General features: G+C 61.4%; 42 protein-coding genes and 1 tRNA gene (1 of these 43 running past the window's edge). 14 read left to right on the forward strand and 29 right to left on the reverse strand.

Annotated features, from left to right (window positions below; genetic code table 11):
* Positions 1–166: 166 nt before the first annotated feature.
* The 3 genes from AC07OP_RS13030 to AC07OP_RS13040 form a co-directional block, all read right to left on the reverse strand.
* Positions 167–1180, reverse strand: coding sequence for an AI-2E family transporter (locus AC07OP_RS13030; RefSeq protein WP_027607720.1), 1014 nt, complete (start codon positions 1178–1180; stop codon positions 167–169).
* A 176-nt stretch (positions 1181–1356) separates the two neighbouring features.
* Entirely contained in the window at positions 1357–1656 is a 300-nt protein-coding gene (locus AC07OP_RS13035; RefSeq protein ID WP_027607719.1) for a PsiF family protein, read from the reverse strand.
* Between the two features lie 71 nt (positions 1657–1727).
* Positions 1728–2516 (reverse strand): AraC family transcriptional regulator, encoded by a 789-nt coding sequence (locus AC07OP_RS13040; RefSeq protein WP_495101312.1) that lies wholly within the window; start codon positions 2514–2516, stop codon positions 1728–1730.
* A gap of 97 nt (positions 2517–2613) precedes the next feature.
* Here AC07OP_RS13040 and AC07OP_RS13045 point away from each other — a divergent pair, with 97 nt between their 5' ends.
* A complete protein-coding gene (locus AC07OP_RS13045) occupies positions 2614–3492 on the forward strand; it encodes a DMT family transporter (RefSeq protein ID WP_495101313.1) in 879 nt (292 codons plus the stop codon).
* Here AC07OP_RS13045 and AC07OP_RS13050 read toward each other — a convergent pair.
* Positions 3489–4379, reverse strand: coding sequence for an esterase/lipase family protein (locus tag AC07OP_RS13050; RefSeq protein ID WP_027607716.1), 891 nt, complete (start codon positions 4377–4379; stop codon positions 3489–3491). The two genes, AC07OP_RS13045 and AC07OP_RS13050, sit on opposite strands and share 4 nt — an antisense overlap.
* 175 nt (positions 4380–4554) lie before the next feature.
* Here AC07OP_RS13050 and AC07OP_RS13055 point away from each other — a divergent pair, with 175 nt between their 5' ends.
* On the forward strand, positions 4555–5085 hold the full coding sequence (locus AC07OP_RS13055; RefSeq protein WP_027607715.1) for a ferritin-like domain-containing protein: 531 nt from the start codon (positions 4555–4557) through the stop codon (positions 5083–5085).
* A 126-nt stretch (positions 5086–5211) separates the two neighbouring features.
* On the opposite strand, the gene AC07OP_RS13060 is transcribed toward AC07OP_RS13055, so the two are convergent.
* A complete protein-coding gene (locus AC07OP_RS13060; RefSeq protein ID WP_495101314.1) occupies positions 5212–7281 on the reverse strand; it encodes an AsmA family protein in 2070 nt (689 codons plus the stop codon).
* A gap of 358 nt (positions 7282–7639) precedes the next feature.
* Here AC07OP_RS13060 and AC07OP_RS13065 point away from each other — a divergent pair, with 358 nt between their 5' ends.
* Both AC07OP_RS13065 and AC07OP_RS13070 read left to right on the forward strand, forming a co-directional pair.
* Entirely contained in the window at positions 7640–8011 is a 372-nt protein-coding gene (locus AC07OP_RS13065; RefSeq protein WP_065940898.1) for a hypothetical protein, read from the forward strand.
* Between the two features lie 162 nt (positions 8012–8173).
* The gene (locus tag AC07OP_RS13070; RefSeq protein ID WP_065900186.1) at positions 8174–8806 is read left to right on the forward strand and encodes a TetR family transcriptional regulator; all 633 of its coding nucleotides are present in this window, start codon (positions 8174–8176) and stop codon (positions 8804–8806) included.
* Positions 8807–8810: 4 nt separating this feature from the next.
* Here the strand turns inward: AC07OP_RS13070 and AC07OP_RS13075 are convergent, their stop codons facing one another.
* Positions 8811–9308: a C40 family peptidase gene (locus tag AC07OP_RS13075; RefSeq protein ID WP_065940897.1), complete on the reverse strand. Its 498-nt coding sequence runs from the start codon at positions 9306–9308 to the stop codon at positions 8811–8813.
* A 276-nt stretch (positions 9309–9584) separates the two neighbouring features.
* Between AC07OP_RS13075 and ureE the strand changes: the two genes are divergently transcribed.
* From ureE to AC07OP_RS13100, 5 genes are all read left to right on the forward strand, one after another.
* Complete coding sequence (gene ureE / locus AC07OP_RS13080) at positions 9585–10085, forward strand: urease accessory protein UreE (RefSeq protein ID WP_065947138.1); 501 nt, start codon at positions 9585–9587, stop codon at positions 10083–10085.
* Positions 10082–10756 (forward strand): urease accessory protein UreF, encoded by a 675-nt coding sequence (locus AC07OP_RS13085; protein WP_495101315.1) that lies wholly within the window; start codon positions 10082–10084, stop codon positions 10754–10756. The genes ureE and AC07OP_RS13085 overlap by 4 nt, the downstream gene beginning before the upstream one ends.
* Positions 10757–10777: 21 nt before the next feature.
* On the forward strand, positions 10778–11392 hold the full coding sequence (ureG, locus tag AC07OP_RS13090; protein WP_083355517.1) for an urease accessory protein UreG: 615 nt from the start codon (positions 10778–10780) through the stop codon (positions 11390–11392).
* A 22-nt stretch (positions 11393–11414) separates the two neighbouring features.
* Entirely contained in the window at positions 11415–11987 is a 573-nt protein-coding gene (locus AC07OP_RS13095) for a HupE/UreJ family protein (RefSeq protein WP_495101316.1), read from the forward strand.
* Between the two features lie 180 nt (positions 11988–12167).
* The gene (locus tag AC07OP_RS13100; RefSeq protein WP_495101317.1) at positions 12168–13289 is read left to right on the forward strand and encodes an AGE family epimerase/isomerase; all 1122 of its coding nucleotides are present in this window, start codon (positions 12168–12170) and stop codon (positions 13287–13289) included.
* A gap of 27 nt (positions 13290–13316) precedes the next feature.
* On the opposite strand, the gene AC07OP_RS13105 is transcribed toward AC07OP_RS13100, so the two are convergent.
* From AC07OP_RS13105 to amaB, 9 genes are all read right to left on the reverse strand, one after another.
* Positions 13317–14222: a cation diffusion facilitator family transporter gene (locus AC07OP_RS13105; RefSeq protein WP_092358954.1), complete on the reverse strand. Its 906-nt coding sequence runs from the start codon at positions 14220–14222 to the stop codon at positions 13317–13319.
* Between the two features lie 150 nt (positions 14223–14372).
* Positions 14373–15137: an SDR family oxidoreductase gene (locus tag AC07OP_RS13110; protein ID WP_115486525.1), complete on the reverse strand. Its 765-nt coding sequence runs from the start codon at positions 15135–15137 to the stop codon at positions 14373–14375.
* Positions 15138–15923: 786 nt separating this feature from the next.
* Complete coding sequence (locus AC07OP_RS13115) at positions 15924–16640, reverse strand: ABC transporter ATP-binding protein (RefSeq protein WP_027607704.1); 717 nt, start codon at positions 16638–16640, stop codon at positions 15924–15926.
* Positions 16637–17512 (reverse strand): ABC transporter ATP-binding protein, encoded by an 876-nt coding sequence (locus AC07OP_RS13120; protein WP_027607703.1) that lies wholly within the window; start codon positions 17510–17512, stop codon positions 16637–16639. Before AC07OP_RS13120 ends, AC07OP_RS13115 begins: the two co-directional genes overlap by 4 nt.
* Entirely contained in the window at positions 17509–18786 is a 1278-nt protein-coding gene (gene livM, locus AC07OP_RS13125) for a high-affinity branched-chain amino acid ABC transporter permease LivM (protein WP_027607702.1), read from the reverse strand. The genes AC07OP_RS13120 and livM overlap by 4 nt, the downstream gene beginning before the upstream one ends.
* A 2-nt stretch (positions 18787–18788) precedes the next feature.
* Positions 18789–19703 (reverse strand): ABC transporter permease subunit, encoded by a 915-nt coding sequence (locus AC07OP_RS13130; protein ID WP_003236186.1) that lies wholly within the window; start codon positions 19701–19703, stop codon positions 18789–18791.
* A gap of 183 nt (positions 19704–19886) precedes the next feature.
* Positions 19887–21023 (reverse strand): branched-chain amino acid ABC transporter substrate-binding protein, encoded by a 1137-nt coding sequence (locus tag AC07OP_RS13135; protein WP_027607701.1) that lies wholly within the window; start codon positions 21021–21023, stop codon positions 19887–19889.
* Between the two features lie 374 nt (positions 21024–21397).
* Entirely contained in the window at positions 21398–22681 is a 1284-nt protein-coding gene (gene amaA, locus AC07OP_RS13140; RefSeq protein WP_495101318.1) for an L-pipecolate oxidase, read from the reverse strand.
* Between the two features lie 155 nt (positions 22682–22836).
* Positions 22837–24327: an L-piperidine-6-carboxylate dehydrogenase gene (gene amaB, locus AC07OP_RS13145; protein ID WP_092358960.1), complete on the reverse strand. Its 1491-nt coding sequence runs from the start codon at positions 24325–24327 to the stop codon at positions 22837–22839.
* A 153-nt stretch (positions 24328–24480) separates the two neighbouring features.
* Between amaB and AC07OP_RS13150 the strand changes: the two genes are divergently transcribed.
* The 3 genes from AC07OP_RS13150 (at position 24481) to nadE (ending at position 27562) form a co-directional block, all read left to right on the forward strand.
* Positions 24481–25371 (forward strand): LysR family transcriptional regulator, encoded by an 891-nt coding sequence (locus AC07OP_RS13150; protein ID WP_495101319.1) that lies wholly within the window; start codon positions 24481–24483, stop codon positions 25369–25371.
* Positions 25372–25516: 145 nt separating this feature from the next.
* Positions 25517–26731, forward strand: coding sequence for a nicotinate phosphoribosyltransferase (pncB, locus tag AC07OP_RS13155; protein WP_065947132.1), 1215 nt, complete (start codon positions 25517–25519; stop codon positions 26729–26731).
* 3 nt (positions 26732–26734) lie between these two features.
* Positions 26735–27562, forward strand: a complete 828-nt coding sequence (nadE, locus tag AC07OP_RS13160; RefSeq protein WP_027607697.1) for an NAD(+) synthase — start codon at positions 26735–26737, stop codon at positions 27560–27562.
* Between the two features lie 125 nt (positions 27563–27687).
* On the opposite strand, the gene azu is transcribed toward nadE, so the two are convergent.
* Positions 27688–28134 (reverse strand): azurin, encoded by a 447-nt coding sequence (gene azu, locus AC07OP_RS13165; protein WP_495101320.1) that lies wholly within the window; start codon positions 28132–28134, stop codon positions 27688–27690.
* 332 nt (positions 28135–28466) lie between these two features.
* Here azu and AC07OP_RS13170 point away from each other — a divergent pair, with 332 nt between their 5' ends.
* Entirely contained in the window at positions 28467–28649 is a 183-nt protein-coding gene (locus AC07OP_RS13170; RefSeq protein ID WP_027607695.1) for a hypothetical protein, read from the forward strand.
* 103 nt (positions 28650–28752) lie between these two features.
* Here AC07OP_RS13170 and AC07OP_RS13175 read toward each other — a convergent pair whose 3' ends face one another.
* The 13 genes from AC07OP_RS13175 to rnr form a co-directional block, all read right to left on the reverse strand.
* Positions 28753–29643 carry a transglutaminase family protein gene (locus AC07OP_RS13175; protein WP_495101321.1) on the reverse strand — a complete coding sequence of 297 codons (891 nt, stop codon included), beginning with the start codon at positions 29641–29643 and terminating at the stop codon, positions 28753–28755.
* A complete protein-coding gene (locus tag AC07OP_RS13180) occupies positions 29643–32129 on the reverse strand; it encodes a circularly permuted type 2 ATP-grasp protein (protein ID WP_495101322.1) in 2487 nt (828 codons plus the stop codon). The genes AC07OP_RS13175 and AC07OP_RS13180 overlap by 1 nt, the downstream gene beginning before the upstream one ends.
* A 96-nt stretch (positions 32130–32225) precedes the next feature.
* On the reverse strand, positions 32226–35516 hold the full coding sequence (locus AC07OP_RS13185) for a transglutaminase family protein (RefSeq protein WP_495101323.1): 3291 nt from the start codon (positions 35514–35516) through the stop codon (positions 32226–32228).
* A 187-nt stretch (positions 35517–35703) separates the two neighbouring features.
* Complete coding sequence (locus tag AC07OP_RS13190; RefSeq protein WP_495101324.1) at positions 35704–36165, reverse strand: hypothetical protein; 462 nt, start codon at positions 36163–36165, stop codon at positions 35704–35706.
* The gene (gene ssp4, locus AC07OP_RS13195; protein ID WP_115486395.1) at positions 36162–37082 is read right to left on the reverse strand and encodes an Ssp4 family T6SS effector; all 921 of its coding nucleotides are present in this window, start codon (positions 37080–37082) and stop codon (positions 36162–36164) included. The genes AC07OP_RS13190 and ssp4 overlap by 4 nt, the downstream gene beginning before the upstream one ends.
* Positions 37083–37239: 157 nt before the next feature.
* Positions 37240–39543 (reverse strand): YgiQ family radical SAM protein, encoded by a 2304-nt coding sequence (locus AC07OP_RS13200; protein WP_027607690.1) that lies wholly within the window; start codon positions 39541–39543, stop codon positions 37240–37242.
* Positions 39544–39639: 96 nt separating this feature from the next.
* The gene (dnaB, locus tag AC07OP_RS13205) at positions 39640–41037 is read right to left on the reverse strand and encodes a replicative DNA helicase (RefSeq protein ID WP_017526410.1); all 1398 of its coding nucleotides are present in this window, start codon (positions 41035–41037) and stop codon (positions 39640–39642) included.
* Between the two features lie 110 nt (positions 41038–41147).
* The gene (gene rplI, locus AC07OP_RS13210) at positions 41148–41594 is read right to left on the reverse strand and encodes a 50S ribosomal protein L9 (protein WP_003171376.1); all 447 of its coding nucleotides are present in this window, start codon (positions 41592–41594) and stop codon (positions 41148–41150) included.
* A gap of 18 nt (positions 41595–41612) precedes the next feature.
* The gene (locus tag AC07OP_RS13215) at positions 41613–42503 is read right to left on the reverse strand and encodes a YybS family protein (protein WP_065925619.1); all 891 of its coding nucleotides are present in this window, start codon (positions 42501–42503) and stop codon (positions 41613–41615) included.
* A gap of 36 nt (positions 42504–42539) precedes the next feature.
* The gene (rpsR, locus tag AC07OP_RS13220; RefSeq protein ID WP_003171373.1) at positions 42540–42770 is read right to left on the reverse strand and encodes a 30S ribosomal protein S18; all 231 of its coding nucleotides are present in this window, start codon (positions 42768–42770) and stop codon (positions 42540–42542) included.
* A 29-nt stretch (positions 42771–42799) separates the two neighbouring features.
* Positions 42800–43222: a 30S ribosomal protein S6 gene (rpsF, locus tag AC07OP_RS13225; protein ID WP_003171371.1), complete on the reverse strand. Its 423-nt coding sequence runs from the start codon at positions 43220–43222 to the stop codon at positions 42800–42802.
* Positions 43223–43470: 248 nt separating this feature from the next.
* A complete protein-coding gene (rlmB, locus tag AC07OP_RS13230; RefSeq protein WP_010213600.1) occupies positions 43471–44226 on the reverse strand; it encodes a 23S rRNA (guanosine(2251)-2'-O)-methyltransferase RlmB in 756 nt (251 codons plus the stop codon).
* Positions 44223–46856 (reverse strand): ribonuclease R, encoded by a 2634-nt coding sequence (gene rnr / locus AC07OP_RS13235; RefSeq protein WP_495101325.1) that lies wholly within the window; start codon positions 46854–46856, stop codon positions 44223–44225. Before rnr ends, rlmB begins: the two co-directional genes overlap by 4 nt.
* A 224-nt stretch (positions 46857–47080) precedes the next feature.
* Here rnr and AC07OP_RS13240 point away from each other — a divergent pair.
* Positions 47081–47129: transfer RNA gene (locus AC07OP_RS13240), tRNA-Leu, on the forward strand (it continues 138 nt past the right edge of the window).

Genomic DNA, 47129 nt, shown 5'->3' on the forward strand with positions numbered 1-47129 from the left:
TTAGCCTGTAAACCATGTCCCCGGTTAGAAATGTAAACGATGTCCCCGGTTTGTACCGGGGCAAGCCCCCTCCCACACTGACCGTGTTCACAAGTCGACCGGTGTAGACACATTAAATGTGGGAGGGGGCTTGCCCCCGATGGGGCCCGCCCAGGCAACACACGCCTTAAACCATACCACCGAGCTTCAGCTCACTCTTCAGATACGCATAGTAAATCGGCCCCGCCACCACCCCCGGCAAACCAAACGCCGCTTCAAACACCAGCATCGCCAGGAGCAACTCCCACGACTTGGCACTGATCTGCCCGCCGACGATGCGCGCGTTGAGGAAGTACTCGACCTTGTGGATCACGATCAGATACCCCAGCGCCGCCACCGCCACCCAGATCGACAACGACAGCGCGACGATGGTGATCAGGGTGTTGGACATCAGGTTGCCAATCACCGGCAACAGGCCGAGCAGGAAGGTCAGCACGATCAGGGTCTTGGTCAGCGGCAGGTGGATGCCGCACAGCGGAAGCACCACGGCGAGGAACACGGCGGTGAAGGCGGTGTTGAGCGCGGCGATCTTGATCTGCGCGAAGACGATATTGCGAAAGGCCTGGACCAGCAGGTGCAGGCGGTCGAACAGCGCCGCGGCCAGGGGTTTGCGCTTGGTCAGGTCGGGCACCCGCTGCAGGGCGATGATCGCGCCGAGCACCATGCCGATCAGCAGGGTGACGAACATATGGGCGGCGTCTTTGCCGACCAGTTGCAGTTCGCTCAGGTGCTTGCTCAGCCAGTCGCCGATAGCCACGCGGAATTCGGCGGCGCTGGCGGGCAGGTAGGCATCGAGGAACGGCGGCAGTTGGCCGCGCGCGCGGTCGACTACGCCCATGAATTTATCCAGGGAAGCCCCGGGGTTTTCCGCTTCATGAAGCAGGAAGCTGATGGCGCCGGCGAAGATCAGGGCCAGCACGCTGACGATCAGGGTGCCGAGCAAGGCCACCGCCAGCCAGCGCGCGCGGCGCCCTTCGATAAGCCGTTGCAGTTGGGGGGTGAGCATGTTGACCAGTTCATAGACCAACAGGCCGGCCAGCAGGCTGGGCAGCAATTTCAGCGGCAATACCAGCAGCAACCCGCCGAAAATGATGATGTAGCTGGCCAGCAATAACACGTGACGCTGAGAAAACGTTGGCATACAGCCTCAAAACGAACGGCGTTAAAGGATGTGTAGGAGCGAGCTTGCTCGCGAAGGTCGCCAACGATAACGCGTTTATTCTGAATAAACGCGGGGTAATTGCGTTCTTCGCGAGCAAGCTCGCTCCTACAGAGGGGCTGTGTGCGAGTGTCGCAGCCTTCTGGGGCCTGGGGCTATCAATTCTTCAGGCAGGTGCTCATGAACGTCTTGCGGGCATCGCCGGTCAGCGCCTTGGTTTTCGCCGACGCATTGCAATCCTTCATCTTCTGCTGTTGCGGGGTGAGCGTCTTCGCATCATTGGCTGCCGGCGCCGACAGGCAGGTTTTCATGAAAGCCTTGCGCTCGTCGCCCTTGAGCGTCTTGGTAGTGGCTTCGGCATTGCAGGTGGTCATCTTGTTTTGCTGGGCAGTGGCGGCAAAGCCCTGGGAACACAGCAGCAGGCCCATCATCAACAGCGGAATACGCAGCATCTTCATGGAGTTTTCTCCCTGTTACCGTGCCGGGAGGCACGGCCTACCCAGCAGTGTAGCCAAACCTTGTTACATCTTCATCGGCTGCGAATATTCGTCCGCCGGTACTGCTCCGGGGTGCAGCCGGCCTGGCGTTGGAACATCGCGATAAACGCCGAGGCGCTGCTGTAGCCGAGGTCAAACGCCACATTTTGCACACTGCGCTCGCTGTCGAGGGCTTCGATGGCGGCGAGGTAGCGCAGGCGCTGGCGCCATTCGCCGAAGCTCATGCCCAGCTCGCGCACAAATTGTCGCGCCAGGGTGCGCTCGCTCACATGCACCTGGTCGGCCCAGTGCGCCAGGGGGCGATTGTCAGCGGGGTCGGCCTGCATGCCTTCCAACACGCCGAGCAGCCCGGGGTGGCGGGCGTAGGGCAAAAAACCCTCGTGGATCGGCGCCTGCCTGAGCTGGTCGACCAGCACCTGGGCCAGGCGAATATCGGCGTCGGAGTGCGGGATGTTGACGTCACGCTGGGCGAAGTCGCTGAGGATGGCCTTGAGGATGTCGCTGATGGCCAGGGTGCAAGGCTGCTTGGGCAAGTGCTCGCAGAGCGGCGGCGAAAGGCCCACCGAACGGTAGACAATCGCCTCGGCGTTGTAGGAGCTGTGTTCGGTACTGGGTGGGACCCACACCGCGTACTGCGGCGGCGATATAAAGCGGTTGCCGGCCACTTCCATGCGCATCACGCCGCTGGCGGAGTAGTCCAGTGAGCCCCAGACATGCTGATGCGGGGTGCACTCCGTGTCGGGGGCAAAGTCGGAGTAGCGGAAGTACACGGGGCTTGGCAGGCGGGCAAAGTCCGCGAGGCGTACGGTGTGTCTGGCCATATTGTCTGGATACAGAGGTCGTTTGTCTGGATCGCAGTATAGGCTTCGATCCAGACAAGGGATAATCCGGCCTTATCAACACACTTGGTTTCTTTCGATGCAATACGCGTATCCCCTGCTGGCCATTTTTATCTGGGCCGGCAATACCGTGGTCAATAAACTGGCCGTGGGTTCGATCTTCCCCGCTGAAATCGGCTTTTACCGCTGGTTACTGGCTGCATTGCTGTTTACACCGTTCATGCTCAAGCCGGTCATCGCCCACTGGCCGCTGATCCGCCCCAACCTGGGCAAAATCTGCATCCTTGGCGTGCTGGGCATGGCGGTGTACCAGAGCCTGGCGTACTACGCCGCTTCGCTGACCAGCGCCACCAATATGGGCATCATCCTGTCGTTGATGCCGTTGATGGCCTTGACGGCGGCCATCATCAGCCTGGGCCAGCGCCTGACCTTTGGCGCGCTGACGGGTGCGGTGCTGTCATTCGCAGGGGTGGTGGTGGTGGTGTCGGCCGGCAGCCTCGGCGCGTTGCTGCAGCACGGCGTGAACCTGGGCGATGCGATGATGCTGGTCGCGACCCTGGCGTACGCGGTCTACAGCACCCTGTTGAAAAAATGGCAGCTGCGCCTGCCGCCGCTGGTGCTCCTGTATTTGCAGGTGCTGGTGGCGGTGGTGGTGCTGTTTCCGCTGTTTCTGTTCTCGGCAAAAGCCGGCCTGGGCTGGACGAATATTCCGCTGGTGCTCTATGCATGCTTGCTGGCTTCGATGCTGGCGCCACTGGCGTGGATGCACTCGGTGAAGACCCTGGGCCCAAGTCGCACCACGCTGTTTTTCAACCTGCTGCCGTTGATCACTGCATTGATTGCCGCCGTGGTGTTGAAGGAAGAGCTGGCGTTGTATCACCTGGTGGGCGGCTTGCTGACCTTGGGCGGGGTGATTTTGTCAGAGCGCTGGACCACGCCGGTGCGCCGCCAGGCTTAAACCCCGGCCGCCTTCAGGCGCTGGGCATGCTCGACGAACAGGCGGATCGGCTCGGCGCCCTTGCCGACCAGGCCCATGGATTGGTTGACGATGTCGAAGTGGTCCAGGGCGTAGTCATCGCCGATCACCCGCCCCAGGTGCGAGCTGCAGCGCCCGACCATGCCGTCGCACTGGCCCTTCTCGCGCACGAAGCTGCGGGCGAACAATCGGCAGCTGCGATTCGTCCCGTCCAGCAGGTTGCGTCCGCGATCGGTCTTGCCCGGTTGCAAGGTGCCGGACCATGAGTAGTAGCGCACTCCATTGTCCACCTCCGCCCCGTGCCCGCCCCAGGTATGCGGCAACCCTTGGGGATACTTGCGGTTGAACAGCGCCACGCCTGCGCTGGTCAGGGAATGGTGGGACGCCTGCAAGTCCGCCTTGAAGCGCGGGCCGCGATAGCCGGTTTCCAGCAGGCTCATCACCGTTGCAACCAGATGAAACAGCGCGCTCATCAGCCGCCCCTTCACGCTGTCGGCCGGATAATGGGCGTGGATATGGTCCGCCAGTTCCGAACCGTGGTTGGGCCCGGCCACCGACGTCACCGACGCCACCCACTCCGGGCGCTTGGCCGCCGCATAACGGGCGGTCAGCGCGCCCTGGCTATGGCCGATCAGGTTGACCTTGTCGGCGCCGGTCTCAAGGCGAATCCGCTCGATCTGCGCCAGCAGCTGCTCGCCACGCACCTCGCTGGAGTCCAGCGGCGCCACCTGGATGGGAAACACCTGCGCCCCACCCGCCCGCAGTGCCGGGACAATGCCGTACCAGTAAGGGAAAAACCCCAGGCGCACGAACCCCAGCATGCCAGGCACCAGCACCAAGGGATAACGCGTGGCTAACGACTGCGACATGAAGCGAACGTCCTTGATCAAGAGAGGATGATGGCAGGCTAGCCCAATTCCGGCGACGCGCTGATGACACGCCAGGCAAATCCAATAAAACTTTTTGCTGCGCCCGTGACTCACAACTGGGAGCGATCACGCCGACAGAGTGTGGCGTAAACCGGATTAGCCCCAGGAGATTGAGATGACTGAAGCAAACTTGACTGACGTTGCGACCCTGCGCAGCCGCGCCCGCCAGAACGTCGAAAACGGTGCCGTGACCGAGGGCTATGACGCCGACCGCGAAGAGATCATCCGCCTGCTCAACGGCTCCCTGGCCACTGAATTGGTGTGTGTGCTGCGCTACAAGCGTCACTACTTCATGGCCAGCGGCGTTAAAGCCGCTGTCGCCGCGCAGGAATTCCTCGAACACGCCACCCAGGAAGCCGAGCACGCCGACAAACTCGCCGAACGCATCGTGCAGCTGGGCGGCGAGCCGGAGTTCAACCCGGACCTGCTGTCGAAGAACTCCCACGCCCAATACGTGGCCGGTAACAGCTTGAAGGAAATGGTCTACGAAGACCTGGTGGCCGAGCGGATCGCGGTGGACAGCTACCGCGAAATCATCCAGTACATCGGTGATAAGGACCCGACCACGCGCCGTCTGTTTGAAGAGATCCTGGCTCAGGAAGAAGAGCATGCGGACGATATGGCCGACATCCTAGAAAGCCTGTAAATAGCGCAAAACCAATGTGGGAGGGGGCTTGCTCCCGATAGCGGAGTGTCAGTTTCAGCGGTACTGACTGACACTCCGCTATCGGGAGCAAGCCCCCTCCCACATTTTTGAGTTGCGTTCTGTCCGTCAGCCTTTCACCGTCTTCGGCGCCTTGCCTTCCTTCATCTGCTGCAACAACGGTGCGCACTGGTTCGGCGCATCGGCGCTCGGTGCCACCAGCGCCAACAGGCCCGCTGCCGGGCCGGCGATCACGCCCAGTGCCACCATGCCCGCGCCACGCAGGGCCAGGGGAATGGCTTTTACACCCGCGTTGGGCTTGATGAACGGGCCGTTGACATACAACGGCGAACGCAGGGAAAACAGGCGGAAACCCTTGGATTCTGGGGTGATGGTCAGGTCGAGCTGTTCGGTGGCCATGTTGGCGGTGCCATCGATATAGATGATCGCGTTCTCGGTATCGAACACAAACAAGCGCGTGGTTGCCAGGCCGGTCTTGATCCCGAAGTCCGCCGCCGCGCAGTTGATCTTCACTTCCTTGTCGCCGAACAGGCGGCCCACCACGTAGTTGCCTACGTTGAGCCCGGCAATTTCCATCAGGCCACGGCTGATGGCGCCGTCGTTGATCAGCATCTTCAGGTCACCGTTGGAGGTGCCCAGCAGCGCCGCGACGGAGTTGCCACGCCCGGAAATATCGGCATCGCCGTTGAGTTCACCAAAGCTGGTTTTCATCGGTTCGAAGGTCGGGAACAACTGCTTGAGCTTGAAGTTGCGCGCAGTCAGTTTGGCGCGGCCTTCCATCGGCGTGGTGCGGCCGTTCAAGCGAATCTGCGCATCCAGCGTGCCGCCAGCGACGCCGAATCGCAGCGGTTCCAGGCTCAGTTCGCCGTCGTTGAGCACCAGGTGGGTGTACAGGTCGGTGAAGGGCAACTCGGCACTGTGCACGATGCGTTTGCCGGTGAATTCCACATCGGCATCCATGTCGCGCCAGCGCTCGGTGCGGAACTCTTCCACCGGCAGCACTTTGGTCGCCGGCTGTTTGCTCTCACCGCCACGCGCTTTTTGCTTGGCGTTGGAGTCGGCACCGATCAGGGGGGCGAGGTCGCTCATCAGCAATTGGTTGGACACCAACGCACCGCTGAGCTTGGGACGTGGCTGGCTGGCGACATAGGCGAGGTTGCCGTGGATATCGCTGTTGCCGATCTTGCCGTTGAAGTTTTCGTAACTGAATGACGCGCCGCTGGCCTCGTGCAACTTGGCGATCAAGTGGCCGTCAGTGGAGTAGGCCGGCGAATCCGGCAAGGTGACGCCGGTCAGCGGGTAGAGGTTACCCAGGCTGCTGCCGGACAGTTTCAGGCGCAGGTCCAGGGCGCCGAGGTTCAACGGGTCGGTCAAGGTGCCTGCCAATGCGATGCTGGTATCGGCAATCCTGACCTGGGCTTGCAGCGGAAACGGCTTGGCCGCGTCCTGCAAGGCCAGCAGGCCGCCGATCTTGCCGCTGCCGTCGAGCTTCTGGCCGTGGTACTGGCCCTTGACCTTGAGGGCGAACGCATAGTCCTGGGGCGCGGAGCCTTTTTCCAAGGCCTTCCTGGCATCGGCGTCACCGACGATTTCATCGAACGGGATCGGCTTGCCCAGGGGGTCGATGATCACGTCCAGCTGAGTCTTGAGGGTCTGGTCGTCGAGGGTCACGTGGCCCTTGTCGAACCCGATGGCGCCGATGTCCACCACCCAGTTGGAAGGTTCGGCGTCGGGGTCCTTGGGGTCGAACGTGAACGTCCAGTTGGCGCGGCCATCGGCCAGGCGCTGCAACTCGGCACTCGGCTCGGTGAGGTCGATACGCGGGATCACCACGCGCTGCACCAGCAACGCCAGCGGCGAAATGCGCAGCTCGACCTTTTTCAGCGTGACCATCTGCGGTTTTTTCGACCAGTCGGGGTTGCCCAGGGTCAGGTCCTCGGCAATCACATGGGGCCACGGCACCCAGGCGCGCCAGCCGCCTTCATCGGGCTCACGCGCCCACACCACCGCCAGGTTGCCGTTGATGGCAAACGGGCGATGCAGCTCTTCAGAAACTTTGGCATTGAGCGGGGGCTTGATGCGGTTCCAGTCGAAGAACACCAGGACCAGTACCACCACAGCGATTAACACAACGAAGCTGGCGCAGCTCCACATGACGATTTTACGAGTGCGCGTCATTGCACAGGACTCCTGAACACGACCGGCTGAACCAACACCTGTAGGACAGCTTATAAAACTACGACTGGCAAACCGCTCGTGGGTTTAACCCAATCTCCGATTTACCCTTGAAAACCTGCTTTCCTGACCGTTTCGACAGATTCGATCATCCACGGCGCACCATTGTTACCCATGTTCGTGTCGAAAATACCCACCTCGGTGCAAAACCGCGTGCTTGAGAGGCCCGATCTAGAGCCTCCCTGACGAACAATCAATTCTGTTGATTATTACCATTGTGTTTATGAACTTTTATATCGACTTATCGAGAGTAGCATTAGCCCTGTACCCACTTTATCGCCCTCCCAAGGAGCAACCCATCATGAAACGCCAAGTACTCGCTACAGTCCTGTTATCCATCCTGGCTTCCAGCGCCTTTGCCCTGCCAGCCGCCGAACAGGTTACCCCACAAGCCAAGGCCGACGCCGTTCACTTCAACCAGACCCTGGCCCGCAGCGGTTCGCAAGAAGACGAGAACCGTGACTACGCCAAAGGTGCTGTCGCTGAAAACGGTTCGGAACACGCGAACAAGCGCGCCTACGCTGAAGGTGTTGCCGAAGGTGGCCGTGATCGCCTGGAACAGAAAGGTCTGGTTGAAGGGGGTGCGGAACAAGCCAACGAGCGTGCCTACGCCGAAGGTGTTGCCGAAGGTGGTGCTGATCGCCTGCAAGAACTGCATCAAGCTCAGAGCTGACCCCGTGGTGGCCCAGAAAAAAGCCCGATCTGCCGACCGGGCTTTTGACTTTTTGTAGAGCCTGTCACGCAACATCCTCACCTATCCCCCGCCAAGTTCGACGTCAATGAAGCTGTTTTGCTAGAGTGCGTCGCTGTACTTGCCGACAAAGCCCGCCCGCCCATGCTGCCCCGCGCCGAACAGAAGCAACAAACCCGCCTCGCCCTGATGGACGCTGCCCGCCATCTGATGGAGTGTGGCCGTGGGTTTGGTAGCCTGAGCCTGCGTGAAGTGGCCAAGACCGCAGGCATTGTCCCCACCGGGTTCTATCGCCACTTTGCCGATATGGACCAGCTTGGACTTGTATTGGTGAGTGAGGTGGGCCAGACCTTTCGCGCCACCATTCGCCTGGTGCGTCACAACGAATTCGTGATGGGCGGCATTATCGATGCCTCAGTGCGGATTTTTCTCGATGTGGTCTCAGCCAACCGCTCGCAATTCCTGTTCCTGGCCCGCGAGCAATACGGCGGTTGCCTGGCGGTGCGCCAAGCTATCGGTGCCCTGCGTGAAGACATCACCCGCGACCTGGCGGCCGACCTGACGCTGATGCCCAAACTGCAGCACCTGGACGCCGAAGGGTTGCACGTGATGGCCGACCTGATCGTCAAAAGCGTGTTTGCCACCCTCCCCGACATCATCGACCCGCCCGCCCAGGCCTTGCCTGCCCACCTCACGCCCCAGGCGAAAATCACCCAGCAACTGCGCTTTATTTTTATCGGCCTCAAGCACTGGCAAGGCCTGGGCAGCACCGAATAGGCCGTCAACCCGCGGTGTGAAAACGCTTGGCGGTGGTGTAGTGCTTGTTCCAGTAGCTGTTGCTCAATGAGTCGATGCGGATGCTTTTGCCGGTGCGCGGTGAATGAATGAATTTACCCCCGCCGATATACAGGCCGACATGGCTGACCTGGCCGCGCCCATTGCCTTTGAAAAACACCGCATCCCCTGGCTTTAAAGCCGTGCGCTGGATCGTCGGGGCCGTTGAGCGGTGCATCGCCACCGTGGTGCGCGGTATCTGGATATTGGCTTGGGTCTTGAACAGGTAAACCAGGAAGCTGCTGCAATCGAACCCCTGCTCTGCTGAAGAACCACCCCATTTGTAGGGGGTGCCCAGCAGCTCGTGAGCGCGGTCGATCACATCATTGATAGAGGCCTCCTTAACCGAAACTGTAAAGGTCGAACGCGGCTGCAGATTGGCCGAGGCCGATGAAATGGCCAAAGACAGACTGACAATAGCCAAGCAAAAAAATGACTTGAACATGATAAACGTCGCAGTGGATTAAACACGGCGCATAGCCTAAAGACACGGCACGTAACGTTTTGAACGCCAATTCCTGATCGAGCGTAGGACAAATCCGAAAACGCTCGAGAGCAGTGCACGCATAAGTTAATCGCACCATTTTTGACCACTCATAAACCCTTCCCACGCCCCGTTCAGTAGCACAGCCCTGTCTGCCGACAGGTAATTCCTACGCCTGACCGGATTGGCAAGCCCCTTGCTCTAGCACTTCCATCGCTCATAGCTGGAAGCTTCCTGATGCTGGTGATCCACCGCCGAATCGCCCCCCAAGCCCTCTGGGCCGCTGAGCTGCTGCTGAATTTCGAAGCACGCAGCAAAAGCCGCCTGCGCTGTTTCAGTGCCGACGGCGAAGACGTCGGCCTGTTTCTGGAGCGCGGCCAGCCGCCGTTGCACGATGGCGAATTCCTACAAGCCGAAGACGGACGTGTCGTACGCGTGTGCGCCCGCCCTGAACACCTGTTGCACGTCACCTGCAGCAACGCCTTTGAACTGACCCGCGCCGCCTACCACCTCGGCAACCGCCATGTGGCCTTGCAAGTGGGGGATGGCTGGTTGCGCCTGCTCGACGACTACGTGCTCAAGGCCATGCTTGAGCAACTGGGCGCCCACACCGAAACCATCGAGGCGCCGTTCCAACCGGAACACGGCGCCTATGGCGGCGGCCACCACCATTCCCGGCATGGCGATGAAGATTTCAACTACCCGCCCAAGCTGCATCAGTTCGGCGTACGTCTATGAACCCAGCCTGGGCGCTGTTGCGTCTGGCCAGTCCGCAATTGCCGATTGGCGGCTACAGCTATTCCCAGGGCCTGGAAATGGCCGTGGAGAACGGCCGCGTCAACGATGCCGCCAGCGCTCGGCGCTGGATCAGCGACCAATTGCTGCTCAACCTCGCGCGCTTCGAAGCCCCGCTGTTGCTCGCCCATTGCCGCGCCGCCGCAGAGCAGGACTGGCGAGCGTTGGCGCAGCTGTGCGAAGCGCATCAAGCCAGCCGCGAAACCCGGGAGCTGTATCAGGAAAGTCGGCAGATGGGTTATTCCCTGCAGCAGTTGCTCAATGGCCTGCCGGAACTGGACAGCGACGCCCGCCGCTTCCTGGAGCAACGCCGCGAACCGCACTTGGCCCTCGGCTGGGCACTGGCCGCGCGCGCCTGGGCGATCAGCGCCGACGACGCTCTCGCCGCCTGGCTCTGGAGCTGGCTGGAAAACCAATTGGCCGTGCTGATGAAAACCCTGCCCCTGGGCCAGCAAGCCGCGCAACGCCTGACCAGCGAGCTGCTGCCCCTGCTGCAACAGGCCCAGCAGGACGCCGCCCGCATCGACCCCCATCATTTCGGCAGCGCCGCCTTCGGCCTGTCCCTGGCGAGCATGGCCCACGAGCGCCAGTACAGCCGCCTGTTCCGTTCCTAAGGCTTTTTTGGAGAGTCAGACATGAATACACAACCCCTGCGTGTCGGTATCGGCGGCCCGGTCGGCTCCGGCAAGACTGCCCTGACCCTGGCCCTGTGCCTTGCGCTGCGCGATCGCTACAACCTGGCGGTGGTCACCAACGACATCTACACCCGCGAAGACGCCGACTTCCTGGTGCGCAACCAGGCCCTGGCGCCGGAGCGCATCATCGGCGTGGAAACCGGCGGCTGCCCGCACACGGCGATTCGCGAGGACGCCTCGATCAATCTGGAAGCGGTGGACCAACTCAACCGCCGCTTTCCCGGCCTGGACCTGATCCTGGTGGAGTCCGGCGGCGATAACCTGTCGGCCACCTTCAGCCCGGAGCTGTCGGACCTGACCCTCTACGTGATCGACGTGTCCGCCGGCGACAAGCTGCCGCGCAAGGGCGGGCCGGGTATCTGCAAATCCGACCTGCTGGTGATCAACAAGATCGACCTGGCGCCGCTGGTGGGCGCCTCACTGGAGCTGATGAACAGCGACACCCAGCGCATGCGCAACGGCAAGCCCTTTGTGTTCAGCAACCAGAAAACCGGGGTCGGCCTGGATGAAATCGTCGCCTTCATCGAACGCCAAGGCCTGCTGACTGCCGCCTGATCAACCCATAAGGAACCTGTTTATGAACCTCAATAAACTCCTCGCAGCCGCCGCCCTGCTGCTCACTCCCGCCCTGGCCTTCGCTCACCCTGGCCACGGCGACAACGGCCTGGTGGCCGGTATCAGCCACCCGCTGGGCGGCCTCGACCACCTGCTGGCCATGCTTGCGGTCGGCCTGTGGGCCGCGCAACAAAAGGGTGCCGCGCGCTGGGCCCTGCCGTGCACCTTTGTCGGCACCATGCTGATGGGCGGCGTGCTGGGCTTTGAAGGGCTGCAATTGCCCGCACTGGAAAGCGGGATCGCCGCCTCGGTCCTGGCCCTGGGCCTGGCCGTGGCACTGGCGGTGCGTCCGCCGTTGTTCATGGCCATGGGTGCAACGGCGTTGTTTGCGTTGTTCCATGGTGTGGCCCATGGCTTGGAGTTGCCGGAGATGTCGAGCCCTTGGGCGTATGCCGCCGGTTTTGTCGGCGCGACCGCTGCACTGCACGCAGCCGGGTATGCGCTGGTGCGCTGGTTGCCGGCCGCAGCGGCGCCGCTGGTGCGGATTGCCGGAGCGGCTTCGGCGGCGACTGGGGTGTGGTTGCTGGCAGGCTAAGATTTGCAGCGCTTATAAGGTCCTTATCGGGACAAGTCCCCTCACATTCGACCGAGTTCCAGCTGTGGAACGCAGTCAAAAGTGGGAGGGGGCTTGCCCCCGATAGCGGTGGCGCAGACACCACAGTTCCCAAGCCTGCTACCATGCGCGCCTACACCCCTGCCGTGACGACGCCAGCCGATGCCCATCGCTCCAAGCTCCGCCCCCCAGCCTTCGTTGAATGCCGTGTTCACGCACTTCCACACCCTGATCGTGCCGCTCTGGCATGGCCCGGGCTGGAATGCCGAATTGGCGTTGCCCTATGAGGCGCTGGACGCCGATCACCACCCACTGCCGCCGCAACGCTACCGCGCCATGGCCTGCGCGCGACAGTTGTACCTGTTCGCCAGCCTGATCGGCGCGCCAGGGGCGGCCTTCGCAGAAGAGCGCGCGGCGGTGCTGTTCCGCTCCCTGCAACGGCATTTCCACGATGCCGAACACGGCGGCTGGTTCTACAGCATCGACCCCGCCGGCCAGCCGCTGGACAAGCGCAAAGACCTCTACACCCACGCCTTCATCATCTTTGCCTGCGCCCATTACTGGGCCAAGGTGCGTGAGCCGTTGGTGGAATCGGTGCTGAACGCCGCCCTCGAAGTCGTCGCCCAGCGCTTCGCCACCGAGGACGGCCTGTACGAGGCGGTGCTGGAACGCAACTGGTCGTCCCTCCAGTCCGGCCCGCTGCAAAACCCGTTGATGCACCTGGCCGAAGGTTTCCTCGCCACCCTCGCGGTGCGCGAGGATGCCCCTGTGCAAGCGGCCCTGCTGGCCTTGGCGACGGCCATGCAGCAGCGTTTCATCGACCGCCGGCACGGCGTGATGATGGAAAAACCGCTGGGCGCTGTGGATAACTGGTTTGAGCCGGGGCACCAGTTCGAGTGGTTCTTTTTGCTCGAATCGTCGCCCGTGCTGCGCGGCACGCCGCTGCATGCGTCACTGACGCGGGCGTTTGCCTACGCAGAGCACAAGGGTGTGGACAGCGCGACCGGAGCGGTCAGCGGCATGTTGGCACTTGATGGCAGCGTACGCGACGGCACCCAGCGTATCTGGGCCCAGGCCGAGTACCTGCGGGCGCTGACCTTGCGCCCTGGCAGTGAGGCGGTGCTGCAGCGCCAACTGCTGGCGCTGCAACAGCATTTCCTGCATGAGAAAGGCTGGCATGAATGCCTGGATGCCAACGGCGCGGTGAGCCGACGGGATATGCCATCGACCACCCCTTATCATTTGGCAACCTGCTACCAGGGGCTGATCCAGCATCTCGGGTGACCTGCAGGGCCTCGGTCTAACGACCCATCACGCAATCCACTTGCGATCCCCGGTAAAGCTGATCGTCAGCCAGCGCGCCGCATCCGGTGCGCCCAGCCCTGTGGATATCTCTTCACGCAGCCCATCCAGGGTCGCGACGTTATCCACCGGGTAATCCGCCGGCAGCACCACATGGATTTCGATAAACCGCGCCCGCCCGTGCTTTTGCACGTAGGACACGTAATCATCGAACCCATGCCTGGCCTGCGCCGCGTCCATCACCTCGCGCACTTTGTCATCCAGGTGATCCGGCGCGATCCCCAGCACCTCGCGCAACGCCGGGCGCAGGATCTTGAACGCCGGTGCCAGCATGCTCAGAGCCAACAGGATCAGGATCAATGGGTCGACATACACCGCCCACTCGCCATAGCCCTGGGACTTGAGCAACAGCGCGGCGAGAAAGCTGACCAGCAGGCCCACCGAGAGCATCGCGTCCACCAGCCAACTGATGTTGTCGAACTGGATCAGCGAGGATTTCAGCCTGCGGTTGCGATAGCGCACATAGAAGAAATAGGCGAACTCGACCACGGTAAACACCGCCGCGTAGATGATCACCAGGCCCAACTCGATCTCGCGCCCGCCATTGATAATGCCGAACACACCGTTCAGGAACGCATAGATGGCGATCAGCAGCAGGAAGCTGCCTTCGATCAGCAGCACCATGGGCTCCAGGTGCCAATAGCCGAACTGGAAACGCTCGTTGCTTTTCTTGGCGATCAGCTTGGCCGTGATCAGCATCAACACCTTGATGGCGGTGGCGATCAGCGAGAAAAAGCCGTCGAACAGAATGGATTGGGCGCCAGATATCACACCCGTGACAATCCCGGCGATCGCTACCGCGAACATCAGGATCGTCGATTGTTTGAGCAGTGACTGCTCACCTCGGTTACTCACATTTCCTCCCGTCAAAACCTTTAAACCGCAGGGTGCGGTGGGGTTTTCAGGGGTGGAGTGTACCTTATGGCCTGTTTTGGCCGATTTGACGCCATCGGGGCGGTGCGACGATTCGCCAAGCCCCCGATGGCAGCAACGCAGTCTAGAGCCTTACTTGGCCCCCCGCTCAATCGCAAACCCCGCCCAGGTCTGGCTCACCGGCATCAGCTCCAGACGGTTGATGTTGACGTGCGCCGGCGTGTTCAGCACCCAGAAGATGGTGTCGGCAATGTCCTGCGGCTGGATCGGCTCGGCACCGGCGTAGGTGGCGTCGTAGCGCGCCTGGTCACCGCCGAAGCGCACCAGGGAGAACTCGCTTTCGCACAGGCCCGGCTCGATATTGGTCACACGCACGCCGGTGCCCTGCAGGTCACAGCGCAGGTTCAGGGAGAACTGCTTCACAAACGCCTTGGAACCGCCATACACATGGCTGCCCGGGTACGGGTAGCTGCCGGCGATGGAGCCCAGGTTGATGATCCCGGCGCCACGACCATGGGCGATCAGGCGCGGCAGCAGCAGGCTGGTGGTGGTCAACAGGCCTTTGATGTTGGTATCGACCATGGTTTCCCAGTCGTCGAGGTTGCACTTGGGCGCCGGGTCAGTGCCCACGGCCAGGCCGGCGTTGTTGATCAGCCCGCGCAGGGTGGCGAACGATGGCGGCAGGTTGGCGATCGCCTCTTCCATGCCTTTGCGATCCCGCACGTCCACCACCAGGCCGTGCACTTCGGTCTGCTTGGAAAGCTCTTCGACCAGCGCATTCAAACGCTCGGCACGACGACCGGTAAGCACCAGTTTCCAGCCGGCCTCGGCAAACCGACGGGCGCAGGCTTCGCCAAAACCTGAGGTGGCGCCAGTAATAAACAGCGTGTTGGACATGGTGTTCTCCTTGCGGGCATCGGGAAAAAAATCAGCCAGCAGAATGCCCTTACGCCGCGGTTGCGGCAACCGCCATGCACAGAACTTCATGCACGACTGGTCATTTTTTAATCATTCAGACCAAAGCCTTATGAACCGTGGCTTGCAGCCATATGCGCGCAGGTTATCCACAGCTGCGCCCACAGTCTCTGGGGGCAAGTGCAAAACGCTTCAGGCCGCTGTGTACAAGGCTTCCAGGCGATTTTAGAAAGTTTTTTGCTTGACCTGGACGAAGGCGTATGTAGGCCCAGGGGCAGCGGGACAAATCGAGCGATGGCTCCAGGCCAGTCATTCCGGCCTCTGCGGCCGTCTTTCCAGAGTTTAGTCACAGACTTATCCACAGGCTGGCGGGACATATTTCAGTCATATACCTGTGTCTTTAAACAGGTTGACAAACCCCTCGATCGGCCGCGAAAAAGCCACTGATCAAAAAACAACCACACCGCTGAAAGCCACGGTTTTAAAGGGGTTCAGCCAGCTACTCCCACGTTACCCACAGCCGGTTCCACAGTGGATGGGGACAAGTCAAAAGTGTGACAAAACAGGGATTTGCGGCGGCTATATGTCGCGCTTTGGAGGGGGGCTGGATTTGTTTTCCACAATTTGGGATCGGTCTTGCGGGCGACACAAAACAAATGTGGGAGGGGGCTTGCCCCCGATGGCGGTGTGTCAGTTTCAGGTGTGCTGACTGATACAACGCCATCGGGGCAAGCCCCCTCCCACAGGGGTACTGCGTCGTTATTTAGATCAGTGGCCACCGAGGTAGGCGTTGCGCACTTCCTCGTTCACCAGCAATTCCTTGCCGGTGCCGGTAAGGCGAATCTCACCGTTGACCATCACATACGCCCGGTCCGACAAACGCAGTGCATGGTTGGCGTTCTGCTCCACCAGGAAGATGGTCATCCCGGTGGAGGCCAGCTCGCGCAGGGTGGAAAAGATCTGCTTCACCACAATCGGAGCCAGGCCCAGGCTCGGTTCGTCCAGCAGCAACAGCTTGGGCCGGCTCATCAGCGCGCGGGCGATGGCGAGCATTTGCTGCTCACCACCGGACATGGTCATGGCGCGCTGGTTACGTCGTTCCTTGAGCCGTGGGAACAGCTCGAACATGCGTTGCATATCGTCCTGGGCGAACTTGTCGCCAATGGGGATGGTGCCCATCAGCAGGTTTTCCTCGACGGTCATGTCGGGGAACACCCGTCGCCCTTCCGGCGACTGCGCAATGCCGTTGGAGGCGATGTAGTGGGACGACTTGTGGGTAATATCGACGCCGTTGTAGAGGATCTGCCCCGACTCAGCCCGTGGCTGGCCGAAGATCGACATCAGCAGCGTGGATTTACCCGCGCCGTTGGAGCCGATCAGGCTCACGGTTTCGCCTTCGTTGATGTGCAGCGAGACTTTTTTCAGGGCCTGGATAGGGCCGTAGAACACGTCCAGGTCCTTCATTTCGAGGATAGGTGCACTCATACCAGCTCCTCTTCGTCAGCGCCCAGGTAGGCGGCAATCACTTTCGGGTCGTTGCGGATCGCTTCCGGCCCGCCTTCGGCAATCACGTTGCCGTGGTCCAGCACCACAATGTGGTCGGAAATACTCATCACCATGCCCATGTCGTGTTCGATCAGCACCACCGTCAGGTCGTGTTCGTCGCGCAACAGGCGAATCATCGCGCTGAGGGCTTCGGTTTCCTGGGGGTTGAGGCCCGCTGCCGGTTCGTCCAGGCAGATGATCTGCGGCCGGGTGCACATGGCGCGGGCGATTTCCAGGCGGCGCTGCTGGCCGTAGGAAAGCTCACCGGCCAGGCGGTTGGCGCAGTCCACCAGGTCCACCACTTCGAGCCAGTAGAACGCGTGGTCGAGGGCATCGCTTTCGGCCTTGCGGTAGCCCTTGGTGTTGAGGATGCCCGCCAGCATGTTGCGGTTGACCCACATGTGCTGGGCCACCAGCAGGTTTTCCAGCACCGACATTTCCTTGAACAGGCGAATGTTCTGGAAGGTCCGGGCCAGGCCGGCGCGGTTAACCAGGTGGGTGCCGCCGAACATCTTGTAGTACACCCGGCTCAAGAAGCTTTTCGGCGATACGAAGTCGACGGCCTTGAAGCGCTCGCCGAGCAGCTGGATCACATTGGTCTGCTTGCCACGGATGTTCAGTTCGATCTTGCCGCCGCTGGCTTTGTAGAAGCCGGTGAGGCAGTTGAACACGGTGGTCTTGCCGGCACCGTTGGGGCCGATCAGGGCGAAGATCGAGTTGCGTTCGACCTTGAGGCTCACATCGCTCAAGGCCTTGATGCCACCGAAGTGCATCATCAGGTGTTCCACGGAGAGGACGACTTCCTTGCTCATGGCGCTACCCCCTTGCGTGGTGTCACACCGGTGCGGCTGATCCGGATCAGGCCGCGCGGTCGCCAGATCATCATCACCACCATCAGCACGCCAAACAGCAGCACGCGGTATTCGCTGAAGCTGCGCAGCAGTTCAGGCGCGACGGTCAACACGAACGCGGCAATCACCACGCCGACCGTCGAGCCCATGCCGCCCAGTACCACGATGGCCAGGATCAGCGCCGACTCGAAGAAGGTGAACGACGACGGGTTGACGAAGCCTTGGTAGCTGGCGAAGAACACCCCGGCCAAACCGGCAGTGGACGCGCCGATGGTGAAGGCCGAAAGCTTGACCAGCACGTGGTTCAGGCCCATGGAGCGGCAGGCGATCTCATCTTCGCGCAAGGCTTCCCAGGCGCGGCCGACCGGCATGCGGGTCAGGCGGTGCTTGATGTACAGCACGGCCAGCACCACCAGGAACAGCACGATGTAGATGAACATGAACTTGATGTTGGGGTTGTAATCGATGCCGAAGAACTCGTGGAACGGAACCCCGCCCTCCTTGGCCTTGCGCCCGAACTCCAGGCCCAGGAAGGTTGGCGAAGGCACCGGCATACCGTTGGGGCCGCCGGTGAACGACAGCCAGTTGTTGAGCACCAGGCGAATGATTTCACCGAAGCCCAGGGTCACGATGGCCAGGTAGTCACCGTGCATTCGCAGCACCGGGAAGCCGAGTATGCACCCCGCCAGCGCCGCTGCGATGGCTGCCAGCGGCAGCACGCTCCAGAAGCCCAGGCCGAGGTATTGATAACCCAGCGCCAGGCCGTAGGCGCCGATGGCGTAGAACGCCACGTAACCCAGGTCGAGCAGCCCGGCCAGGCCGACCACGATGTTCAGGCCCAGGCCCAGCAACACGTAGATCAGCCCGAGGATCACCACGGTCAGCAGGTACTTGTTGGCGAAGATCGGGAACACAATGGCGATGACGATCAGCGCCGGGATGATCCAGCGCAGCCGCGACTTGTAGTCCGGTGGCAGTACATGCACGCCGGAGCCGCTGCTTTCGAAGCCCTGCAGAATCTTCAGGCCCTTGGGGGTTTGCAGGAACAGGCTGAGGGCAAAGCGCCCGGCCATCACGATGGCGACCAGGGTAGCCACACGGGCCGGTTCCAGGTTGAAGCTGTAGCCGTCGAGGACCACGCCGACGATCGGACCGAACACGATCAACGAAATCAGCCCGGCAAGGACCGTATCGACCACACTTTTCTTGATATCGATGGGTTTGGCAGCAGACATGTTTACACCTTAGCCACGAGTGGGCGACCAAGCAGGCCCTGAGGACGGAAAATCAGAATCACCACCAGCAGGGAGAAACTGAACACGTCTTTGTAGTCGGAGTTGATCAACCCCGAGAACAACGACTCGGAGATACCCAGGATGATCCCGCCCAGCATCGCCCCAGGCAGGGAACCGATGCCGCCGAGTACCGCTGCGGTAAACGCCTTGATGCCGATGATGAAGCCGGCGTAGAAGTCGAACGTGCCGTAGTTGAGGGTGATGAGCACGCCGGCCAGGGCCGCCATGGCGGCACCGATGACAAACACGTAGGAGATCACGCGGTCGGTGTTGATCCCCAGGATCGAGGCCATCTTGCGGTCTTGCTGGGTGGCGCGGCACATGCGGCCGAGCTTGGTGTACTTGATGATGTAGGTGAGCAACGCCATGCCGGCAAACGCCGCCACGAGGATGAAGACCTTGGTGTACGTGAGTTGGACGAACCCGCTGCCGATGTCGACGCGCCAGGCGCCGGCCAGCAGGGTTGGAATGCCTTGTTGTTTCGCGCCCTGGGCGATCTGCGCGTAGTTCTGCAGGATCAGGGAGATGCCGATGGCGCTGATCAGCGGAGCCAGGCGGGTGGAGTTGCGCAACGGTTTGTAGGCGACCCGTTCGATGACCCAACCGTACACGCCGGTGACGACCACGGTGAAGATCAGGGTGCCGAGAATGAGCAGCGGGAAGGATTCGATGCCGAAGTAAGCCAGCAGTGCCAGACTGATCGCCGCGAGGTAAGCGGAAATCATATAAACCTCGCCGTGGGCGAAGTTGATCATGCCAATGATGCCATAGACCATTGTGTAGCCGATGGCGATCAGGCCATAGACCGACCCGAGGGTCAGGCCGTTGACCAGTTGCTGCAGGAAAATACCATCCATAACGCAATCTCACGCGGTGAGCACCTGCACACCAGTCGGTGTGCGGCGCTTCTGGAGGAAAAGACAGATCTCAATAACAACGCTGCCCCAATGTGGGAGGGGGCTTGCTCCCGATGCGGTGGGTCAGCTGAACAACTGTTGACTGACCCACCGCTATCGGGGGCAAGCCCCCTCCCACATGGATTACTTCTGCTTTTCCAACTGGTGGTATTTGCCGTCTTTATCCCACTGGTAAACCACGTAGTCGGAGACTTTCAGGTCGCCCTTCGCGTCCCAGGTCTTCTCGCCCATCACGGTTTTGACCGGGTGCGCTTTCAGCCATTTGGCCGCGTCTTCGCCCTTGTTGGACTTGGCGCCGTTGAAACCGGCGGCCAGGGCCTGCAGCGAGGCGTAGGCGTACAGGGTGTAGCCCTCAGGCTCGTAGCCGGCCTTGCGGAACTCCTCCACCACGGCCTTGCTGTCTGGCAGCAGGCGCGGGTCGGCGCCAAAGGTCATGTACACGCCATCGACGTATTGCGCGCCGCCAGCGGTGGCCACCAGTTCATCGGTCACTACGCCGTCATCGGACATGAACTTGACGTCCTTCAGGCCCGCTTCACGAATCTGGCGAACCAATGGACCGGCTTCCGGGTGCAGGCCACCGAAGTACACGACGTCGGCGCCCAGGGAGCGGATCTTGGTGACCAGCGCACTGAAGTCTTTCTCGCCACGGGTCAGGCCTTCTTCCAGCACCGGCTTGACGCCGCGCTTGGTCAACTGGGCAGCGGTGGCGTCGGCCAGGCCTTTGCCGTAGGTGTCCTTGTCGTTGATGACGGCGACTTTCTTGCCCTTGAGCACGTCGACGATGTAGTCGCCGGCGACGATGCCTTGCTGGTCGTCACGCCCGCACATACGGAACATGGCGCCCAGGCCGCGCTCGGTCACTTGTGGGTTGGTAGAACCTGGGGTGATCGCGATGATGCCCGCTTCGTCGTAGACCTCGGAGGCCGGGATGGTGTTCGACGAGCAGAAGTGCCCGACCACGCCAATCACTTTGTCCTGGTCAGCCAGGCGGTTGGCCACGGCCACGGCCTGTTTCGGCTCACAGGCATCGTCGCCTGCCACCAGCACGACTTTCTCGCCATTGATGCCACCGGCCTTGTTGATCACCTCGGCTGCCGCCTGGGCACCCTTCATGTACTGCTCACCGAACGAGGCGTTGGCGCCGGTCATCGGCCCCGCAACGCCAATCTTCACATCAGCTTGAACAAACGTAGAAACACCCAGCGCCGCTGCAACGGCGAGGGCCAGAAAACCTTTCTTGTAAAACGTCTGGGACATGAGTGGTGCTCCGATATTTTTGATTTTTGGCACGACAACTTGCGTTCAAACTTTTCACTGAAAGCCCAGAGCAAGCCTCGTGCCATTACGTTTTTATTCTTCAAAAAGACACGGTGTCATTGTTATTGCAGGCGTTTCGGCTCCGCTCGCCAGGACGTGCAACCCTCTAGCATCGATAGGTGCAACCCATGGGCCGAAAAAGTACAACCCAGACGGGTCGCACCTGCAACCAAAGCAATAAACGACAGTTCCTACAGCTGTAACAGCCTGCGTAACGGAACTGCACATTTACAGTGCGCAACTGCTACGACCTGCACCAATACAGATTAGTAGCCGGCTAAGAAAATGCAGGCTTCTGAGCGGTATTTCGCTGATCAGATCACGATCCTCAGGCATTGCCCGGCGTGATACAGCGAAAATCCGGCTTCATACAGGCAACTGCGCAGCCCAACCCCGGCCAGCGGTTGCATGGGTGCAAACGGAATCGGCAACGCCTGGGGATCCTGGTGACACAAATAGTCGGCGAACGCCTTGCCGACCACGCTGCCGGTGGTCACGCCGCGCCCGTTATAGCCGGTTACTGCCACCAGGCCGGGGGCGGGCTCGAACAGGCGCATCAGGTGATCGGGGGTGAACGCGATGCAGCCGGTCCAGGTGAATTCCCATTGCACCGATTTGAGGTACGGGAAGTAATGTTGCTGCACCCGATCAGCCCACGCCTTGAGGAACCAGGCCGGTTTCTGGTTGCCGTTGCCCAGGCTGCCGAGCAACAGGCGGCCATCGGCATCGCGGCGGATGCTGCTCAGTACCTGGCGCGTGTCCCATGAGCCTTGGCCGCCGGGCAGAATCTGCTCGGCGGCGGCGTCGGTCAGCGGCGCGGAGGCGACCTGGTAGTAGTAGCCGGGGAAAAAATTGCGGCGCAGCTCGGTCCACTCACCTTCGGTGTAGGCGTTGGAAGCGATGACCACTTGTGCAGCCTGCACCGAACCGCTGGCGGTCTGAACGGACCAGCTCGCACCTTGGCGCTCCAACCGGGCGACCGGCGAATGGTCGAACAACTGCCCGCCAAGTCCCACGGCGGCATTCGCCAGGCCACTGGTGTAGGCCATCGGATTCAAGGTGCCGGCACGCCGATCCAGCAACGCGGCGGCGATTTTCTTGGTGCCGGTGGCGCGTTCGCAGGCCTGGCCGGTGAGCAATTCCACCGGCGCGCCACGACGCTTCCATTGTTCTTCACGACTGCGCAAATCCGCCTCGCCACGGGCGTTATGTGCCATGTGCAAAGTGCCCTCGCGGCGCAATTGGCAATCGATGTTGTATTTGTCGATCAGGCTGAACACCAGCGACGGTGCCGCGCCGAGCATGCGGTTGAGCTGGCTGCCCACCGCTTCGCCGAACCCGGCTTCGATCTCGTCCGGAGGGATCCACAGGCCGGCATTCACCAACCCGACGTTGCGCCCCGAACCGCCGTGGCCAGTGCGATGGGCCTCCAGCACGGCGACGCTTTTACCCTGTTCCAGCAAATGAATGGCGGCGGACAAACCAGTGATCCCGGCGCCGATAACGCACACATCAACCTTGACCTCGCCCGCCAGCGCCGCACGCTCCGGTCGGCCGGGGGTTAGGTGTTCCCACAAACATGTTTCGCGTAGTGCCATTGCCAGACTCCGGTGAGACCCAACAAGCAATTTTCTTGTTCAACACCATCACTGTAGGAGCGAGCTTGCTCGCGAAAAACGCGAGAGCGACGCGGGCATTCAGGATGCCCGCGTGATCGTTGACGATCTTCGCGAGCAAGCTCGCTCCTACAGAATCAGTCGAAGGTGATGCCCTGGGCCAGTGGCAACTCCAGCGAGTAGTTCACGGTATTGGTCTGGCGGCGCATATACCCGCGCCATGCATCCGAACCCGACTCGCGCCCGCCACCGGTCTCTTTCTCACCGCCAAACGCGCCGCCAATCTCCGCGCCGCTCGGGCCGATGTTGACGTTGGCGATTCCGCAGTCGCTGCCCACCGCCGACATGAATTGCTCGGCCTCGCGCACGTCAGTGGTGAAGATGCACGACGACAGGCCTTGGGGCACGGCGTTGTTCAGGCGCAGGGCTTCGGCGAAGTCCTTGTAGCCGACGACATACAGAATCGGCGCAAAGGTTTCGGTGCACACCACATCGCTCTGCTCAGGCATTTCGACAATGGCCGGTGACACGTAGTAGGCGTTGGGGAACTTGTCTTCCAACTGGCGCTTGCCGCCGAACACCTTGCCGCCCTCACTCAAGGCCTGCTCCAGGGCGTCCTGCATAGCGTCGAAGCCATGCTTGTCGATCAGCGGGCCAATCAGGTTGCCCTCCAGCGGGTGGCCGATGCGCACTTTGGAATAGGCGGCCTTGAGGCGGGTGACGATTTCTTCCTTGACCGACTCGTGGGCGATCAGGCGGCGCAGGGTGGTGCAGCGCTGGCCGGCGGTGCCGACGGCGCTGAACAGGATGGCGCGCACGGCCATGTCCAGGTCGGCGCTCGGGCCGAGGATCATGGCGTTATTGCCGCCCAGCTCGAGGATGCTGCGGGCAAACCGCGCGGCGACTTTCGGCGCCACTTCGCGGCCCATGCGGGTGCTGCCGGTGGCGCTGATCAGGGCCACGCGCGGGTCATCCACCAGCGCAGCGCCGGCATCGCGGCCGCCGATGATGACCTGGCTCAGGTACTGCGGCGCGTCCTTGAAATTCTTCAGCACACGCTCGAACAGCGCCTGGCACGCCAGGGCGGTGAGCGGGGTCTTTTCCGACGGTTTCCAGATCACTGCGTTACCGCACACCAGCGCCAGTGTGGTGTTCCACGCCCACACGGCCACCGGGAAGTTGAAGGCGCTGATCACCCCGACCACGCCCAGCGGGTGCCAGGTTTCACGCATATGGTGGCCTGGGCGCTCGGAGGCGATGGTCAAGCCGTACAACTGGCGGGACAGGCCCACGGCGAAGTCGCAGATGTCGATCATTTCCTGCACTTCACCCAAGCCTTCCTGGGTGATCTTGCCGGCTTCCCAGGACACCAGTTCGCCCAGATCGGCCTTGTATTGGCGCAGTACATCGCCGAACTGGCGCACCAACTCGCCGCGACGGGGGGCCGGCACGTTGCGCCAGGCCTCGAATGCATGCTCGGCGCGACTGACCTGCTGCTCCACCTCGGCGGCACCTTCCCAGTGCACACTGCCGATACGGCTGCCATCAATCGGCGAATGCACGGGTTGTTTACCCGCCTGGTACAGCGCCGGGTTTACCCCGAGACGATCAAGCAATGCGGCAACCATGGGTCACTCCTTTAATCTTCGAACAAAAAATCGCACCGCGGCACGCACGGCGATCCAGGCCTTATTTGTAGCTGGCCCAAGACTTGCCAACAAACGACGATTAGGCGAGATATCATTCCGTTTATTCATGCAAAGAATAAAAAGAGGCGTGCCGTGCTGAACAGAAGACATTTGCCCTCGATCACCGCCCTGCAGTGTTTCGAGGCCGCCACCCGCCACCTGAGCTTCACCCGCGCCGCCGAAGAGCTGAACCTCACGCAAAGTGCAGTGAGCAAACAGGTCGCGCAGTTGGAAGAACTGCTCCAGCACCTGCTGTTTCGCCGCGTGCGTCGCCGCTTGCAGATGACCCCGGCAGGCGACCTGTACCTGGTTGAAGTGCGCAAGATCCTCACGCAGGTGGAGATGTCCACCCACTACCTGCGCTCCTATGGCGGCGAGACCGAAGTGTTGCGCGTGTCCACCCCCTACACCTTTGGCGCGCGCTGGCTGGTGCCGCGCCTCAAGGGCTGGCGCCTGCGCCACCCGCAGATCCACCTGGACCTGTGCAACGAACAGGAGCCGGACGAACTGCTGCAAGGCAAGGCCGACATGGCCTTCTACTTCGGCCAGGGCTCGCGCCCCGGCACCGAGAGCCTGAAACTGTTCAGCGAAGAGCTGGTGCCGGTGTGCGCCCCGGAAAGCCTGCCGGCGCAGCCGTTCACCGACCCCACGCAACTGAGCGACCTGGTGCTGCTGCAAAACGCCTCGCGCCCCCAGGGCTGGCATGACTGGTTTGCCGACCAGGGTTATCACACCGAACACAGCTACCACGGGCCGCGTTTCGACACTTTTTATATGTGCATTCGCGCGGCGCAGGTCGGTTGCGGCGTGGCATTGTTGCCGCGCTTTCTGGTGGAGGAAGAACTGGCCGACGGCAAGCTGGTGATCCCCTGGCAGCATGCAATGCCCAGCCAGGACGCGTATTACCTGGCCTATCCGGAGCATTCGGCGGAAGTGCCCAAGGTGCGGGAGTTTGTGAAGTGGATGATGGAGCAGGTTGTTTAGTGCCAGGAATATCGCCATCGGCGGCAAGTGGCCTTGGAAAAAAAATCACTGGCAAACCTACCCGCGTCTATGCGCCACTAGCCCCCTTCCTTAATTGTGCGTAAAGGTCGGCGCCCATCGCCCGACCTGTCTGGAGATTCCCGTTATGAGCGAGAGTGTGTTTGCCGATCGCATCGTGCAGAACTTGCTCGACACCGACTTCTACAAGCTGACCATGATGCAGGCGGTGCTGCACAACTACCCCAATGTGGAAGTTGAATGGGAGTTTCGTTGCCGCAACAGCGAAGACCTGCGCCCGTACCTCGCGGAGATCCGCTACCAGATCGAGCGCCTGGCCGAGCTGAGCCTGAGCCCGGACCAACTGGGGTTCCTGGAGCGCATCAGCTTTATGAAGCCGGATTTTTTGCGCTTTCTCGGACTGTTTCGCTTCAACCTGCGCTATGTGCAGACCGGCATCGAGAACGGCGAGTTGTTTATCCGCCTGCGCGGGCCGTGGCTGCATGTGATTCTGTTTGAAGTGCCGATGCTGGCGATCGTCAGCGAAGTGCGCAACCGCTACCGTTACCAGACGGTGATCCTCGAACAGGCCCGCGAGCAGCTGTACCGCAAGTTCGACTGGCTGACGGCCAACGCCAGCAGCGACGAGCTGGCCGAGCTGCAAGTGGCCGACTTCGGCACGCGCCGACGCTTCTCGTACCGCGTGCAGGAAGAGGTGGTCAGCGTGCTCAAACATGACTTCCCCGGGCGTTTTGTCGGCACCAGCAACGTACACCTGGCCCGCGAGTTCGATATGAAGCCACTGGGCACCATGGCCCATGAATGGATCATGGCCCACCAGCAACTGGGCCCGCGCCTGATCGACAGCCAGATCGCCGCCCTCGACTGTTGGGTCCGCGAATACCGTGGCCTGCTGGGTATCGCCCTGACCGATTGCATCACCACCGACGCGTTCCTCGGCGACTTCGACTTGTACTTCGCCAAACTGTTCGACGGCCTGCGCCACGACTCCGGCGACCCGGTGCAGTGGGCGGAAAAAGCCATCGCCCACTACCATAAGTTGGGCATCGAGCCGATGAGCAAGACCCTGGTGTTCTCCGACAGCCTGTCGCTGCCCAAGGCCCTGGAAATATTCCGCGCGCTGCGTGGTCGCATTAATGTGAGCTTCGGCATCGGCACCAACCTGACCTGCGATATTCCAGGGGTGGAACCGATGAGCATCGTGCTTAAAATGACCGCCTGCAATGGTCAGCCCGTCGCGAAGATCTCGGATGAAGCGGGCAAGACCCACTGCACCGACCCGAATTTTGTCGCCTATTTGCGTCATGTTTTCAAAGTACCTGCCATCTCTAGCAAGGAGTGAATCATGCAAGCCGTACAGCGTGAGATTGCTGAACAGCTCAAGGTCCAAGCGCCGTTCAAGGACCAAGCCGCCCTCGAGGCCGAAGTTGCCCGGCGCGTGGCGTTTATCCAGGATTGCCTGCGCAATTCCGGGCTCAAGACACTGGTGCTGGGCATCAGCGGCGGCGTTGACTCCCTGACTGCCGGCCTCTTGGCCCAACGCGCGATGCAGGAACTGCGCTCCCGCACCGGTGACGAGGCCTACCGCTTTATCGCCGTGCGCCTGCCCTACGAAACCCAGTTCGATGAAATCGATGCCCAGGCCTCGGTGGACTTTATCGACCCGGACGAGCGCCACACCGTGAACATCGGCCCGGCGGTGAAAGCCCTGGCCAATGAAGTAGCGGCGTTTGAAGGCAAGGCGGCGGTGTCCCGCGACTTCGTGCTCGGCAACACCAAGGCGCGCATGCGCATGGTGGCGCAGTACACCATCGCCGGCGCGGCCAGCGGCCTGGTGATCGGTACCGACCATGCGGCGGAAGCGGTGATGGGCTTTTTCACCAAGTTCGGTGATGGCGCCTGCGACCTGGCGCCGTTGAGCGGGCTGGTAAAGAACCAGGTACGCGCGATTGCGCGGTTCTTTGGTGCGCCGGAGTCGTTGGTGGAGAAGGTGCCGACGGCCGATCTGGAAGACCTGTCGCCAGGCAAACCGGATGAAGCGTCACATGGCGTGACTTATGCCGAGATCGACGCGTTCCTGCACGGTGAGCCGGTGCGCGAGGAAGCGTTCCGGATTATTTGCGAGACGTACCGCAAGACCGAGCACAAGCGAGTGATGCCGTTTGCGCCTTGAGGTGAGCCAGATAGGGGTGTGTTGATTGGCAGGCCGCTATCGGGGGCAAGCCCCCTCCCACATTTGAATGTGTTCACAACTCAAGCGTGGGCGGGGGTTTGCTCCCGATAAACGATAACGCGGTCTTATTTGACGACCACAGTGCCCTTCATCATCGAGATGTGGCCTGGGAACGAGCAGAAGAACGCGTAATCCGTACCGGCCGCCAGTTTCGAGACATCGAAGGTCACCGAATCCTTCTCGCCGGCACCAATGATCTTGGTGTGGGCGATGATGCGATCGTCACCCTCTTTCAGGTAGTTCTTGTCGATGCCAGCAGCCATGCCATCAGTGGCAACCGGCTGCATGTTGGCGGCGCTGGTCAGCACCCAGTTATGGCCCATGACGTTTTTCGGCAGGTTGCCGGAGTGAGTCAACTCAACGGTAAACGTCTTGCAGCTCTTGTCGATCGTGATTTCCTTGGTGTTGAAGGACATCTGGTCAGTGGAGTCGACGGTGACCTTGCACTCTGCAGCAAGCAACTGGCCGCTGGCCAGAGTCAGCAGGGAAACAGCAACGAGTTTGGCAAACATGTGAATCTCCAAGGCAGGGTTTAAACAACGCGTAATGCGACAAGGGTGCCTGAGGCAGGCAAAAACTCTTATGACCTGAATCAACAGATTGTATACAACTTTAGGCTATCAGACTTATCGACACAATCAACCAGCCAAAGTGCCGCAGGCTGTCTATGATCGGCCCATCACCCACTGGAGCCCGAGCCATGCACCTCAACCAACTGTTCAATGGCCTCCTGGCCGCGTACGCCTGCGGTAAGTGAAGGCCAAGCGCCCCTTGAAGCTGCTACCATGTCGTCCCAAGGCAGCTGCGCGCCGCCACCCTCACCTTCGACCCTAGAGGATCGCCCATGGCCAAACCTAATTACTCCTTCGCCAAACGTCAGAGAGACTTGGCCAAGGAACAGAAGAAAGAGGAAAAACTGCAACGCAAGAAAGCCGCGGTAGATGAAGAAGCGGGCGCACTCAACCCGGATGCTGATGGTGAAGTAACGAACGACGAGACTGAAACACCAAAAGATCCAGCTGAATAATTATTTACTGTAGGAGCGAGCTTGCTCGCGAAGAACGTCAACGATAACGCGGGAAGCCAGGATCAACGCGGCGCCCTCAGGTTCTTCGCGAGCAAGCTCGCTCCTACACCAGCGGCATCACCGTCACCCGCACCTCCGGGTCATGGCTCCCTCCCCCCAGAATCACCCCCCGCAACGGCGACACATCGGAGAAGTCCCGGCCCCAGGCCAGGGTGATGTGCTCCAGTGCCGGCTGCACATTGTTCGTCGGATCGAAATCCACCCAGCCCGATACCGGGCAATACACCGAGACCCACGCGTGGGAGGCATCGGCGCCAATCAGCCGTGGCTGGCCGGGCGGTGGCTGGGTGAGCAGGTAGCCGCTGATGTAACGCGCCGCCAGGCCGCGCGAGCGCAGGCAGGCGAGCATCAGGTGGGCGAAGTCCTGGCACACGCCGCGTCGGCGCTCCAGCACTTCCACCAGTGGCGTGGCGACCTGGGTGGCTTCGGCATCGAAGGTGAATTCGCTGAAGATCTTTTCCATCAAGGCCTGCACCCCCAATAGCAAGGGCGCGCCAGGGGGAAAACAGCTTTCCGAGAACTCGACGAAGGTCTTCTTCAGGTGCACGTAGGGCGATTCGAAGCGATAGCGACAGGCTTCGATCAACTCGGGCGACAGTGGCTGGCTGCTGTAGGTCAGGCTGTCGCGGGTCTGGTCCCAGGCGGGCGACTGCTGGAAATCCAGCACCGGCCGCGCCAGCACTTCCACGGTCAAACCGGCATTGACCAGTAATTCATCATGGGGCCGCTCGAACGCCAGGCGGGTGATCGGGTTGCCGAACACGTCCAGCTCATCCCGGCGTGCGGACGGCAGCGGGCTGATATCCAGTTGCTGGGCGCTGCAACGCTGCCAGGCGCACGGCCTCGGCGATAAATGCGCGAGCTGCTGGGCCAGGGACACCGGGCTGTCGTAGTGGTAATGGGTATCGTGGAAAATCTGGTAGCGCGCACTCATCACACCGACACCGTTTGCTGACTGACATCATCCACATGGGCAAAGTGGCGCAAAGCCAGACGATCCGACACCTGCCCACTCTCATCGGCGACCGCCTGCAGCAGGTCGGCCAGGCCTTCCAGTGCAGCACGCACGCTGGATTCGCCAAACAACGGGTTCTCCAGGCACGCCAGGTCGAAACGCGCCAGGCGCTCCACCAACGGCGCCAACCCGGTCTCCCGTGGCACACCGAAATCATCATTAAGACGGCGCAGGGTACGGCTCACCAGTTTCAGCTGGAACAGCACCGCGTGGGGGTTCTGTTCATCCAGCAACAACAAATCCAGGACCGGAATCAGCTGCGGCACCGCCAGGTAGCGCGAGCGGTAGGTGATGCTGCTGTTGCCCAGCTCCAGCAACCACTCCAGCCCCGCCTGGTCGAACACCGCCACGCCGCGCAGGAATGCCGCCAGGCTGCTGCTGAGAAATTGCAGGCGCTCGATACGCCGGCCCATCATCAGGAAGCGCCAGCCTTCGTCGCGGGTCATGTCGTCCAGGGCAAACCCGGACAGTGCCGCCAGGGACATCACCAAGCGGTTGAGAAAGTCCAGCAACTCACCAAAATCCGGGCTTTCGCTCTCCAGCTCCAGGGCTTCGCGCTGCAGCTCGACCAGGGCCTGCCAGTTCTCACGGGACAACTTGCCGCGCACCTGGGACGCCGCCCACTGCAAGCGTTGCAGGTTGGCGCGCAGGCTCGACGGCCAATCGTCGCCGAGCAAGGCCGCCTGCAAACGCTCGGGCAACTCGCCCTCCTCCGGCAGCAGGCGCAGGTTTTCACCCAACTCGACCGCCGCCTGCAAGGCCAGGGGGTCATCGCCGTCGACATAGCGCGCCAGCACGATGCGCAGCCAGCGTGCGCTGTCGTCGCAGCGTTCGCAGTAACGGCCGAACCAGAACAGGTTTTCCACCACGCGGGACGGCAGATAAGGGTCGCGGCGCACCAGGTCGTGTGCACCGATCGCGCGTTGGGCGCGCCAATGCTCGCCACTGCTGGCACGTTCGCCCAGCACCCAGGTGTCCTTGCTGGCGCCGCCGCGCTGCATCGACACCACTTCGGCATCGGCGTCGGCCGCCACGCGGGTCAGGCCGCCGGGCAGTACGCGGTAGCCCTCCGCGCTGGCCACGGCATACACGCGCATGCCGATGGCGCGGTGTTGCAGGTGATCCTCCACGGTGTGCCACACCGGTGCCTGGGACAGTTGCGCCAGCTCCTGGGCAACGTAGGCGTACGGCCGCGCACGCATGCGTTCGGCCAGGGCCTGGCGTTGCTCGTCGTTCAAGTCGCGACCGAATACCGGGGTGAAACTTTGCGACGGAAACGCTGGTTTGATCAGCAGTTCCGGCAGTTTCTCCAGGGCTTCGGCGAGCACCGGCGCCTCACCGCACCACCAGGTGGCGATGGACGGCAGGATCAACTCTTCGCCAAACAGGAACTGGTTGATCCTGGGCAGAAAGCCGAGCAAACCGGGGGATTCCAGCACGCCGCTGCCCAGGGCATTGGCCACCAGCACATTGCCCTGGCGCGCGGCGTCGAGCAGGCCGGGCACGCCGAGAGCGGAGTCGGTGCGCAATTCCAGTGGATCACAGAAATCGTCGTCGAGGCGACGCATGATCGCGTGCACCCGGCGCAGGCCACTGAGGGTTTTCAGGAACACCGTGCTGTCGCGCACCGTGAGGTCGCCGCCTTCCACCAGCGGGTAGCCGAGCTGGCGCGCGAGGTACAGGTGTTCGAAATAGCTTTCGTTGAAACGCCCAGGGGTGAGCAGCACGATCAGCGGCGGCTGGTCATCGCTCGGCGCCTGGCGGGCCAGGGTTTCCTGGAGCGTGCGGAAGAAACCGGTGAGGTGCTGCACCTGCAGATCACGGTACAGGTCCGGGAAGGCGCGGGACACGATGGTGCGGTTTTCCAACGCATAACCGGCGCCCGAAGGCGCCTGGGTACGGTCGGCGGTGACCCACCAGCGGCCATCCGGGGTACGCGCCAGGTCCACGGCATACAGGTGTAGAAACGCACCGTCGGGCGGTTGGATGCCCTGGCATGGCCAGAGGAAATTGTTATGCCCGAACACCAACTCGGCCGGCAGCAGGCCTTCCTTGATCAAGCGTTGCGGCCCGTACAGGTCCGCCAGCACCGCGTTGAGCAAGCGCCCACGCTGGGCGATACCGGCCGACAAATGCTGCCACTCATCGGCCGCCAGCACGTGGGGCAGCAAGTCCAGTTCCCACGGGCGATCGGCGCCCTTGGGGTCGGCGTAGACGTTATAGGTGACGCCGTTTTCCTGGATCTGCCTTGTCAGCAGCGCCTGGCGCTGGGCCAGTTGCGCGGGTGTGCTGCGTTGCAGGTGATCGAGCAAGCGCTGCCAATGGGCGCGTACTGCGCCACTGTCGTCCAGCAGTTCGTGATAAGTACCCGCGGTCAGCGGGTATTGGTCGAGCAAGTCGGGCATGGAACGCTCGGCAGAGGCAAAGGGGCTCAGTTTAATTCAAATTCACTGCAATCTAAGGTGGGAGGGAGCAAGCGCCCTCCCACATCTGGATCGCTTTTAGTCATTTTTATTGGGGTGACGCCGCAGATCCAGGGTCATCGGCAATTCGTCATTGATCACAACACTCGGCACGGTGAGCTTGCCAGGTGTATGGCCGAGACGGAAAAACCGCGCCATGCGCCGGCTCTCCGCCTCATTGGCATTCACCGGCAGGCTGTCGTAGTTACGCCCGCCCGGATGCGCAACATGGTACTGGCAGCCGCCCAGGGAGCGTTGCATCCAGGTGTCCAGCAGGTCGAACACCAGCGGCGCGTGCACCGGGATGGTCGGTTGCAGGCAGTTGGCCGGTTGCCAGGCGCGGTAACGCACGCCGGCGACGAACTCACCGATGCGCCCGGTCGGTTGCAGCGGCACCGGGATGCCATTGCAGGTCAGCAGGTAGCGTTGCGGCGGCAGCCCGCTCACCTTCACCTGCAAGCGCTCCAGGGACGAATCCACATAGCGCACCGTGCCGCCCACCGCGCCCTCTTCGCCCAGTACATGCCAAGGCTCCAGGGCCTGGCGCAGTTCCAGCTCGATCCCGCTGACGGCGTAATCGCCCACCTTGGGGAAGCGGAACTCCAGGTGCGCGGCGAACCATTCGGCCCGCAATGGGTAACCGGCGGCGTTCAACTCGACGATCACATCGGCAAAGTCCTGCTCGATAAAGTGCGGCAACAGGAAGCGGTCATGCAGTTCGGTGCCCCAGCGCGCCAGTTTCGGCGGCGCATAGGGTTCACGCCAGAAGCGCGCCACCAAAGCCCGCAGCAGCAATTGCTGGGTCAGGCTCATGCGTGCGTGGGGCGGCATTTCAAAGGCCCGCAACTCGAGAAGGCCCAGGCGGCCCGTGGCACCGTCGGGCGAGTAGAGTTTGTCGATACAGAATTCGGCGCGGTGGGTATTGCCCGTCACGTCGATCAACAGGTTGCGCAGCAGGCGATCCACCAACCACGGCGGGCATTCTTCACCCGGCTGCGGCATTTGCGCAAAGGCGATTTCCAGCTCATACAGCGCGTCGTTGCGGGCTTCGTCCACCCGCGGTGCCTGGGAGGTCGGGCCGATAAACAGGCCGGAAAACAGGTACGACAGCGAGGGGTGGTTATGCCAATAGCTGATCAGGCTGCGCAGCAGGTCGGGCCGGCGCAGGAATGGCGAGTCCTTGGGCGTCGCGCCCCCCAGAACAAAGTGGTTACCGCCGCCGGTGCCGGTGTGGCGGCCGTCGATCATGAACTTCTCGGTGGTCAGCCGGGTTTGCCGCGCCTCCTCGTAGAGGAATTCGGTGCGCTCCACCAACTCGTCCCAGGTCGCGGACGGCTGTACGTTGACCTCGATCACCCCCGGATCCGGCGTGACGCGGAAGTTGCTCAGGCGCATATCGAACGGTGGTTCGTAGCCTTCCAGCAGCACCGGGCAGTGCAACTCCTCGGCAGTGGCTTCGATGGCGGCCACCAGTTCCAGGTAATCCTCGACGCGTTCCAGGGGCGGCATAAACAGGTACAGGCGCCCTTCCCGCGCTTCGGCGCAGAGGGCGGTGCGGGTCAGCCAGTCGGCGGACTCGTCGACCTCGGGCACTCGCTCGTCGCTCGACGCAGCTTCGCCATGGCTTTGCAGTTGCGCGCTGGTCGGCAGTTCCGGCTGATCCTGGTTAGGGTCGGTGGGGTGCACGAACGGATACTCCGCCGCCGTCACCCACGGCTGCGAGGCCAACGGCAGGCGATAGCCCAGCGGCGAATCCCCCGGCACCAGGCGGCAATGGTTATCGCGCAGGTACCAGCGCCCGCTCTGCCAGCGGTCATTGGCCGCCGTACGCGCCAGCGGCAGTACCTGGCCGATGACTTTATCCAGGCCCTGGCTGAACACCTTGCGCAGGCGTTCGCGCTCCAGCTCGTCACTCAAGCGCGGGTCCTGGGCCGTGACGTTTTGCGGCAACGCACCTTCGCGCCACAGGTAGTAGAAATTGTCTTCGTAGGCCGGGAATACAAAGCGCGCCGGCAACTTCAGGCGCTCGGCCACGCTGGCCAGGAAGCGCCCGGCCATTACGCCATCGGCGCCGTAGTCCTGTTGTTCATCGGCGATCAGCGCGCTGTTGTGCCAGATGGGCACGCCGTCACGGCGCCAGTAGCAGTTAAGCGACCAGCGCGGCAATTGCTCGCCGGGGTACCACTTGCCCTGGCCGAAGTGCACCAGGCCCTTGGGTGCGTAGTGCTTGCGCATGCGCTGGAACAGCTCGGCGGACAAGCGCCGCTTGTCCGGCCCGAGGGCTGCGGTGTTCCACTCGGCGCCGTCAGGGTCGTCGATGGAGACGAAGGTCGGCTCGCCGCCCATGGTCAGGCGTACATCATCCTTGAGCAGGTCGCCATCGATCTGCCGGCCCAGGGCCTGGATCGCCAGCCATTGCTCTTCGGTGTAGGGCTTGGTGACCCGTGGCGCTTCCCAGATGCGCTCCACCGACATCTCGTGGGTAAATTCGCACTCGCAGGGTTCCACCAGCCCACTGATCGGCGCGGCGGACGATGGATCGGGACTACAGGCCAACGGGATATGCCCTTCACCGGCGAACAGCCCGGAGGTGGCATCCAGGCCGATCCAGCCGGCACCGGGCAAATACACTTCGCACCAGGCGTGCAGGTCGGTGAAGTCGACTTCGGTGCCGGAGGGGCCGTCGAGGGCTTTGACGTCGGCGGTCAGTTGGATCAGATAACCGGACACAAACCGCGCCGCCAACCCGAGGTTGCGCAGCAATTGCACTAGCAGCCAGGCCGAATCACGGCAGGAGCCGGAAGCGTTTTCCAGGGTGAATTCAGGGGTTTGCACCCCCGGTTCCATGCGGATCAGGTAGCCGATGTCGGCGGCCAGGCGCTGGTTGAGACCTACCAGAAAGTCCACGGCCGGCAGCGGCGTGCGGTCGATACCCGTCAGGTAGGCGGCAAACCTCGGCGTCAGCGGCAAGGTTTCCAGGTACGGCGCCAGCTCGCGCTGTTCATCGGCGGCGTAGCTGAAGGGGATTTTTTCGGCGTAGGGCTCAAGGAAAAAATCGAACGGGTTGAACACCGCCATCTCGGCGACCAGGTCAACCTCGATGCGCAGTTCATCGGTCTTTTCCGGGAACACCAGACGCGCCAGGTAATTGCCCTGGGGGTCCTGCTGCCAATTGATGAAATGCTGCTCGGGCAGCACTTTGAGCGCGTAGGACAAAATCCGCGTACGGCTATGGGCCGCCGGACGCAGACGCACAATCTGTGGGCCGAGTTCGACCGCGCGGTCGTAGCGGTAATGCGTAACGTGGTGCAATGCGACATGAATCGACACGGCGGCCTCCTGCGAGCCAGGGCATGGACACAACGCGCGCAAGACTTATGCCAGAGCGGCGGTCATTGCGCTTTATCGTAAGACCCGGTGCAGTACAGCACCAAAACGGCGCCGACGGTGGTGTCGTGGTGCAGGCGCCGCACATATTTGTGGCGTTAATGTGAGGATGGGTGGCGAATCTACCCAATCAACGGGTTTTGCGCTTTGCGATTACGGTTGGTTTAACCGCCTGCCGAATGCGACGGATTCCCACGAGTTTCGTGCGCATCTCTCGTTGAACCTTGCTGTTAAGTGTCAATAATCCGAGCAATGGGAATAACAGCGCCAACCCATAAAGGACTTTGTGAGGCTGGAATTGAACCATCGGAACTACAAACAGTAGACAGGCGACATAGATACCGACCATTCCCCACACCCATGAGGGTCGGCCCCGCAAAATCATAAAGTTGCTATGGACCGTCAACAGAATGAGCAGCGCCCCGGCAGACATGATCTTGAGCCCCACTTGAGCCATCGGCGCATCACGAAAATAGGTGATGAACGCCAGCGCCACAGCCAACGCCAAAGAAAAACACGCAGCAAATACGCCGCCCATAAACGTCAGAAAGTATTGTCTGAAAAAGTCGCGTAGCGTCATCAATTCGCTCATTCGCTTACCTCCTCGTACAGTCCAATCGCGATGGTGTTGACGTTTCCGGAGTAGGCACTCCCGCCAAACCCAACGCTTGCGCCCAGGACGTCTTTGATCTGGGTAGTGGTGCTGTGCTTGAGCTGCGTAGGGGTGAAACGCTTGGTGAGTTCGCCCGACGCCTGCCTCAATTTGATCATCTTCGCGGTCAAGCTGGGATGGTTGATGCTCAGCAGCTCTTTCGTCAGCTTGGCTCTTTCCTGGCGATTCAAACCGCGAAGCACATCACGCAGGCTCTTGCCCGTCGATGCTTTGGCGGCCCTGACCAGCTTGACCGTCGTCAGGGCCGAAGCGCCCACGCCTGCCAGTGATACGGCGTCCAGCACGATGGACGCATTCTGGTACCAGCCTTCACTGTCGAGCGAATCCTTGACCTCAGGTTTGGCGACTTCCAGCGCTGTTCGGGCAATGCCGTTGAAACACTGAAGCGTACTTGCGCCGGCAGCCGCATACCCCACTACAACGATGACGGAACTGGCGCCAGCGCTGAAAGGCACCAGAATGGTTCCACTGGCGATCGCAGCCCAACTGATGACCGCCCCCAAGCAGGAGATTCCGGTATTCACGGCTTCGCCAATCAGTCGCGATTCTCGAGGATTGCTCACGACATGTTGAGCAAACTGTGTTGGCGCAATGTACTTCTGCGCTTCACGCAAAATGATGCGCTTGGGCTTGATGCTGCAGATGGGCTTGAATTCGCGCAGGGTAATGACATTGAAGTCAGCGTCGATATACACCACTCCCGCGCCGACGATGCGGGGGTCCGCGTCGATGGCCGCGAACAGCCGTGGCAGGTTGATCTGGCTTTCGATGCGCTGGCGCGCCATGAACTGGGAGCGGTTGGAGTCCATGCCGATGTTGAGCAGGGGGTTGCTCATGGGGTGATCTTCCTTGAAGGGGTGGAGACTGGACTGACGCTATCGGGGGCAAGCCCCCGATAGCGATTTAATGGGCGCCACCTTACCAAACAGCCTCCCCACCGCCTAGAAAGCAAAACGCCAGCACAAGGCTGGCGTTTGCATTTTCAAGCGACGATCAACGCGGCACCACCGGCTTGCGGGCCGGCTTGCCGCCCTTGCCCTTGGCCGCATCGCTGCGTTCCTTGGCCGCCTGCTTGTTACGCGCCTGGGCCGCAGCCTTGGCTTGCTCACGCTTGTCCCACGGGTTGCTGCCGTCACTGCCACGGGGCGGCAAGCCGGTGTGCTGGGTGAGGATCCTGGTGGTGGTTTCCTTGGCGACCTTGTGGCTGCCAGCCGGCGTCGAGTTCTTGCGACGGGCGCTCTGGTAGCTGTCGGTGCTCGGCTGGTGCAGCGGGATCAGTTGGTCCTTGCCCGGCCCGATCAGGTCGGCACGGCCCATGCGGGTCAACGCTTCACGCAGCATCGGCCAGCCCTTTGGATCGTGATAACGCAGGAACGCCTTGTGCAGGCGGCGCTGCTCCTCGCTCTTGACGATGGTCACCGCGTCGCTCTTGTAGGTGACCTTGCGCAGCGGGTTCTTGCCCGAGTGGTACATCGCGGTCGCGGTGGCCATCGGCGACGGGTAGAACGCCTGCACCTGGTCGGCGCGGAAGCCGTTGCCCTTGAGCCACAGGGCCAGGTTCATCATGTCTTCATCGGTGGTGCCCGGGTGGGCGGCGATGAAGTAAGGGATCAGGTACTGCTCCTTACCCGCTTCCTTGGTGTACTTCTCGAACATGCGCTTGAACTTGTCATAGCTGCCGATGCCCGGCTTCATCATCTGGTTGAGCGGACCTTCCTCGGTATGTTCCGGGGCGATCTTGAGGTAGCCACCGACGTGGTGGGTGACCAGCTCCTTGACGTATTCCGGCGACTCGACCGCGAGGTCGTAGCGCAGGCCGGAAGCGATCAAGATCTTCTTCACCCCCGGCAATGCACGGGCGCTGCGGTACAACTGGATCAACGACGAGTGGTCGGTGTTCAGGTTCGGGCAGATGCCGGGGAACACGCACGACGGCTTGCGGCACGCGGATTCGATTTCCGGGCTCTTACAGGCAATGCGGTACATGTTCGCAGTCGGGCCGCCGAGGTCAGAGATCACACCGGTGAAGCCTGGAACCTTGTCGCGGATCTCTTCGATTTCGCGAATGATCGACTCTTCGGAACGGTTCTGGATGATCCGGCCTTCGTGCTCGGTGATAGAGCAGAAGGTGCAGCCGCCGAAGCAGCCACGCATGATGTTCACCGAGAAGCGGATCATGTCGTAGGCTGGGATTTTCTCCTTGCCGTACGCCGGGTGCGGAACACGGGCGTAAGGCATGCCGAACACGTAGTCCATTTCTTCGGTGGTCATCGGAATCGGCGGCGGGTTGAACCACACGTCCACTTCGCCGTGCTTCTGCACCAGGGCGCGGGCGTTGCCTGGGTTGGTTTCCAGGTGCAACACGCGGTTGGCGTGGGCATAGAGCACGGCGTCGCCACGGACTTTTTCCACCGAGGGCAGGCGGATCACGGTCTTGTCGCGGGTCATGCGCGGGCTGGCCAGGATCTGCACGACCTTGGCTTCTTCCGGATCATCGACCGGCCCCTTTTCCTGCTCGATGGCGCAGGCCTGGGTGTCCTGGGTGTTGACGTACGGGTTGATGATCTTGTCGACCTTACCCGGGCGGTCGATACGTGTGGAATCCACTTCGTACCAGCCGGCTGGAGTATCGCGACGGATGAACGCGGTGCCGCGCACATCGGTAATGTCTTCGATCTTGTGGCCCCACGACAGGCGCTGGGCGACTTCGACGATAGCCCGCTCGGCGTTGCCGTACAGCAGGATATCGGCGGTGGCGTCGATCAGGATCGAGTTGCGCACGCGGTCCTGCCAGTAGTCGTAGTGGGCGATGCGGCGCAGGGACGCTTCGATGCCGCCGAGTACGATCGGCACGTTCTTGTAGGCTTCCTTGCAACGCTGGCTGTACACCAGGCTGGCGCGGTCCGGACGTTTGCCGGCCATGCCGCCAGGGGTGTAGGCGTCGTCGGAACGGATTTTCTTGTCGGCGGTGTAGCGGTTGATCATCGAGTCCATGTTGCCGGCCGCGACGCCGAAGAACAGGTTCGGCTCGCCCAGTTTCATGAAGTCGTCTTTGGACTGCCAGTTCGGCTGCGCAATGATCCCGACGCGGAAGCCCTGGGACTCCAGCAGCCGGCCGATGATGGCCATGCCGAACGACGGGTGGTCCACGTAGGCATCACCGGTGACGATGATGATGTCGCACGAATCCCAGCCAAGCTGATCCATCTCCTCCCTGCTCATCGGCAGGAATGGCGCAGGACCGAAACATTCGGCCCAGTACTTGGGATAGTCAAATAACGGCTTGGCTGTTTGCATGACGGTGACCGGTGTTGAGATGAAAAATCGCGGGCGCGGAATATAGCACAAATTTTGACCAATTCCGACGGTAATGGTCGGAATTGAGCAGACGGGTTATTCGTCGTCGTCGAAGTTGTAGCTGCCCGGCGCCAGGTTCTCGAAGCGCGTGTATTTACCGATGAACGCCAGGCGGATAAAGCCGATCGGGCCGTTACGCTGCTTGCCGATAATGATCTCGGCAATGCCTTTGTGCTCGGTCTCGGGGTGATACACCTCGTCGCGGTACACGAACATGATCACGTCGGCATCCTGCTCGATCGCTCCGGATTCCCGCAGGTCGGAGTTCACCGGGCGCTTGTTGGGACGTTGTTCCAGGGAGCGGTTGAGCTGGGACAGGGCGACTACCGGGCAGTTGAATTCCTTGGCCAGGGCCTTGAGGGACCGGGAAATTTCGGAAATTTCGTTGGTCCGGTTATCACCACTGGAGCCCGGGATCTGCATCAATTGCAGGTAGTCGATCATGATCAGGGCGATGTCGCCGTGCTCACGTACCAGGCGGCGGGTACGTGCACGCATCTCGGACGGGCTGATACCGGCGGTATCATCGATAAACAGCTTGCGGTCGTTGAGCAGGTTGACCGCCGAGGTCAGGCGCGGCCAGTCGTCGTCTTCCAGGCGACCGGCACGCACCTTGGTCTGGTCGATACGGCCGAGGGACGACAGCATACGCATGATCAGCGATTCGCCTGGCATCTCGAGGGAGTACACCAGGACGGTCTTGTCGCTGCGCAACACGGCGTTTTCCACCAGGTTCATCGCAAAGGTGGTCTTACCCATGGATGGACGGCCGGCGACGATGATCAGGTCGGACGGCTGCAGGCCGCTGGTCTTCTCGTCGAGGTCGGTGTAGCCGGTGGAAATACCAGTGATGGCGTTGTCGGTGTTGAACAAGGTGTCGATGCGGTCGATGGCCTTGGTCAACAGGTCGTTGACGCTGACCGGGCCGCCGGTTTTCGGGCGCGCTTCGGCGATCTGGAAGATCTGGCGCTCGGCTTCATCAAGGATTTCGGCGGCGGTGCGGCCTTCGGGGTTGAAGGCGCTGTCGGCGATTTCGGTGCTGATGCCGATCAACTGGCGCAGGGTGGCGCGCTCGCGAACGATCTGGGCATAGGCCTTGATGTTGGCGACGGACGGCGTGTTTTTTGCCAGCTCACCCAGGTAGCCCAGGCCACCGACCTGGGAGGTCTGGCCTTCCTTGTCCAACTGCTCGGCCAGGGTCACCACGTCGATTGGGGAGTTCTGGTCGGCCAGCTTGGCGATGGCACGGAAGATCAGGCGGTGGTCATGACGATAGAAATCACCGTCCGAGACTTGATCCAGCACGCGTTCCCAGGCGTTGTTGTCCAGCATCAGGCCACCGAGCACGGCCTGTTCGGCCTCGATGGAATGCGGCGGCACCTTCAGGGCAGCGGTTTGCAGATCGTATTGCTCAGGAGCTGAAATATCGTTCATGGCCACTTGGAATTAGGGGATTGTAGAAAAACAAAAGGCACGACCTGTAAACAGGATCGTGCCCGATGTTAACTGCCCGGCACACGAGGTGCCAGTCAGTTAGGTGCGACTTAAGCTGCTACCACGACAACGCGTACGGTGGCTTCAACTTCGGCGTGCAGGTGCACGGCTACGTCGAATTCGCCTACGTTGCGGATGGTGCCGTTCGGCAGACGAACTTCGCTCTTCTGCACTTCAACGCCGGAGGCGGTCAGTGCATCAGCGATGTCGTGGGTGCCGATCGAACCGAACAGCTTGCCTTCGTCACCGGCGGTGGCAGTGATAGTCACTTCCAGCTCAGCCAGTTGGGCAGCGCGAGTTTCGGCCGAAGCTTTCTTGTCTGCTGCTGCTTTTTCCAGCTCAGCGCGACGCTCTTCAAACGCAGCCAGGTTGGCAGCGGTTGCAGCGGTGGCTTTGCCGTATGGCAGCAGGTAGTTACGACCGTAGCCGGCCTTAACGTTCACTTTGTCGCCCAGGTTGCCCAGGTTGGCGACTTTTTCCAGAAGGATCAGTTGCATGTGAAAATCCTCTAACTTTTAACCTTCACCGTTCGCGTTATCGGCGTCTTTCGGCGCAGAACGTCCGCGAAAATCAATCAGGCTGTCGACAATGGCCAAGACCACGAGTAACGGACCGATCAAGTGCATGAGCGGCAGGACGGTGACGTAGATCCCCACCAGCCAGAAACTGGCCAGTCTTTTCTGCGCGACAAGCCCGTGAATCAGGGACAAGCCAGCGAAGAACAGCGGTACACCGCACAACGGCAACAGGATCAAGGTGTGCCACCCGATAAACGGGGCAACGCACATGACGGCCAGCAGTGACAGCGCAACGCGCTTGGGGATCCGGATTGCGCGAAACTCGCTTCCGAAACCGCCGGGGTTATACAACAACGCCTGCCAATAGCGCCCAAGAATCAGGCACAACACACTAAAGACCTGCACCGAAACCGCTGTCGAAATGATCAACATCGGAACTGCCAGTGAAGCGAGTGCTGCTTTCTGGTCTGCCGAGAACTTCTCGTAAGACTCACCCATCACCAGCGGCAAGACGTGTTGAAACGTCTGCGCCAGCGACTCGATGAAGGAACCGAAGACGGTCCCCAGGCTCACCGCACACAACAACCCCACGGCCGTGCTGACCAGCAGCACGCGATTCCAGGAATGCCCGGCGCGCAAAACCAACGCCAGGCTGCAACTCCCCAACAGCACCAGAAGTGCTGTCGGGTCTTGCAGGAAATGCCAGCTCACCAACACTGACAACAACCCCAGACCCAGGACGCTCAAGGCGTCCGAACCGCGCCGCAGGAGCACAAGGCAACCCGCGGCGGCACCCAACCAGAACAACAACGGCAACACTGCACATCCAGCCACTACCAGAGTGGCCTGCACACGACCGCGCATGATGAACTCAGCTAAGGCGCGCATGCATTCAATCCCTTACTACTTGTCGACTGCCCGGTCTCAGCGGCCGTGGCTGTCGGTGTAGGCCAGCAGGGCCAGGAAGCGGGCGCGCTTGATAGCGGTAGCCAGCTGACGCTGATAACGTGCTTTGGTACCGGTGATACGGCTTGGAACGATTTTGCCGGTCTCGGATACGTAGGCTTTCAGAGTGTTGAGATCTTTGTAGTCGATCTCCTTCACTTCTTCAGCGGTGAAGCGGCAAAACTTACGACGACGGAAGAAACGTGCCATTTGATAGGCTCCTTAATAAGGTCCGTGGATTACTCGTCAGCGTTATCGCTGCTGTCGCTGTCATCACTATCAGCGCTATCAGCGCCTTCGTGCTCAGGACGGTCGCGACGCTCACGGCGCTCACTGCGGTTTTCTTCAGCCTTGAGCATCTCGGATTGGCCGGTAACGGCTTCTTCGCGACGGATGACCAGGTTACGGATCACTGCATCGTTGTAGCGGAAGTTGTCTTCCAGCTCGGCCAGGGCCTTGCCAGTGCACTCAACGTTCAGCATCACGTAGTGAGCCTTGTGAACATTGTTGATTGCGTAGGCCAGTTGACGACGACCCCAATCTTCCAGACGGTGGATTTTGCCGCCGTCTTCTTCGATCAGCTTGGTGTAACGCTCAACCATGCCGCCGACTTGCTCGCTTTGATCCGGGTGGACCAAAAAGATGATTTCGTAATGACGCATGAATGCTCCTTACGGGTTGTAGCCTGCCGCTCAAAAACGGTCAGACAAGGAGTGAATGACACTTATGGATCTTGCCGCAGGGAGGCACATCGGTGCCTGCCAGGAAGGCAAGGGGCGCAATTGTAGAGAAGGGGAAGAACGGGCGCAAGGTGATTGGTGATTATTTGAACAATCGCCCAGGCACCACAAAAGCAAATGTGGGAGGGGACAGCCCCCTCCCACATGTTGGTTCTACGCCAGGCTTGGAATTACTTCTTCGCCTTGGCCTTGGCACCACGCTGACGCTGGGCCTCAAACAGGCACACACCGGTCGCAACCGACACGTTCAGGCTGCTGACACTACCGGCCATCGGCAAGTGCACCAGGTAATCGCAATGTTCACGGGTCAGGCGACGCATGCCCTTGCCTTCGGCCCCCATGATCAGGATGGTCGGGCCGGTGAGGTCCTGGTCATAAATGCTGACCTCGGCCTCTCCCGCCGTGCCCACGACCCACAGGCCGCGCTGCTGGAGTTTCTCCAGGGTGCGCGCCAGGTTGGTCACGGCCACCAGCGGAATCACTTCCGCCGCGCCACAGGCGACTTTACGCACCACCGGCGTCAAAGTAGCCGACTTGTCCTTCGGCACAATCACCGCCAGCGCACCCGCAGCATCGGCCGAGCGCAGGCACGCGCCGAGGTTGTGCGGGTCGGTCACGCCGTCCAGCACCAGCAGCAGCGGTGCACCTTCGGTACGGTCGAGCAGCTCATCGAGCATTGCTTCGCCCCAGACCTGGCTCGGACTGACGTCCGCCACCACACCCTGGTGAACGCCTTCGACCCACACGTCCATTTCACGCCGTTCGGCCTGGCCGATGGCGACTTTGTTTTGGGTGGCCAGCTCGACCAACGCCTGTACGCGCGGTTCGCTGCGGCCTTCGGCCAGCCAGACTTGCTTGACGCGCTTAGGGTGGTGACGCAGCAGTGCTTCTACGGCGTGGACGCCGTAGATTTTTTCCAGACTCATGACTTGGCCTTAGGTTTGCGCGAACCGCCGCTTTTCGCGGGGGCCGAACCCGCTTTTGGCGGGCCTTTACGGTGTTTACTGGGCTTGCTCGACGGCTTTTCCGCCCCTTGGGACTTTCCCCCAGACGCCGCTTTACCACCGCTTTTGGCTTCGTTGAGCAACTGCTGCTTCAACTCACGGCTCTTGCGCAGTTCGGCGTTTTTCGCCGCCGCGTCGCTTGGGCGGTAGGCCTCGGGCGCTTTGTCCTTGGCTGCTGGACGGCGCCCGGCCTTGGCTGGAGCGGGCTCTGCAACTGCCGCTTTGGCGGGAGTGCCTTTGCCTTTGCTTGCAGGCGCGGTCGTTTCGCTGCCACGCTTTTTACGGCCCGGCGCTTCAGCGGGCTTGTCAGGCATGCCAAAGTCGATCTTGCGCTCGTCGAGATCGACGCGCATGACCTGCACTTCCACGGTATCGCCCAAACGGAAGCTGCGACCGGTACGCTCGCCCGCCAGGCGGTGGTGCACAGGGTCGAAGTGGTAGTAGTCACCCGGCAAGGCGGTGACGTGCACCAGGCCTTCGACGTAGATGTCGGTCAGCTCGACGAACAGGCCAAAGCCGGTCACGGCGGTGATCACGCCTGGGAACGACTCGCCCACGCGGTCCTTCATGAACTCGCACTTGAGCCAGTTCACCACGTCGCGGGTGGCTTCGTCGGCGCGGCGCTCGCTCATGGAGCACTGCTCGCCCAACTGTTCCAGGGCCGCTTCGTCGTACGGGTAGATCCGCGCCTTCGGAATGGTCATGGCACCGGCACGCTTGACGTGCGGGGTGTTCTGCTTGGAATGGATCACGCTGCGGATTGCGCGGTGCGTGAGCAAGTCCGGATAACGGCGAATCGGCGAGGTGAAGTGGGTGTACGCCTCGTAATTCAGGCCGAAGTGGCCCTGGTTATCGGCGCTGTACACCGCCTGGCTCAGGGAGCGCAGCATCACGGTCTGGATCACGTGGTAATCCGGACGGTCCTTGATGCTGGCCAGCAGTGCCTGGTAGTCCTTCGGCGTCGGGCCGTCCTTGCCTTTGTGCAGGGACAGGCCCAGCTCGCCGAGGAACGCGCGCAGTTTTTCCAGGCGCTCCGGTGGCGGACCATCGTGCACACGGTAGAGCGCAGGGATTTCGTGCTTTTTCAGGAATTCAGCGGTGGCCACGTTGGCCGCCAGCATGCATTCCTCGATCAGCTTGTGCGCATCGTTACGGGTGGTCGGGGTGATCGCGGCGATCTTGCGCTCGGAACCGAAGACAATCCGGGTTTCCTGGGTTTCAAAATCGATCGCGCCACGCACATGACGGGCACCCAGCAACACTTTGTACAACGCGTACAGCTGCTTGAGGTGCGGCACCACATGCCCGTACTCACCACGCAACGCCTTGGCTTCGCTGGTTTTCGGCTGTTCCAGGATGGTGCTGACCTTGTTGTAGGTCAGGCGCGCCTGGGAGTGGATGACCGCTTCATAGAACTGGTAATCGGTCATTTCGCCGGTTTTCGAGATAGTCATCTCGCAAACCATGGCCAAACGGTCGACTTTCGGGTTCAGGGAGCAAAGGCCATTGGACAGCTGCTCGGGCAGCATCGGGATCACGCGCTCAGGGAAATACACGGAGTTGCCGCGTACCTGGGCCTCGTTATCCAGGGCCGAACCGATCTTCACATAGCTGGAGACGTCGGCAATCGCGACGAACAACTTCCAGCCGCCGGAGAACAGGCGCAGCTTGCCGGGCTTGGCTTCGCAGTAGACCGCATCGTCGAAGTCGCGGGCATCTTCACCGTCAATGGTGACGAACGGCAGATGGCGCAGGTCGATGCGTTTTTCCTTGTCCTTCTCTTCGACTTCCGGCTTGAGCTTGGCGGCTTCCTTGAGCACAGCCTCAGGCCAGACGTGAGGAATATCGTAGGTGCGCAGCGCGACGTCGATTTCCATGCCCGGCGCCATGTAGTTGCCGACCACTTCAACAATATCGCCCTGGGGCTGGAAGCGCGCAGTGGGCCAGTGGGTGATTTTCACCTCGACGAACTGACCGACCTTGGCAGCGCCATTGCGGCCCGGGGTGATCAGCACTTCCTGCTGGACCTTCGGGTTATCCGGCACAACAAAGCCGATACCGCCTTCTTCGAAGTAGCGGCCGACGATGGACTCGTGGGCACGGGACACCACTTCGACGATCACGCCTTCACGGCGACCACGACGGTCCAGGCCGGAAACCCGCGCCAGGGCACGGTCGCCATCGAACACCAGACGCATCTGCGCCGGGCTCATGAACAGGTCATCACTGCCGTCATCCGGGATCAGGAAGCCGAAACCGTCACGGTGGCCGGCAATGCGGCCGAGGATCAGGTCGAGCTTATCCACGGGTGCATAGGTGCCACGGCGGGTGTAGATCAGTTGAGCATCGCGCTCCATGGCACGCAGGCGGCGGCGCAGGGCTTCGAGCTGGTCTTCGGTGGTCAGACCGAACTCTTCGACCAGCTGCTCACGGCTAGCAGGCGAACCCCGATCGGCGAGGTGCGCCAGGATCAGTTCGCGGCTAGGAATAGGGTTTTCATATTTTTCCGCTTCACGAGCGGCCTCGGGATCGAGGGACTGCCAATCGGCCATTAGAGATTTTTCACCTTGTCTATATGCGGGTTAGTTTGGCATACGCGTATTGAAACGGGAAATTTCAGGCATCAACAAGCGTTTAAAAGCCTTTTACAGCCCTCGCCGCGCACCTTGCACGACCATTGGCGAAATTTTCCAGGTTTTTTTCATAGCGGGGGTTTACAGCTAAAAAACCGCTCCGTATAGTGCGCGCCATCGACGACGGCAACGTTGTTGATGTTGCCCAGGTGGTGAAATTGGTAGACACGCCAGCTTCAGGTGCTGGTGATC

This window comes from Pseudomonas sp. GW821-FHT09D08 (assembly GCF_059416305.1).

Coding starts and splice junctions, on each gene's coding strand:
- AC07OP_RS13030 (WP_027607720.1), bottom strand. CDS start 1,180: ATGCCAACGTTTTCTCAGCGTCACGTGTTATTGCTGGCCAGCTACATC.
- AC07OP_RS13035 (WP_027607719.1), bottom strand. CDS start 1,656: ATGAAGATGCTGCGTATTCCGCTGTTGATGATGGGCCTGCTGCTGTGT.
- AC07OP_RS13040 (WP_495101312.1), bottom strand. CDS start 2,516: ATGGCCAGACACACCGTACGCCTCGCGGACTTTGCCCGCCTGCCAAGC.
- AC07OP_RS13045 (WP_495101313.1), top strand. CDS start 2,614: ATGCAATACGCGTATCCCCTGCTGGCCATTTTTATCTGGGCCGGCAAT.
- AC07OP_RS13050 (WP_027607716.1), bottom strand. CDS start 4,379: ATGTCGCAGTCGTTAGCCACGCGTTATCCCTTGGTGCTGGTGCCTGGC.
- AC07OP_RS13055 (WP_027607715.1), top strand. CDS start 4,555: ATGACTGAAGCAAACTTGACTGACGTTGCGACCCTGCGCAGCCGCGCC.
- AC07OP_RS13060 (WP_495101314.1), bottom strand. CDS start 7,281: ATGACGCGCACTCGTAAAATCGTCATGTGGAGCTGCGCCAGCTTCGTT.
- AC07OP_RS13065 (WP_065940898.1), top strand. CDS start 7,640: ATGAAACGCCAAGTACTCGCTACAGTCCTGTTATCCATCCTGGCTTCC.
- AC07OP_RS13070 (WP_065900186.1), top strand. CDS start 8,174: ATGCTGCCCCGCGCCGAACAGAAGCAACAAACCCGCCTCGCCCTGATG.
- AC07OP_RS13075 (WP_065940897.1), bottom strand. CDS start 9,308: ATGTTCAAGTCATTTTTTTGCTTGGCTATTGTCAGTCTGTCTTTGGCC.
- ureE (WP_065947138.1), top strand. CDS start 9,585: ATGCTGGTGATCCACCGCCGAATCGCCCCCCAAGCCCTCTGGGCCGCT.
- AC07OP_RS13085 (WP_495101315.1), top strand. CDS start 10,082: ATGAACCCAGCCTGGGCGCTGTTGCGTCTGGCCAGTCCGCAATTGCCG.
- ureG (WP_083355517.1), top strand. CDS start 10,778: ATGAATACACAACCCCTGCGTGTCGGTATCGGCGGCCCGGTCGGCTCC.
- AC07OP_RS13095 (WP_495101316.1), top strand. CDS start 11,415: ATGAACCTCAATAAACTCCTCGCAGCCGCCGCCCTGCTGCTCACTCCC.
- AC07OP_RS13100 (WP_495101317.1), top strand. CDS start 12,168: ATGCCCATCGCTCCAAGCTCCGCCCCCCAGCCTTCGTTGAATGCCGTG.
- AC07OP_RS13110 (WP_115486525.1), bottom strand. CDS start 15,137: ATGTCCAACACGCTGTTTATTACTGGCGCCACCTCAGGTTTTGGCGAA.
- AC07OP_RS13115 (WP_027607704.1), bottom strand. CDS start 16,640: ATGAGTGCACCTATCCTCGAAATGAAGGACCTGGACGTGTTCTACGGC.
- AC07OP_RS13120 (WP_027607703.1), bottom strand. CDS start 17,512: ATGAGCAAGGAAGTCGTCCTCTCCGTGGAACACCTGATGATGCACTTC.
- livM (WP_027607702.1), bottom strand. CDS start 18,786: ATGTCTGCTGCCAAACCCATCGATATCAAGAAAAGTGTGGTCGATACG.
- AC07OP_RS13130 (WP_003236186.1), bottom strand. CDS start 19,703: ATGGATGGTATTTTCCTGCAGCAACTGGTCAACGGCCTGACCCTCGGG.
- AC07OP_RS13135 (WP_027607701.1), bottom strand. CDS start 21,023: ATGTCCCAGACGTTTTACAAGAAAGGTTTTCTGGCCCTCGCCGTTGCA.
- amaA (WP_495101318.1), bottom strand. CDS start 22,681: ATGGCACTACGCGAAACATGTTTGTGGGAACACCTAACCCCCGGCCGA.
- amaB (WP_092358960.1), bottom strand. CDS start 24,327: ATGGTTGCCGCATTGCTTGATCGTCTCGGGGTAAACCCGGCGCTGTAC.
- pncB (WP_065947132.1), top strand. CDS start 25,517: ATGAGCGAGAGTGTGTTTGCCGATCGCATCGTGCAGAACTTGCTCGAC.
- nadE (WP_027607697.1), top strand. CDS start 26,735: ATGCAAGCCGTACAGCGTGAGATTGCTGAACAGCTCAAGGTCCAAGCG.
- azu (WP_495101320.1), bottom strand. CDS start 28,134: ATGTTTGCCAAACTCGTTGCTGTTTCCCTGCTGACTCTGGCCAGCGGC.
- AC07OP_RS13170 (WP_027607695.1), top strand. CDS start 28,467: ATGGCCAAACCTAATTACTCCTTCGCCAAACGTCAGAGAGACTTGGCC.
- AC07OP_RS13175 (WP_495101321.1), bottom strand. CDS start 29,643: ATGAGTGCGCGCTACCAGATTTTCCACGATACCCATTACCACTACGAC.
- AC07OP_RS13180 (WP_495101322.1), bottom strand. CDS start 32,129: ATGCCCGACTTGCTCGACCAATACCCGCTGACCGCGGGTACTTATCAC.
- AC07OP_RS13190 (WP_495101324.1), bottom strand. CDS start 36,165: ATGAGCGAATTGATGACGCTACGCGACTTTTTCAGACAATACTTTCTG.
- ssp4 (WP_115486395.1), bottom strand. CDS start 37,082: ATGAGCAACCCCCTGCTCAACATCGGCATGGACTCCAACCGCTCCCAG.
- AC07OP_RS13200 (WP_027607690.1), bottom strand. CDS start 39,543: ATGCAAACAGCCAAGCCGTTATTTGACTATCCCAAGTACTGGGCCGAA.
- dnaB (WP_017526410.1), bottom strand. CDS start 41,037: ATGAACGATATTTCAGCTCCTGAGCAATACGATCTGCAAACCGCTGCC.
- rplI (WP_003171376.1), bottom strand. CDS start 41,594: ATGCAACTGATCCTTCTGGAAAAAGTCGCCAACCTGGGCAACCTGGGC.
- AC07OP_RS13215 (WP_065925619.1), bottom strand. CDS start 42,503: ATGCGCGCCTTAGCTGAGTTCATCATGCGCGGTCGTGTGCAGGCCACT.
- rpsR (WP_003171373.1), bottom strand. CDS start 42,770: ATGGCACGTTTCTTCCGTCGTCGTAAGTTTTGCCGCTTCACCGCTGAA.
- rpsF (WP_003171371.1), bottom strand. CDS start 43,222: ATGCGTCATTACGAAATCATCTTTTTGGTCCACCCGGATCAAAGCGAG.
- rlmB (WP_010213600.1), bottom strand. CDS start 44,226: ATGAGTCTGGAAAAAATCTACGGCGTCCACGCCGTAGAAGCACTGCTG.
- rnr (WP_495101325.1), bottom strand. CDS start 46,856: ATGGCCGATTGGCAGTCCCTCGATCCCGAGGCCGCTCGTGAAGCGGAA.